Below are 57,671 nucleotides of genomic sequence, written 5' to 3' on the forward strand. Positions count from 1 at the left end.
CCCAAACTGCGCTCGGCAATGCACCTCGACACGGTGTTCACATTCGCCGACCGCGATGTGGTCACACTGTATCCGGAGATTATGAACCAGGTACATACGCTGGTATTACGCCCACAAGACAAGGGAAAGAATCTGCACATCACCCTGGAAAACAAACCCTTTGTGGATGTCGTTGCCAGGGCCCTGCGACTGAAGAAAATCCGCGTAGTGGAGACGGGAGGAGACCACTATGCCTCAGAGCGACAGCAATGGGACAGTGGCAATAATCTTGTCGCCGCCAAGCCCGGCGTGGTGTTTGCGTATGACCGTAACACCTACACCAATACCCAATTGCGCAAAGAAGGCATCGAGGTTGTGACAATTGTTGGGGCAGAGCTTGGCCGGGGACGCGGTGGTGGGCATTGCATGACATGCCCCATCAAGCGTGACCCCATCGACTTTTAATGGAACTTCCCAACAGCATACCGCGATAGAGTACGAGTGCACCTGAAGGAGCTGACGGCACTCTGTGCTCCGCGTATACTTGCGCCATGAAATTTTGCAGCCACTGTGGCCACTCCGTTGTATTCGAAATTCCCCAAGGGGATGACCGCCCTCGGCACCTGTGCCATGACTGCGGCGCCATTCACTATGTAAACCCGCGAGTAATCGTCGGGGTCCTGCCTTACCTCGGCGAACAGGTGCTACTGTGCAAACGCGCCATCGAACCGCGCCATGGACTGTGGACCCTGCCGGCTGGTTTTATGGAAAACGGTGAGACCAGCGAACAGGGGGCACTGCGTGAATCATGGGAGGAAGCGCGCGCCAGTATCCGCGTGGATGAGCTCTTTTCCGTTTACGACATTCCCCATATTAATCAGGTCTACCTGCTGTACCGCGGTGAGCTGACCGACACCAACTTCGGTCCCGGGCCGGAATCGCTGGAAGTGGAACTGTTTGACGAAAAAGACATCCCCTGGCGGGAGATGGCTTTTCCAGTGATGACGCAGACACTGAAGCATTACTTCAGTGACCGCGAAAAAGGAAGCTACGGCCTGCACCGTGGCATCATTGAACGCAAACTGTAATGAACGTCGGCCCGGGGCTTATTCCTGTCCCGGACGCTCGCGGCGCTGCCTGAGCAGCCAGTCGTAAATGTCCTGCCCTTCATAGACCCGCCGCCACACATCGTGGGCCATGTCTTCGTGGATGGTAAAGCGCACTTCCGCCTCACTTTCCTGTTCCAGCCTGTTGATACCGCCGAAGAAATGCGACTTCTGCACCGCGGTATCGCGACCGCCCGCAAACGCCCAAACGGGCAATGCGGCCCCGGCGATCGGCGTCATAAAATCGGGATGCCCCCACCCTACCACGGGCGCAATCGCGGCGAATTTCTGCGGGTGACGACTCGCCATATACCAGGTGCCGAAGCCACCGTAACTGATTCCGGTAAGGTAAATCCGGCTAGGATCCACCCGCAAGCGTTCACCGGTATCCTGCAAAATATTCAACAGATCCTGCTCCACCCGCTCCCAGCCATCAGGCAGTAACGGCGCTACCTGCCCCCACTGGTCCACCATGTCTCCGGGCTGCATCTCGCCGCTGGGTGAGAAGTAGGTTCGGTCCGGGGTTCCTTGCTCCAGTCGCGCGGGGATGGCGTCGCGGCTGCGCTTGGCAATGTAGGCAAACTTCCGATCCATACCGAACATGTGCAACTGGGGAGCGATGATGATGAAGGGTAAATCTCTTTTCTGTGCCCAGACCTCGTACAGGGGGCCGTGGGTAAGCACAAAATCCAGATCCTGTTTGCCATCGCCACGCTCACCGTTGCCATGCAGGAACAACATTAATGGCCACTGCTGAGATGGGGACGCCTCGTAACCCTGTGGCAGATACACAAAGTAGTCGCGTTCCGTCCCATCCACCTCACTAATATAGGACTGTCGATTGAGTTGTCCGTCACTGGTGTTCCTCTGCGACTCAGATTGCGGAGAACACGCACTGAGGAGTGCCGTGCAGGCTAACGGAAGTGCCGTCGAAAGAACGGCGCGAGCACCGGAAAAGCGTAGATATTTCAGCATGGTATGTATTTGTATAGGTTTCCGAGTCACTGTAACCCAGTGGCGCGTGAACGTCTTTAGATTTGTGCCTTGGCGCACAACTTTCATGCGGTCCACTTGGAGCGATTCCAACCAGGTGGTTTAAACTCGCCTGTACAAGAACGATAAAGAGCCAAACGCGATGAAACACCTGTTCCTGAAGAGTTTCCAGCTGTCGGTAACCTTCGCGCTTCTTGCACTAGTGTCGCTGTCACTCTGCGCCTGCGGCGACAAATCTCCAGCAGGCAACGCCACGTCGACAGCACAGGCTGAACGGATCGTCGCAACGGTGGGCGGCCAGCCGATATACCTGCATGAAGTGGATGCAGCCATCCAGATTCAGCATCACGACTTGCTGTTAACCGAATATGAAATGCGCTTTGCCCAACTGACCCAGATGGTGAACGCCAAACAAGACCAAACTGGCGGCGACGTCGAATGGTTACTGGATCACCCCACGCCACCACGTATCGAAGTGCATGCGGGGGCGCGCCCCGTAAGGGGGAACCCGCAGGCGACTGTAGCGCTTACGGTTTTCTGTTCCTACCAGTCGGTGCACTGCGCCCAAGTGCACCCCCATCTGCTGACACTCTTGGATGCCTATCCGGGGTGGGTGTCACTGCGCCATGTCGATTACCCCATGCATTTCCACCGCGAGGGACATAACGCGGCCCGGGCTGCACGCTGTGCCGCCAGACAGGGCGCACCCTGGGCATATGCCGATGGACTGTACGCGCGCTCCCGCCATCTGGATGGCGACGTCTACCCCCTGCTGGCAAAACAACTCTCCCTGAAACCGGAAGATTTAACGACCTGTATGCAGGAGCCGGAAGTCTCCGCGCTGGTGGATGCTGACCTAGCGTTAGCCCGGGAGCAGGGCTTTGGCAATGTCCCCATCGTTTTGATCAATGGGCTGTACACGCGCGGCCCCAAGTCCTATGAGCATTATGCGATGTGGGTAGCCCGGGAACTGCAGCGCAATGGAATCTCTCCTGGCAGTATTCATCCACAAGCTGACAGATACTCCGCCGCTGGTGATGCACAGGTCCAGCACACGCAATTACCCCTGCGGCTTGAGGGCACCAGTCTTTCCACCGCTGCGGAGAATTCCAGCGCGCTGATCGCTGTCGACGACAAAGAAGCTGCGCGATTTACGCTGGGCGCATCACTGCTGCAGAAGGTGCGCTTGACCTATATCCACAAAGATCATGTGATCCTGAACAATGATGGGATCGTGGAGCGACTAAATCTGCGCGGTGAACAGAGTGAGTCCAGCGACCTGCCGCCGTTGACGCGTCGGGCACCGCGAGACGCTGCAACCATGCAACGCATTGAACAACCCGCCGGCGAGACCCGCAGGCTGATCCCAGCGGATGGCGTCTTGCCGTTAGGGCAAGAGTGGCTACGCCAACAACTGCTGGCACGCGAAGAATTGGCGAAGAAATTTGTCCTCGCAGAACACGAGGTAGATGGCTACAAGTTACTGCGTCTGGAAGGGATTGCCGATAGTGAGTTTTTTGCTGCGCTGGGATTGGAGGAAGGCGATGTTGTGTTGCGGGTTAACGACGAATGGGTGCACAGTGGCCAGAACCCATTGTGGGATGCACTGGTCAGCGGAGAGGTGACCGACGTAACCTTTATGCGCAACGGATTACCACAGCGGCTGCAGTATACCGTTGCAGAGTCGGGCTACTTCGACGATCTGGACAGTCCGCCGGGAAACACCGATGGCGCAGCTAGCAATGGCAACGCTGGCGAAGCTGCCGGGGACGCTGATAACGCGGAAGAGAAGAATGACGGCGAAGAGGATTCGGATACCGACGAGGGTGGCAAAGACGGTACCTAAAGAGGTGCCTGCACAAGAACCTGAACAGCTGCCCGGTTTTTTCAGCCTAAGACCACGGAGGCGGGTACTGCCAGCTCCCGCCCGTTCACCGTTTACCGTGTTAATTTCGTGGAGCGCAGGACCTTATTTATCCGGATTGCCATTCCACATCAGGTCGGCGACGGTATTCTGCCCGGCAACACTCGGGTGGAAGCAGTCCCCACCATCAATGTCATTTTTTCCGAACTGGAAAGTGCCGGTACTGGGCTGTGACTCCCCGGCATACTCGGCAACCACCTCAATACCGTTGGTGCCATTGTACGCACTGGCCTCTTCCTGCAGGATTTCGTTATAGCGTTGCTGGGCGGCAGAAATACCTGCGTGACGGGTAGCAAAGCTCTCACCGTTCAAGGTGCCACCATTGGTCGCAATTCGACAAATGCCAAAGGTCGACCAGGCACTTTCACAATTTACCCGCCAGTTCCCGGACTGTTTGGCAAGGCCTGCCGCACGCAGGTCCTGGATGCGCGGTACGGAACCCAACACAACCGTCGATCCTGTTGGCAGCCCATTCACCAGTTTGTCCATACCCGCGCGGACCGCGCCGCGCCATTGCGCGTCGGTATACAGCGGGTCGGCACAGTTGGCGCCATCAACACAGTCGCGATTACAGATATCGTTGCCGCCCAGCACCACCTCTACGTGATCGGCAACGGTGGTCTCGGCCAGAATCCGATCGGCCTGAATACTGAAACTATCACCGCCGCCACGCATTTCCGCACCGGAACGCGCGGCACCTTTGTTGGCCGCTACGCCCGGATCAAGCGCCTTGTACTTGTCGTGAACGCTGTTGACGCTGGAATCCCAGCCATCAAACCAGCTGTGCTCGGGTTGATCGCCACCCAAAAGGCAAAAGAAGCCGCCGGTAAAAAATGTATTGCCGGTACAGTCAGCGGCGAATCCCATGGTAATACTGTCGCCAGCAGCGGTGGCTTTTGCGGGTGTGGCTACAACGTGGTTGGCGGAAAAAGAAAAGAACAACAGGAGGGGAGCAAGCAGCTTGAGCTTCTGCATGATGAATTCTCCGTTTGTGGTTTTTATCAATTATTCGAATTTGCAATCACGGTGAACCGCCCAAGTGTTGTGCAGGCAGCGCCCCATTACCAACCGGGATTCCAATGACCAATTAGTCCATGACTTAAATTGGGAGTACGGTCGCAACTCAGTCGCAAAAACCTCTGCAAAGAAAACGGGAAATGATCTAAAGAAGGGCACTGCGCGAACGGCGGGAAGGCAAATATTTAGCGCACGTATTTTTTTCAATGCGCCTCTGTGGAACGAGGCGCTCAACCACAGCGGTCATCCAACCGCCAGAGGTCAAACGCGACCTCCTCATAGGGATGCGCGCGGCGCATGGCCGCAAGCACCGCGTCTACCACATCATCCGCGCAGACGGTTTCCACGCGGTACTCTGCCACCTGCTCTACCTGCCCTTTCTGGCCAATAAACGGCTGGCTATTATCGAGCGGGCGAAACTGGCCGGTGCCCAGCACCTGCCAGCAACAGCGGTCGTAGTCACCAATACGGCCCGCACCGGCATCGAAGATCGCTTGTTTCAACGGTTCCAGATGTGTCTCGGGCACATAGATGCAAAGTTTGAACATGGTGCGGGCTCGACGTTTGGGCTCAGAACATCAGCGTCATCAGCTTACGCTGATAGGTGGTGGCCACCGGATCGCCGGCCCCCAGGGTTTTAACGATATCCAGAAAGGCCTGCTTGGCCGCGCCATCGGCAAAGCCGAGGTCTTTGCGCAACAGGCTGAGCAGGAGTTCCAGCGCCTCTTCCTGGCGCTCCGCCTGGCTCAACTGAATCGCCAGTTTGTAGGCCGACGCGCTGTCTTCCGGGTTCTCCGCCAGCGCCTGTTGCAGGGCTTTGATTTCGGGTGATTCGGCGGCGGCCTGCTTCAGTTCCAGCTGCGCCATGAGCTGCTGGTAGTCCGCATCCTGGTCGGCCATCAGAATCTTGCCCAGCACCCCTTCTGCCTCCTTGGTGCGATTTTTCTCCAGCAACACCGCGGCATACTGTTTGGCGATATCGGCGCGCTCGCCAGAGTCTCCGTACGCCTGGCGCAACAACGGCAGCGCCTGGTCCAGTTCGCCTTCCCCTACCAGCTTCTGCGCCTGCTGGAACTGCAGGTCCCAGGTCTTGGGCAGGTACTTGTCCAGCATGTCGCGGATTTCTTTCTCCGGCTGCACGCCGGCAAACCCGTCTACCGGCTGGCCTTCCTTCAGCAGCATCACCGTGGGCAGACTGCGCACTCCCAACTGGCCCGCCAGGGCCTGTTCCGTGTCGGCATTCAGCTTTGCCAGCAGGAACTGGCCGGCATATTCTGTGGCCAACTTCTCCAGCACCGGCATCAGCTGCTTGCAGGGTTCGCACCAGTCCGCCCACACATCGACCAGCACCGGCCGCTTCATGGATTCTTCGATCAGTACCTGTTGTGCGTTCTCTGCCGTCACCTCGACGATAAATTCTTCCACGATTACTCCTGTTGTTCTGCTGACGGGCCACCGCACGGGCGGCAACCATCGGATGGGCGCATGATACCCGATTGGCCACCAATTGCGTTTCCTCCGCCAATAATTGGGGGTAGAGTGCGGCCTTTCAATCTCAATGGGCTTCGCTACGCACTATGGGCACACAAATTGACATGAATTCCCCGATCCGCAAGGTTTCTCTACTGTTTGCCATGGAGGAAGAAGCGCGCCCGGTGATTGACGCCCTCGGACTGGCTGTGGATAACCGGCTCCACGATCAGGATCTGCCCTTTGTGACCTACCGCAGCGAGTCTGCGGGGCTGGCCATTTCTGCCACGGTTAGCGGCCATGACCACCGCTATGCGGTAGACAATATCGGACCGGTCGCCGCCACCCTGATGGCTTACACCACGGTGGCGCACTTTACCCCTGATCTCGTGATCAGCGCCGGTACCGCCGGCGGTTTTTCTGCCCGCAGCGCGGAAATCGGCACCGTCTACCTGAGTGATGACCGCTTTGTGTTCCACGATCGACTGGTGCCCCTGCCCGGCTTCGATGAATCCGCCGTTGGCCATTACCCCGCGTTTAACGTGCGTGGTATGGCGTCGGTACTGCAGCTACCTACCGGTGTGGTGTCATCCGGAAGCTCACTGCAGAAACATCCGCGGGATGTTGAAGTGATCGAGCAATTCGGCGCGGTTGCCAAGGAGATGGAAGCGGCCGCAGTGGCCTGGGTGTGCATGTTGAAAAATACACCGCTGGTGGCGATAAAATCGATTACCAACCTACTGGACGAGCCGGGGACGTCCGAGGAACAGTTTCTGCGCAACCTTGCTACAGCCTCGCAATCCCTGCAAAAGCAACTGTTGCGAGTATTGGAGTATCTGCCGGGAAAAACCCTGGGCCAGTTGTCGGAACACGCGCAGTGATTTCTAACGCGAAGCGCTAGAACAGTCCCGCTGACGTACCCGGTGGTACGTACTGATCCACCCGCTGGGCCTCCCCGGTGTACGCCAGGCCCATGGCCTTGTGGAGCGGCTGCACCAGCAGGTCCGCGTCGCCAACGCGAATATCCGGGTGCAGATAGGGTTCAAACGCCTGGGTGTCTTCCCCACCATCGAGCCATTGTTCGACAAAGGCCGGGTCTGCCGGCGCAATCATCGGAAAACTTTTCTCATGGAACTGGGCGGTATCCGGGTGTGCCGCCAGGGTGATGATCGAACAACTCAATACGTCGCCCCAGGTTTTGTACAGGCCACAAAAAAAGAACGGGCGATCGAAGCGGAACTCTACCGGGTTTTTGCCATGCTGGCTTTCCACCCAGGCGCTTGCGGGAATCAGGCAGCGCGATTTCCGGTACTCCGGCCGCTGCCCGAGCTTTTTCCAGTTACTGTTGATCGACCAGTATTTTTTATGGGGCTTCCAGGTATCGCCCTGCTTTTCCAGATACAGGTGCCAGATCGCATTTTCCACCTGATGTGCACCGTGACGGCCAGTGACGATACTCACCTTGGTTGTGGGACGCCGGCGCCGACCAAAAAGCATTTCCTCTTGGTGTTCGATCCCATACTCATCGAGGAAACGCTCGAAACCCGCCTCATCATCGACATCAAAAACACTGCACATAGCTTTTTGACTAATTGTTAATAGACTGTCCGTTAAGTGAAGATCGGTTTCGTGGCTACCAGTTCAGTGAAGACGGCAAACGCGGTGAGGACAACAGGCGGCCAAATTTTTCCCAGCGCGCCTCCGTGGTATCCGTATCGGCCTCAATATACTCTTTCACCAGCGCCTTACCCCAGTTGTAATTGATCACGTAGGCGCCGTAGGTATCCACAAAGTTTACACGCTGCTCCGCCTTCTCCGGGCTCATCGCGGTGTATTTCTGAAAACGTTTTACCGCTTCTGCACGGTCGATTTCCCCGTCGATGTATTCGCGGGCAACAATATTTTCCGCGAACTTCAGCTGTGCAAGCAGATCCAGTACACGCTGGTATTTTTCCGCAGTCGCAGGATCGAGCCCAGCCAGTGGATACAGGGTTTCCTGCTCAAAGCGGGTTTTTTCTTCCCCCGGGAACGCAAGCTCAATACCATAATTCGCCGTCCCTTCAGCAATCAGTGACTGGGGGCTGAACAATGGGTACACGCTGTACTCGACCCACCCCAGGTCTTTTACCAGTTTTTGTTCGAGTAGTGCGTTATAGGTATGGTGCCCCGGATACCCTTCGTGGCAACCGAGGTCCACGGCGCGGTCAATATGAATCGGTAGCCCCGCATTGATCTGGATCAGGCTGTGCGCGTCCCCCTGATACCAGTTGTAGCCGCTCCAGGGTTTGTCTTTGACGTATTCCAGGCGAAAGCTTTCGGCGGCAGGTAGTGCAACGCGCTCCTGGGTGCGCGCCTTGCAGGCTTCGATGGCCGCTTTGAATACGCTGTCGAGTTTGTCTTCTGGAATCTGGTATTGCGCGCGAAACGTTTGCACCCGGGTGTGCAGAGGCTCATCGCCAGGCAACTCGGCATCCAGTGCCGCCAGTACCGAGTCGAAATCACTGTACTGCTGTACCGGTGGCTCGGTGTCGTAGAGCGCCTTGGCCTCCTCTTGGAAATTGCGGAAGCTGGCGTCGGCAATGTGATGTGCGTGGGAGGCCACCGCACCCAGCTGGGTTTTCAGGTACTGCTTACGCAGGGTATTCAGGTCACCGGCCGGCGCAATGGTTTGTGGCAACTGTGCGAGTAGTCGCTCGGCGCGGTTGGCGAGCTCCGCCGGCGACGCCGTATCGGCTTCGGCTTCTGCCTTCCACTCTGCCGGGCCGTAGTAGGCATCGACATAACTCTTATCGTGCTTGCCCAGAGTGAGGACCAGCCGCACGTAGTGCTCGGCCAGTTTGTCCAGCGCTGGATCACTCTCGGTAGTCGCTTGGACCTCCGGTTCGCCCCCTTGCGACTCAGCAGCGGGCTCTTGTACCGCAGAAGTACTTTGTGCGGGAGGTTTGTTATCGCACGCGATGAGCAACCCCAGAATTCCACACAAGATTGTCACACAGATTAGGTTTTTCACGATGATTCCCGCTGTTTGTTCACACATGTGTTATCGACGAATTAATTTGGCATTCGCTCGCAAGCGCACCCTGTCTTCCCGCGTGAGCCACAATGGCTGGCAGCCATCGGGACTAGTCGCTGCGGTCCTCTGCCCAGTAGCGCTGCATCTTGAGAAACAGGAAAGACGCCGACCAGGTGATCAATACCAGGCCAGTCAGGGCTTCAAGCCCCACGGTGAAACGCAAAGTCCCATGGGGCTCGATATCGCCGAGCCCCAGTGAGGTATAGGTGGTGAAAGAAAAGTAAATGCAGTCCTGCAGGGAACCATCGAAGTTGCCCTCCAGTGTGCCAAATAGCGGCGAGTGGAACATCACATAGTAACCGACCGCAAACATCCAGATTTCCAGTACATGCGCGATCAAGGTGCCGAAAACGCCAACCAGGACACCAATATTCCTGCGCAACTGCCACTGTTGCCCGACCCAGAACAGCGCATTGAGCACCTCGTGGTGAATCACCACCGCGAAGGTAACCAGAAGCGTGTTGATGACAATGGGGATCAGCATATCAACGCCGTTTTCGGAAAAAATCCTTGAGCAAGGCGCCGGCCTCCTCGGCCAAAACGCCACCTTCCACCTGCACCTTGTGGTTGAAAAAATTCTGTTCCGGCAACTGTAGCTGACTGGTGATCACCCCGGCACGCGGTTCTGTTGCCCCATACACTACACGCCCGATGCGCGCATGAATCAAAGTGCCGAAACACATGGTACAGGGCTCGATGGTCACATACAGGGTGGCGCCGGGCAGCCGATAATTCTGCTGTTGGCGCGCGGCTGCACGCATGGCCATCACCTCCGCATGAGCGCTTGGGTCAGATGCCGAAATCGGCTGGTTGAAGCCCTCGCCAATCACCTCGCCCCCCTGCACCACAACCGCACCAACCGGCACTTCTCCCGCCTCCGCGGCCTGGGCAGCCAGCCCCAGTGCCCGCTGCATAAACATAAAATCCTGAGGTGTTGCCACGTCTCGCTTTCCTGAACCTGTCGCTGAGGTTGTTATTTATCGGTGAAGATCAGTGAACGGGCTTGGTATAGCGACGCAACAGAAAGTCCGCTTCAAGCTTGAGGCGCACCTCCTCCTCAAGAATGCGCCGGGCTTCGGCATCTCCCTTCCACGCAAAGGGTGTCATGGCGAGAAAATCCTGCACCGGTTCGCCTCCCTCAATCACCAGCGGGAAATCACAACGCAGCTCACTCTCCAAAGTAAATCCGGCGACAGGCGCCGGCACACTGTGCTGCTGGGGCGTTTGGTATAACCGGCTTTTCAGGCTCCACAAATGATCCGGCCCCGGGGATACGTCAAGCAAGGTCCCCCCGGGCTTCAACACACGCAGTAATTCTTCCGCCGGGCCCGGAGCAAATACGCGCAGTACGGCGTCGACGCTACTGTCTGCAACCGGCAAGTGGAAGCTGCTGCCAACCGCAAAATGTGCCTGCGCCTGTTTTTTCGCCGCAAGCCGCACACCGGCCTTGGCGATATCCACACCGGCGATTGCCGATTCTGGCCACCCGCCCTGAACCAAAGCACGGGCGTAATATCCCTCGCCACACCCCACATCCAGTACAACCGAGGTTCCTTCCCGCAGTCCAGCCTCCCGACCGAGCATTAACTGGGCACAAATGGCGTCAGCCAATGGCGCATAATGCCCGGCCTCCAGAAAGCGCCGCCGAGCATTCAGCATTTCCGCAGAGTCACCGGGCTCACGGCTGCGCTTCTGCTGCACCGGCAATAAATTTACGTAGCCCTCACGGGCCTGATCGAAGCTGTGGCCATTGGCACAGCGCCAACTCCGACCCTCAAGGCCAAGGGAAAGATTGCATTGGGGGCACTGCCAGATCATGCGTTCTCGGTGACTTCCTCAGTAATCGGCACGACGGATTTATGCAAAATAATATCCGCTGCTTTTTCGGCTATGGCGATCACCGGCGCATTGGTATTGCCACTGATCAAGGTAGGCATTATGGAGGCATCCACCACACGCAGTCCATCCACGCCACGCACGCGCAAATCACTATCCACCACAGCCTGCTCATCCTGCCCCATTTTGCAGGTACCCACCGGGTGATAAATTGACTCAGCTTTTTGTCTGATGAAGTTGGTAATCGCTTCTTTGCTGGTGAGCGACGCTTCCGGCAGCCACCAACGTTTTTGCAGCTGCTTCAATTCCGATTGCTCGATAATATCCCGCGACATTTCAAAGCCTTCCACCAATACCTGCAGGTCGTCCGGTTCTGCGAGGTAGTTGGGTTGAATGATTGGCAGGTCCCGCGGATCGCGCGATGCCAAACGGATCTGCCCGCGACTTTTTGGCCGCAATGCACAGGCGTGCAGCGAGTAACCATTACCGGGGCGCTTGTCGAGCCCGTGGTTGAATAGAGGCACCGCACTCAGGTGAAACTGGATATCCGGATGCCCACCCGCAAGACTGGAACTGGCAAAGCCGCCCGCTTCGGCAACGTTGTTGGTTAGTTTGCCTCGATTCAAAAACAGGTACTCGGGAAGATGCATGGCCGCCAACATTTTCGGTAGTAGCGCATCGTTAAACCCAACCGGGCGGTTGGTTTCGACCACCTGAGTAATATCCAGGTGATCCTGCAGGTTCCTGCCCACCCCGGGCAAATGACACTGGGGCACGATCCCCAGTTTTTTCAGTTCCGCCTCCGGGCCAATACCCGACAGCATCAGTAGTTGCGGAGACTGGATCGCCCCGGCACACAAAATGACCTCTTTATTAGCCACAATGCGCTGGCCATTCACCAGGGTTACCGCACACACCCGGTCACCCTTGAAGTCCAGTTTTGCCACTGGAGAGCGGGTATAGATACTCAGGTTTGAGCGCGCTTTGGCGGGGTACAAATAGGCAGTGGCGGATGAACAGCGTCGCCCGGATCGCTGGGTGACCTGATAAAAGCCGACCCCGTTTTGCTGCTGACCGTTAAAGTCATGATTTAACCGGTGCCCGGCCTCCTTGGCGGCGCGCAGAAACGCATGGCCTGCTGGCGATTTCCACTTCAGGTCCGACACCGACAGTGGGCCATAGCCACTGTGCCAGGCATCACTGCCGCGCGCATTGCCCTCCGCCTTGAGGAAGTACGGCAAGATGCTATCCCAGCCCCAACCAGGGTTGCCGGCGCCTTCCCAGGCATCGTAATCAGCTGAATTGCCGCGGATATACAACATGGCGTTAATCGCGCTGCTGCCCCCCAACACCTTGCCCCGCGGCCAGAACAGGCGGCGGCCGTCGAGATGCTCCTGCGGTTCGGTGTAATGATGCAGGTTGAAGCGTTTGCCGGGTACCAGATAGCCAATACCCACAGGCATCTGAATCAACAGGTTGTGATCCGAGGGGCCAGACTCCAGCAGGCAAACCCGATTCTGCTCGTCCTCGCTCAGGCGGTTTGCCAGCACACAACCCGCAGAGCCGCCCCCCACGATTACGTAGTCATAGACCTTACTTTTCGCCATGGGCACCTCTCGTCGTCGTTCTTATTAGGTCGATGGTCTTTAGAGAAATACAGTGCGCCCAATCTAGCACCCCACGGGCGGTATTTTCCCCACCCCCGCCACACAGAACACCTTCAATTCCGAAATCCGTGAGGAATAGCGCGCTGATCGCCGGGATTTATTCAGCAATTGTAGACCGGAGGCTGAGGCGCCTCGCGGTCGATAGCAAGTGACAGCAATATAAGGACAACAAAAGAACAATAAAAAAGGGCCCGTAAACGGGCCCTTCTTATATGCGACATCCTTGAGGGAATGTCGGTTACGATGCCACGGGTTCCAGTGCCACCGATCGTCCGGCCCGTTGCCCGTCGGCGCTCATGGCACGCAGGGACTGCACCGCTTGCGGGGGCACATCGTCGGCCAGTGGTTGCCACTGCTCTCCGTTGAAATACTCCAGTGCAAGCCCTGGGTAAGGCACAGCGGTCTTCACGCTTTGACCTTCTACTATCGCCCCCGGTACCGGCACCCGGTAGCCAACGCCAGCGCGATCCAGCTTGAGCAACTCCTTGTTGCCCAGTGCCGCGGCAAACACTGCCCAGTCTGCCGCTACCGCGGACTTATCCACAAAGTTGGTTTCAGCAGAGAAGCTCTGTCCTTCTTTTACTGGAAGCTCCCACGAAGCCTGGTGCCAGGCGCGCTCGGCCAAAGCCAATAGGCGCGGATACACCTGGTATTCCACCGCTTCGTCGGTGCGTACCACTTCGCTCCACAACTGTCCTTGCATACCGCGCACACTGTCGGTGAATTCCGCTGCCGGTGTGGTGGCAGCCCAACCCTGGCCATCGCGGTTCGGGTACAGCTCGGCGAGCTGCGCGGTATTCAGCGGTGCATAGCTGAACGTTTTGCGCGTGTCCGTATAGCGGGATGCCCAGTAGTATCCACGCTCCTTCGGGTCCACTTCCTGGGGCATGTCGAAATAGAGGAAGTCGGAGTGGGACTGCACCACATCAAACCCGGTCTCCGCAAAGTGCACACTCTCGTCGCCACCACCCCAGAAGAGCGGCGCCCAGGAGTTTACGTAATTGTGTGGCGTGGCCAGCTCTTGCGCCGCGTCACTAATTTTCTTCACTCCATCATTCCACGCGGCCATGGTCGGCACGCCCGCATCGGCGACCAGTTTACTCACCCGTTTGGCGTACAGTTCACCCAGCTCGTCGATGGCTTTTACTTCACCACTGGCAATCAACTTTTTGCACTGGGGCGAGTTGGTCCACGGCTTATTGCGCTGTTCGGCACGGACATTCCCCTTTTCGGGGTCAGTGCCCGGCGCTACTTCAAAGGAGTCCGCGGCCATGATATTCACCGCCTCGTCGCCACCGAAATGCCAGGTCTTCAGCGGGTGGCCTGCGCGATCGTGCATCGCCTTCACCTCGCCGACCAGCTTGCCGACAAAGTTGTACGTCGAGTCCACACAGGGGTTAATGTAACTGTCGTTATAGAACTGCACCGACAGGTACTCGGTGTCATCCTGCGGGTCGATCAGGCGGTAGGCGGCCGCCGCTTCCGGATCGGAATCCTTCAGCTTGCGGTAACGGGCTTCCATCGCCACCACCGCGGAACGCGCATGCGCCGGCATATCGAATTCCGGCACCACCTCAATATGTCGATCCGCCGCGTAGCGCAGGATCTCTACATAGTCGTCCACACTGTAGAAACCACTGCCAAAGTTGTCCGCAAATGGGCCGGAGCCCAGCTGCGGCAGCAGACAGCGATTTTCTTCCAGGTCGAAACAACGCTGGCTGCCGATCTCGGTCAGTTCCGGCAGACCGGGGATCTCCAGGCGCCAGCCCTCGTCATCAGACAGGTGAAAGTGGAATCGATTGAGCTTGTACGCCGCCATCTGGTCCAGCAGCTTGAGAATCACTTCCTTACTGTGGAAATTACGCCCCACATCCACAAACATACCGCGATGGGGGAAGCGTGGAGCGTCTTCGACGGCGACTTGCGGCAGGCTGGCACTTTTCAGGTCAACCAATGCCAGCAGGGATTGCACACCGTAGAAGGCCCCACTGGCATCGGCGCCCACTACTTCGGCGCCCTGCGCGCCGACGCTCAGCCGGTAAGCACCCGCCGGCTGTGCGGCAAAGTCTGTGGCATCCACCTTTATCTGTACCCGGTAAGCGGCCTCTCCCTGCGGAGAAAGCTCAAGCGTATCGATACGTTGCTGAAGGGCGGCAACCGAACCGGCATCCAGTCCCTCCGCCTGCAATGCAATACCGGAACCCAGCTGCACCGCCGGCGCATCGGCCAGCTGCACGCTGGCCGGCTGCGGAATAATTCGGGCGCGCCACTCTTGCTGGCTTACCGGCGCGACATCGGCGGTAAAACGTTGATAGCGGGTTTGGGCTGTTGCCAGGGTATTGCTGTCGCTGGCAACCCTTTTCCAGTTGTCCGGATCATTCTTGGTGATCGGCAACACGATATCCGACAGGTCATCGGTGTCGGTGGCGCGAATGATGTGAGGCGCACCAGCGGCATCCACCACAAATAGTCGCGGTTGGAAGTCAGACTCGAACTGCATCCAGTTCTCCGCCAGCAAATCCAGCTCCAGGGTTTCACCACGGGCGATACCAGCGAACTGCTCGGTCGGCGTCAGGCGGTGCAGGTCACCGTTTACCCGTTCCAGCGTGAAGGCATCACTGTTGAGTAGTGCGAAGGTGCGACGCACACTGTGGAAATACAGGGTCCAGTCGCGCTCGTCGGTGCCTACCGCAGAGCCGTTGTTCGTCAGGCTGATGCGGTAGGTGGAGCAGACGGCGCCGCTGCCGCCGGCCTGTTTGCACTGGGCGCGCAGGGCATCGTCTACGCCCTGAAAATTCTTGAGCACTTCCTGGGTGACCGCAAAATTGGCCGCAATCCGTTCGGCGGCCGGGGAGTCGGCGCTCGCCAGCGGCGCGGTGGCCGCAGGGGATTCGGTAGAGCTCGGGTCGGAACAGGCAGCAATGACCGCGGACAAGGCCAGGCTGGCAAAGAGTGGGATCCTTCTCATGGATAGTCTCTTTATTGGTGAGTGCACTGCACGGAGCACCCGTTGAATTCTTATGTTGTGGCGGCGGTTTCAGAATCCGCCCAGCACAACACCATAGCGAAAAAGACAGCGCTGTCAACAAAGCAATGGTTAGATGACCAGCACCCCTCACTTGTTCACTTTTTCGTGCGGCTGACGCGCTGTCGCGCCCGGCAACACTCGCGACCAAAATGACGCCAATAGTCAGAAGTCATGGAACTGGCCCTGCTCAGGCTGATCCAAGGCTTCGCTTACTAGACAAAGTTTTTATAAGCATTTCGGCGACTAAACCGTTTTTATACTAAAAAACATTGGCGGAAAGCTCCCCGCAGGCCTCGAGAACTGGGCAAAACTCTAAAGATCCAGCAATCATGGGGCTTGCGGAAAAATGACTCGTTTCACAGAAACGTTTGCACACGGCGTTGGCATCTTCGCGCTTTTTGTGAGATACAACAGCTTGAACAGGGTGAGCCATAATAAATTCAGTGGTTGTTCAGCAACCAACTGAGCCAAGAAAACATTCCCTGGGGTAGCAAAATGGAATCTCGCTGTACTCGGTTTCGTACGTCAAGGCACCTGGTTAATCGCCTACCAGTCGTGCTCGGTCTCGTACTGCTCCCAATTTCTTCAACCCTGTTTGCCGACGATATTTTTATTCCCGACTCGAATAGCGCCCTGAACCTTCAGGCCGACAACGCATTCTTTATCGATAGCGCCTTCGGCATGGACAACGAGGCTCTGTACGAATCTGCGGAGAATCTGCGTAACAACTCCATGGGCATGACCCACCGCCGTCTCAACCACCAGTGGCTGGAGCAGCATACTCGCCCCAGTGACTACGCCGAGAAAACCGGAGGACGCGCGGTCAATGAAATCCTGAAGATGGGCTTCAAGACCTACATGGCCCAGCACAAACGCAGCAAGCAGCACCCGCTGCTGCGGTATACCCAGAGCGAGGGCAAGTTCAGTAACGTGCTGGACTACGACTTCCGCCTCTCCGACGACAAGTTCAAGTTCTCGTTCGAATACGAGTTCTGAGCGGACTCCGCCCTACCCTTAAGGCGCGCGTCCCCTCATTTACCTGCTAGAATCTCCGCCACTTTTTCCACAGGCGGAGATTCCCGTGCCCGATACCGTCAAATCACCCACTGAATTCAACCAGCTGCCCTACGCGGGCGTAGTACCGCGCCTGATTGCCCTCGTCTACGACGCACTGATCGTCGCCGGCCTGTGGATGGTGTACGGCTTCTTCGCCCTGCTCGTAGCCACCACATTTGGCGGCCTGCAGTGCCAGCCCGAGCACATCGACTACACCCCGTGCGTGGGCGGCCCGCTTTACCAGCTCGGCTTGCTCCTGGTCACCGCCGGTTATTTCTTCTGGTCGTGGCGCGCTGCCGGCCAGACCATTGGCATGCGCGCCTGGCGCCTGATGGTGGCGAACAACAATGGCATGCAGTTGAGCTGGTACCAGTGCTGCATTCGTGCGCTGGTTGGCCCGCTGTCGGCAGCGTGTCTGGGGCTGGGATATTTCTGGGGATATTTCCGACCGGATCGAGCCAGTTGGCATGACCTGGCGTCAGATTCGGAAGTCCGGCAGCTGCCAAAAAAGAAGAAGAAAAAGTCGCTGTAAGATCTGATTGATCAAGCGAAGAACAGTGAGAAACGGGCGCTTAGCGCGCCCGCTTCAACAACAGCCAGCCGAGCAGGAAGCTCGCCATAATCGGCACAATCACCGCGATAAACGGCGGGAAACCAAATACCACGGAAGACGGTCCCAACATATCCTGCACCGTCTGGAACACGATCCCCACGATTACACCGGTAAACACCCGCAATCCGGTGGTCACTTCGCGCAGCGGGCCGAAGATAAACGAGATGGCCATCATCACCAGACCCGCGATGGTCAGCGGTTGCAGCACCTTCTTCCAGAACGCCAGCCAGTATCGCGAGGACTCCTCTCCCTTGCGATCCAGGAAGCGCCCGTAAGACCAGAGGTTGCGCGGCGAGAGATCCGAGGGCAGCGGCACCACCAGTGAAAAGAGTTCCGGTGACATATCCGAATCCCAAGTGGAACGCGCTTCCCGGCTACTGCTGGCGCGATCTGCCGTCAGGCGGGTCTGGCGGCTGTTTTGCAGCTCCCAGCGACCATTTTCGAAATGCCCGCGCTCGGAGAAAACCACCTGCTGAAGCTGGCGATCCTCGTCAAACTTGTAGCGCGTGATACCAAACAGGGTTCCACCCGGCAACGCCGCATTGAAGTGCACAAACTCACCGCCATCAAACAGCCATAACCCGTGTTCCAGACCGGAGTTTTCAAGCTCCCCCTGGGCAATCGCCCGGCGGCTCTCGGCCGTTTGATTGGTGTATGGGATCACCAGCTCGGCCAGCGCCAGGCCAAAGATAATCAGTACCAAGACCGGCTTCATAACCGCCCAGGCGATACGCCCGATGGATACGCCCGACGCGCGCATCACGGTCAGCTCACTGGTACCGGCAAGCGTGCCAAGGCCCACCATGCAACCCACTAGTGCGGAGAATCCCAGCTGACTGTAGATTCGTTCCGGCAGTGTCCACAACACATACTCGAGCAAATTGGCGAACTGGTAGTTGCCACCCAGGTCTTCCAGCTCATCGACAATGGCGGAAATCACATCCAGCCCAAGGATCACCATCAGCACTGCCAGGATGGCCAGGGTAACGGTGCGCGCAATATAACGATCAAGCAGTGACATCCGCGCCTCCCGCATTGCTAGCACCACCGTTGTCTGCCCCCCGCTTGCGCGGCTTGCGATCGCGCCCACCGAGCAAGATCAGGCCGAGGATCAGGAATGGCGGGTGCACCAGCCAGATGGCCCAGGCCTGCTCAATCTTGCCATCCTCAATGGCACCACGAACGCTCTGCAGGGCCACCAGATACACGATGTACAGCAGTACCGCGGGGATCATTTTGGCGTAACGCCCCTGGCGCGGATTGGTGCGACTCAGGGGCACCGCCAGAATGGCAACGATCAACACCAGCACGGGCAAACTGAAGCGCCAGTGCAGGTTCACCCGCTCGCGCGGGTCCTCACTTTTCCACAGCGCTGCGGTAGACATGGATTGCAGCTTTTCGCTGGCTTTCGAGCGCAGGCGCGGCACCTCAAGGAGTACCTCATAGCTGGCAAATGCCATCTGTCGGTAGTCGCTCTGGCCTGGCACCCCTTCATAGCGGTAGCCATCCCGCAGTACCAGGTACCGCAGGCCGGTTTCGGGGTCTATCTGCTGTACCCCTTCGCGGGCTACAGTGACAATCTGGTGGTCGGTTTCGGTGTCGCCGCGGGAGTTGCCCAACTCGGCGAGAAACACGTTGTGCATCGTGGAGCGGTCGTCGCTCAGCCCCTCGGCGTAGTACACGGCGCGGTTGCCGCTGGTCGCGATAAATTTCTTCGGTACCAGGTGATCAAACTCGTTGCGGGTCTTGTCCGCAGTGAGCAGGTGCGAGGTGCGCTCAATCCCGGTAGGGGTCAGGTACAGGCTCATTGCCGCTACAAACGCTGCGACCATGAGTGCGGGTACCAGGGTATACGCCAGCAACTGCCGCTCACTGAAGCCACACGCGTGCAGAACCGTCATTTCACTCTCGATATACAAACGGCCGTAAGCAAGCAAAATACCGACAAAGAAGCCGAGAGGGATAACTAGCTCGAGAAAGCCCGGCAGGCGAAAGCCCATCAGGGAGAACAGGATTCCAGCAGACAGGTCGCCCGCCGCAGCTTCCGCCAGGTACTTCACAAAACGGCCGCTCATGACCATCAGCAGCAACACGGCACTGACGGCCAGAGTTGCACCGAGTAGCTCGCGGCAGAGGTAGCGGAAAATTATCACTGAACGACCAGCTTCCCTGATTGCACTGTTTGATTTAGGGCGATTTGAAATGCGATTCCGGTTAATCCGTATCGGCGAGTGTCAGAATAGGACACCGGTTCAGAGGTTCCCGAGCAAATCGATCCTTCTCGGGTTAAACTTGTGCGGCGCATTATCACCAAAAAGCCCGGCAATGTCTCGGCCCATCAGCCAATCTCTGGCCCACTGACAGCAAGACACCCCCGAGCGTGTAATAAATAGCTCGAAGCATTCGTCTGTAAATTAGCCGCGGCAGGCAAAATTCATAAAGGAAACGATTACATGCAGTTTACCGCCAAGGTCACCGACATCCTCAAACAACGCAGTGCCTGCGCCATTCTCCCCGTCGACAACAAGAACCGCCTCAGCGACAGTGGCAGCGCGCTGGACAAGGCAAATGGCGGTCTTTTGAGCAAAATCCTGAAACGCGGCGACCTGGGCAGCGCTGCCGGCAGCACCCTCATGGTGCCGACCATTGAAGGTGGCGCCGAGCGCGCCTTACTGGTGCGCACCTCTAAGACCCCAATTTCCCAGGCAGAATTCCGCAAAGTGGCCAATAGCAGCGCCACGGCCGTTACCTCACTGAAAGATGCCTCCTCATACTTGGTGGAAGTGCCGGTAACAGACGCCGACGCCACCTGGCAGGCCGCACAGACAGCACTCGCGGCTGGCCTTGCCAGCTATAAGTTCACCCGCTGCCACAGCGACGCCAAGCCGAATGCACTGGCAAAGTTCACCGTGCATGCCGCGGACAAAAAGCAATTGAAGGGCGTACAAAAAGGCGTGGAGCTTGGTGGTGGCCAGGCACTCGGCAGTAACGTCGCGCGTGAACTGGGCAACCTGCCCGGCAACATCTGCACCCCGAGCTACCTGGTGGGCGAAGCCAAGGCACTGGCGAAAAAACACGCAAAACTGTCCACCTCCGTGCTCGACAACAAGAAAATGGAATCCCTGGGCATGGGCTCGTTTATGAGCGTTGCCAAGGGCAGTGACGAACCGGCGGCGATGATCGCGATGAATTACAAGGGCGGCAAAGCCGGCCAGAAGCCGATCGTGCTGGTGGGTAAAGGCATCACCTTCGATACCGGCGGTATCAGCCTGAAGCCGGGCGCGGCGATGGACGAAATGAAGTTCGATATGTGCGGCGCGGCCAGCGTATTCGGCGTAATGAACGCGCTGGTTGAAATGAACGCACCGGTAAACGTGGTGGGTGTTGTGGCTGCTGCCGAAAACATGCCCAGCGGTCGCGCCAGCAAACCTGGCGATATCGTAACCTCCATGAGCGGCAAAACCATCGAGATCCTCAACACTGACGCAGAGGGCCGCCTGGTACTCTGTGACGCGCTGACCTGGGCGGGTAAATTCAAGCCGAGCGTGGTAATCGACGTGGCCACTCTGACCGGCGCCTGCGTAATCGCCCTTGGCCACCATGCCACCGGCCTGTATGCCAACCAGGACAAGCTGGCAAACGACCTGATTGCCGCCGGTGAGACCAGCGGTGACCGCGCCTGGCGTATGCCCCTGTGGGACGAGTACCAGCCAATGCTGAACTCCAACTTTGCCGATATGCAAAACATTGGTGGTCGCGAGGCCGGCTCGGTAACCGCAGCATGCTTCCTGGCCCGGTTCGCCGAAGACTACAACTGGGCCCACCTGGATATCGCAGGTAGTGCGTGGAAGTCCGGCGCTGCTAAAGGTGCAACCGGCCGCCCGGTACCGCTGCTGCTGCAATACATCCTGAATAAAAAGTAAACAACACCAAAAAACGAAGCTCAGAGCATGGGCTAAGGCTCTGCCACCGGTAACGGTTCGCAGGACCTTCCGCGAGAGGGACCTCGCGGAAGAGCCCCCAGGGATGGGTTCACGGCGTGTCCTGTGAACCGTTACCGGTGGTAAGGCCGCCACAGCGGTTAGATCAACCCTCTGAACCAAGGGGCGTGGCGGTGCCACTACCGGGGACAGCTGTGCGAGACACGCCGTGAACCCATCCATGGGGGCTCTTCTAAAACATCCCTGTTTTAGAAGGTCTCGCACAGCTGCCCCCGGTAGCGTCACCTTCGCATCTAGCTGAAGTAGCTCTTTTTAATCATGACCCGAATAGATTTTTACGTATTGGCTTCTGAGAATCCCGACGAGATTCAGAACTTTGCCTGTCGTCTCGCGGAGAAAGCCTTCCGCAATGGCCTCAGGGTATTGATCGCTGTGGATAACGGCGAGCAAGCCAAACAGCTGGATGAGTTGTTGTGGACATTTCGTGAAGACAGCTTCCTGCCGCACGCACCGCAGAACCTCGACCAGCAGGCTGCCATTGAGGTCAACAGCGGCGAAGATCCCGGCCAGCATCACGGGCTACTAATTAACCTGTGCGCAGATATCCCGCGCTGGTTCAGCCGCTTCGACCGGCTTGCGGAGATCGTCTGCCAGCATCCAGACTCCCTGGCGCGGTCAAGAACTCGATACAGTCACTTCCGCGACCGCGGATATCCGTTACAATCCCATAAAATTGCCAATTGATAAGAACCCGAACCTAACTCCATGTCCGGCCGCAAGAAAAACAGAAAGCACCGCCAGGGTCAGCCGCCGCACGAACTGCTGAACGAGCTGAGTTCGCTGCACGAGCTGCTGGGCAGTGACATGGAAGCAGACATTCCCCTGCTGGATCAGGTAGCCGCCCCTGCCTCGCCATCCGCCGGCGGCAGCACCCCGCAACCCCAGCAGACAGCACCAGCCAAGCCCTCAGCGACAGCGCCCGCTCCCAAGCCTCAGCCACGCCCGCTGGAGGAAGCTGATCTGCCGATTCTGTTCAGTCCAATCGACGAAGAACTGGACGATGAGTATGCGCCCATATTGAGTGACGCGGACCGCGAGCTACTGCGCCCACTGCAGGACCTCCCGCGCGCTGCTGTGGCCAGCGGCAAGACAGCCGAGACACCGACACCGACACCGACACCGACACCAAAAGAGACGCAGAAAGAGACGCAGAAAGAGCGAAGCGCAGAGTCACAACCTGCCCAAAATGCTGATATGCACGCCGATGGCAAGCCCGCGGCGCGCGCAGAATTTCAACCTGGACTGTTCGACTCCCCGCGAAAACCGGCGAACCCGGCGGCACAAAAGTCCGCGCCGACTGCTGCGCCTGCGCCTACAGATAGAAACACACAGGCTTCGGCTGAGGCCCCAGTGGTCAAGCCGGAGGCCCAAGCCGATATTGCCACGCCCAACAACGATAAGGCACCAGCCACCAAAGCTACGCCTGCCCCCCAGGGGAGTGGTGGCGAGAACCCATTTTTGCCTGCGCATATCCGCGCGCGCCTGACTGGCGGGCGGGTACCGCGAGCGGAGCATCTGGCACCGCCCTCCCCCCAGACAGAATCCATCAGCGCAGAAGCCCACCCTGCCGCGGAACCAGTAAAGACTGAACAGGCTGCCGCCGCGGAGCCTCAGGCACCGGCAAACAATGGTGAGTCTGAGGAACCCAGCGCACGGGAAAAGTTGATCGAGCAACTTATGGCCGAGCAGCTTCCGGAACTGGAGCGGCAGCTACGCGCCAATATCACGGCCCTGGTAGACGAGATTTACCCGGAGCAGGAGTAAGCGGCTCTCTAGCGCGCACAACATTTGCCCCTCCTCAGCCCAGCGGTATAATTCCGCCCCTTTTTCTCTATTCTCTAATTTTAATGGCCCGGGAAATTGTGACCCGGCAGCCAGCCCATACAACGCAAGGCATTCCCCCGCGCATGGACAAGACATACCAGCCCAACGCCATCGAACAACAGTGGTACAAAACCTGGGAAGAAAACGGCTACTTCAAGCCTTCCGGTGATACCGAAGCCACCCCCTACAGCATCATGATTCCGCCGCCGAACGTCACCGGAAGCCTGCACATGGGACACGGTTTCCAGGAATCCATCATGGATGCGCTGATTCGCTACCACCGCATGAAGGGTGATAACACCCTGTGGCAGGTGGGCACCGACCACGCCGGTATCGCCACCCAGATGGTGGTGGAGCGCCTGCTGGCCGCCGATGGCAAGAATCGCCACGAGCTGGGCCGCGACAAGTTCATTGAGAAAGTGTGGGAATGGAAGGAAGAGTCCGGCGGCAACATCACCCGCCAACTGCGTCGCCTGGGCGCCAGCCCGGACTGGTCCCGCGAACGCTTCACCATGGACGACGGCTTCTACAAGGCCGTGCAGGAAGTCTTCATTCGCCTGTACGAAGACGACCTGATTTACCGCGGCAAGCGCCTGGTGAACTGGGACCCGAAACTGCACACCGCGATCTCTGATCTCGAAGTGCTGAACGAAGAAGAGCAAGGCAGCCTGTGGCATTTCCGCTACCCGCTGTCGGACGGTTCCGGTCACCTTGTGGTTGCCACCACCCGCCCGGAAACCATGCTGGGCGATACCGCGGTGGCGGTGCATCCGGAAGACGAGCGTTACAAGCACCTGATCGGCAAGACCATCAAGCTGCCACTGGCGGACCGGGAGATCCCGATTATCGCCGACGATTATGTAGACCTGGAGTTCGGTACCGGCTGCGTGAAGATCACCCCGGCCCACGACTTCAACGACTACGAGATGGGCCAGCGCCACGATCTGGAAATGATCAACATCCTGGACCAGGACGCCAACCTCAACGACAACGTGCCGGAAAAATACCGCGGCATGGAGCGTTTTGCGGCACGCACCCAAGTAGTAGATGACCTGGACGCGTTGGGCCTGCTGGAGAAAATCGAGCCGCACACCTTGAAGGTTCCGCGCGGCGACCGCAGCGGCGTGGTGATTGAGCCCTGGCTCACCGACCAGTGGTACGTAAAAACCCAGCCGCTGGCGGATGAAGCAATCAAGGTTGTCGAAGACGGCCGCGTTGAATTCGTGCCGAAAAACTACGAGAACATGTACTTCTCCTGGATGCGCGACATCCAGGACTGGTGTATTTCCCGTCAGCTGTGGTGGGGCCACCGCATCCCCGCCTGGTACGACAACGACGGCAATGTGTACGTTGGCCGCAGCGAGGAAGACGTGCGCAAAAAGTACAACCTCGGCGACATTGAGCTGCGCCAGGACGATGATGTCCTCGACACCTGGTTCTCCTCAGGCCTGTGGACCTTCGGCACCCTGGGCTGGCCGGAAGAAATACCGGAACTGGAAATGTTCCACCCCACCAGCGTGCTGGTAACCGGCTTCGACATCATCTTCTTCTGGGTTGCGCGCATGATGATGCTGACCCTCTACTTCAAGAAGGAAGTGCCATTTAAAACCGTGTACGTCCACGGTCTGGTGCGCGATGGCCAGGGCCAGAAGATGTCCAAGTCCAAGGGCAACGTGCTGGACCCGATCGACCTGATCGATGGGATCGACCTGGAAAGCCTGGTGACCAAACGCACCGCGGGCATGCAGGTGCCGCGCCTGCGCGAGAAGATTGAAAAGCAGACCCGCAAGGAATTCCCGGACGGCCTCGCCGCCTACGGTACCGACGCCCTGCGTTACACCTATTACTCGCTGGCCTCTACCGGCCGCGATATCAAGTTTGACGTCGGTCGTATCGAAGGTTTCCGCAACTTCTGCAACAAGATCTGGAACGCCTCTCGCTACGTGCTGCAAAACTGCGACGGTCACGACTGCGGGCAGGACGGCAGCGAAGATTTCGAGCTGTCCATCGCCGACCGCTGGATTATTTCTCAGCTGCAGCGCACCGAAATTGCAGTCAAGGAAGCCATTGAAAGCTACCGCTTTGACCTGGCCTCCCAGGCCCTGTACGACTTCGTGTGGAGCGAGTACTGCAGCTGGTACCTGGAGCTTTCCAAGCCGGTACTGTGGGACGAAAACGCCAGCGACGCAGTGAAAAAAGGCACTCGCCGCACACTGATTCGCGTACTGGAAACCATCCTGCGTCTGGCACACCCTCTGATGCCATATATCACCGAGGAAATCTGGCAGCGCGTAAAAGAACTGGCAGGTAAGGCCGGCGATACCATCATGCTGCAGCCCTACCCGGAAGCCAACGAGCACCGCATCGACGAAAATGCCGAAGCGGCCATCGCCTGGCTGAAGGGTGTGATCGAAGGCGTGCGTAATATTCGCGGTGAGATGAATATTTCCCCGGCGAAGAAAATCCCGCTGATCCTGCGCAACGGCTCCGAGCGCGACGAAGAGCTGCTGCAGCAGACCCGCAGCCTCCTGATCAAGTTGGCAAGCCTGGAGTCCATCGAGTCCCTGGAAGCGGGGGCGGAAGCGCCGGCCTCTTCCACCGCACTCGTGGGTGAGCTGGAACTGCTGGTACCGATGGCGGGACTGATCGATGTGGAAGCGGAAAGTGCGCGGGTACAGAAGGAACTCGACAAGCTGGACAAGGATCTCGCCAGTGTTGCTGGCAAGCTGAAAAACCCGAACTTTGTAAACAAGGCCCCGGAAGCGGTGGTCAACAAGGAAAAGGAAAGATTGGCCGACCTGGAAAGTGCGCGCGCGCGCTTTGCGGAACAGCTGGAGTCACTGAAGAACCTGTAACCTACCCGGTTCTGAAGGACAAAAAAGGCGAGCCACTTGGCTCGCCTTTTTTATTGCTTCGTTTGTCCAGTTTATTGATTCGTTCATCCAGTCAAGCCATTGGCTTCGCTGCGAAATAATCCATCGAGTAGTCCACTCGCTCATCCACGTTCTTTTCCAGCTGCTCCAGGTCCATCTTCTCAATATGTTCCAGGCGCGTACGCAGGCCAACGCCATTGGCAATCTGGATCGCGAGACCCGGGCGCGCGTTCGCTTCCAGCAACAGCGGCCCACGCCTGCGGTCCAGCACGATGTCACAACCGAGGTAGCCGAGGCCGGTCATCTCATAGCAGCTGGCCGCGAGCCGCACCAGCTCTTTCCAGTCCGGCACTTCCAGGTCCGAAAAGCGCATTTCCGTATCCGGATGTTGCTCGATTCGAACACCGTGCTGCACCGCATGGCAGGACTTGCCCGTCGCCAGGTCCACCCCCACACCCACAGCACCCTGGTGCAGGTTTGCCTTGCCATCGGAGACATGGGTGGAGCAGCGCAGCATGGCCATCACCGGGTAACCGCGAAACACAATCACGCGGATATCTGGCACGCCTTCGTAGGAATACTTGTCGAAGATCGGATCGAAATCCACCAGAGCCTCAATCATTACCCGGTCGGGCTTGCCGCCAAGGCTGTACAAACCGCTGTGGATGTTGCTCACGTGGCGCTGAATATCCAGCGCGGTGACCTTGGCCCCCGACGGTTTCACATAATCGTCGCCATCGCGCCCAACGATGACCAGGATACCCTTGCCCCCAGAACCCCGCGCTGGCTTGATCACAAACTTTTCCAGCGGCTCGATCACCGCCATAACCCGTTTGCGGCTTGGCTGGGTTTCAAACGCAGCGATCAACTCCGGCACGGGGATGCGGTAACGCTTCGCCTGGCGCTTGGTATTGAGTTTGTCATCGACGATGGGGTATTTGTCGCGGTCGTTGTAGCGCGCAATGTAATTTACGTTGCGCGCGTTCATGCCAAGCACCCCACGGCGCTTCAGTGCAAAAGGTGAGACCAAGCCGCCGCGAAATAAATAGGACAGGTGCATTAGCGCACCAGCTGGCGGAAGCGCGCCAGTTCAGCCAGCCTGAATCCAGTGTAGTTGCCGACAATCATGATGACGCCCAGCAGTACCAACAGCAGCTCAGGGAAATTAAACGTCCAGTGCTCGATATAGCGGTTGGTCATCACCCACCAGGCAATCACCGCCACCAGCAGGCTGCCGCCCGCCTGAATCAACACTTCATAGGGGCCATCTTCCTCCCATACGATCGACATCCGTTCGATGGTCCAGGCCAGGATGATCATCGGGAAGAAGGTAACCGTCAGCGCCTGCTCAATACCCAGCTTGTAACTGATCACACTGATTGCTCCCATCAGGATCACCACCGTCACCACGACGGCGGCAATCCTCGCCACAAGGAGCAGGTTAAGCTTGCTCAAATAGAAGCGAATCCACAGGCCGAGGATCAGGATCAGCACAAAGATCGACAGGCCGGTAAGTAGCTGGGTTTCGATAAACGCGATCGCCAGCAGCACTGGCATAAAAGTACCCGAGGTGCGCAGGCCAACAAACACTCGCAGCAGTACCACCACCAGTGCACCAACCGGTACCAGCAGGATCAGTTTGAAAATACTCTGCTGCTCGATGGGCAGGCTGTAGATGGAGAAGTCCACCAGGGCTTCTTTTTCCTGGCTGGTACTCAGCATGGCAACGTCCCGCGCGGGCACGTCGTTGGAGATCACCGAGAAGGTCACTCCAGAGTTGTAGCCGCCCTCCACATCCAGCAGGCTCTTGCCGCCACGCTGCCAGATAAAGAAATTTTTCGGCACCCCGGGGGAGCCGCTCTGCGGCTCAAACACCACCCATCGCTTGCCATCATAGATTTCCAGCAGATCTTCCGGGGACATGCGCCGGCGATCATCCTCCAGGTAAAGGCCGCGGATACGGTGAGCCGGAACATCCGCCGCCGCCAGTACCAGCAGCGCCACATCCACGAAGGAGCGATCTTTGTAGTAGCCAAAAATCATATTGCCGTCCTGATTGCGACGGTCGGCCAGGGCGGTGAGCAATTCGGTGGTGAAGGTTTGCGTATCGGACGAGCGTTGCCGGGCTGTATCGACCAGCGAGTAAATAGCCTGGCGTACAGCCTCCTGCTCGCGGGCACCAAGCAGCGGTTTTACCACTTTGGTACTCAAGTCCAGGGGCTGCTCCAGGGCGGCACCCGGGGTCTGGTGGACATCGAGCTGGTAGAACAGCGACTGAGCGCCGCTGGCCTCACGCTTGGCCCAGACTGCGCGATACTCGTCGTCTTCGCGGATGATGTTGAAGCCGTAGCCGGAAGAACTGAAGGTCTCCCCCAGCACTTCCATGTTGCGCTGCTCCCGCGGCAGGGTCAGCGCGGCCTTGGCCGGCCCGCCGTCCGCGGTAAAGCGCACTTTCGCTTCAATTGTCCAGACAGTGCGGTATTCGCCGGGCAACAATGGGAAGCCCAACTCAACGTTTTTATAAATGGTGAGGCCTGCGCCCATAAGAGCAAGCAGCGCAGCCAGAATATAGACTTGAGCCCGTGGCGACATTCGCCATTCCCCGTATCAAGATAATTTGCAGAATTTAGCGGCGTATTTTGCCGAATGCCATCAATTCTGCCATTAAACGCGACACATTTATCGGGATTAGTGTGATTTCGTCGGGCTATTTGCTGACGCTGGGCAGCTGACCGTTGCCCTGCACAAACTTGCGGCTGACATCGACAACCGCTGCGTCCTTGAGGAAATTGCGCCCTACCAGCAGCGGGAATTCGAACTCATCGCGCTCCACAAGGTTCATCTCAACCATATGGGTGACCTCTCCAATCGTCAGGCTCATGCTCACGATGGGACGGCGCTGACGGTCAAATCCGGGGCGTGCTACCCGCACATGCCGCTGGATAGGCAGTTCGATTTTTTCCGGCGAGGCACCACTGCCGTCAGACAGGTTAAAGCGCACCCAGTCGCTGCCATCGCGCTCGAAGCGCGTAATACCGTTTACACTCAGCGCCGAGGTCGCAGCCCCGGTATCGATCAGCGCTTTCAGGCGCAGGCCGCTGGGCTCGACCACCGCATACTCCTGCGAGCCGAGCACCAACTTATCCTTGGCCACGGGCACTTCCACGATGGTCTCGAACTTGCGCTCGATCACCCGCTCCACCACTTTGACTTCGGGCTCAGCACACACCACCGCCTGAACCGGGGGGCACTGGCCAGGCGCTGCTGCCGCATCAGCGGTGGTGGGGGTATCTTCGAATACGTTTACGGTCTCCGGCGCCGTCGTCGGCCCGCGGGAAAACAGTGATTCGCAGCCGGTGAGTATCTGGCTCACCAGCAAAAGGGAAAGTAAAGGCAAAAACCGCATCTGCTTTATTACTACCTTAGGGCGCGCGCTGTGGCCCTGTGTACTGTTATTAAGTAATCCTGGCGGTATGAGATCGGGATGGCTCCTTGCTACCCGATTTTTGCAAAGTCCGGATACTACCTTATCCACTTCACATCTGCACAGCACAGGGAGCGACCCTTGCAGAGGGCAGATTGCGCGTTGAAATGCGCTGACGCCGTGACAGAAACGTCGATCTTCGTGGCAGCCGGAACAGAATGGTACCAACTAGTCACAATGAATCAAGCGACAAGCGAAGTCAGCCCTGCTCCAATCGCGCGTCAATTTCCATCAGTTTCGCCACCAGCGCTGGCCCCTGCAGGCTGGCGCCACGGAAATACTCTTCTGCCATGGGCGCAATACCGCACTTTTCTGGCAACGGTTGTTCCAGCTCCACCAGATGACTCATACGCGGTAAAAAAACGAACTGCAGCCACTGGGGAAAGGTCAGGGTATCGACACAAAACGGTTGCGTGCTAGCCAGGGCCTCGGGGCGGGGTGGGGTCTCGTCCCACAGCCCAAGGAGCCGTAGTTCGGCTTCCAGTTCCAACAACAGCGTAGCAATATCCGGGTAAATGGACTTCATATCAGGTGAATCGTCAGTTAATGGCGCGCCGGAACGGCGGTAGTGAATCCAGCATGGCACGGCCGTAGCGCTTCGTCACGATACGACGGTCCAACAGCGAGATAGTTCCTTCATCCTGCTCGGTACGCAGCAGGCGACCACAGGCCTGCACCAGTTTAAGCGCTGCATCCGGCACGGTGATTTGCATAAACGGATTGCCGCCCTTGGCTTCAATCCACTCTGCGAGGGCGGCTTCGATTGGGTCATCAGGCACCGCAAATGGGAGCTTGGCGATGATCACATGCCGACAATAGTTGCCCGGTAAATCGAGGCCCTCGGCAAAACTGGCCAGCCCAAACAATACGCTGCGCCCGCCCTTGTCGACGCTCTTCTTGTGGCTATCGAGCAGCTGCTGGCGGGACTGCTGTCCCTGCATCAAAATCCGGTTACGCCAGGTGCCGGGCAGCGACTCATAGACCGTTTCCATCTGCCTGCGCGAAGCAAACAGTACCAGCGAACCGCCCTCTTCCCCGTGGGTATCCAGCAGATCTGGCAGCGCCTCGATCACCGCATTGGTGTGCAGGTCGGCGTTATTTGCCTCCACCGCATCCCGGGGCACCCTCAACTCCGCGCGGGAGAAATCAAACGGACTCGGTACCACTTCATAGCTCGCGTTATCGGGAGTGCCGGCGCGCATCTTGAGGCGGTCAAAACGCCCCAGCGCAGTGAGGGTGGCAGAGGTGAGTACGGCACCGTAGCAGCGCCGCCACAGGCTGTACTCCAGGGTCTTACCCGCGAGAATCGGCGAGCTGCACACTTCAAAATCAAACGAACCGCCCCAGTCCACCAGGGTTACCCAGCGGGCCTGCGGCACCGAACCCTGGTCTTCTCTGGAATAGTTGGCCCAGAGCTCGAGGTTGGCCTCGGCACGGCCATGCCAGCCGCCGAGTATCGGATACCAGCGCTCCAGATCCACAATCGGCACCGGACTGTGGGCGTCCTCCATCATGCGCTGGGCGGACTGCACCATTTTGCCCAGCAGCGCTTCCATCTCATCGAAGTCCTCACGCAGCTGGTCGGCAAGCTGCATCATGGATTCCGGTACCACACCGCCCTCAAAGCGGTAGCGCGCACTGCGCGATTGCTGGTTGCCGCCGCGACCGCGCTCTTCCTCGAATTCGCACATGTCCTCGATGAGCGGCCAGGCCATCTCGAGTTTCTGCTTGGCGGAGGCGAACAGTGCAGGTAGCTCTTCACCGGCGCGGTCCAGCTCGGCGCCATCGCCGATTTCACCGAGCATCTGGCTCAGGTTTTTATTCGCCTGGTCCAGCCAGCCGGTGGTCGCACCGACGCGGCTGTGGTGGGCAAAGTGGTTCAGGGCCTTATCCGGCAGGTGGTGGGCCTCATCCAGCACATAAATGGTTTCTTCGGGTGGTGGCAGGATGGCCCCGCCACCGAGCGCCAGGTCGGCCAGCAGCAAATCGTGGTTCGCCACAATCACGCGGCTTTTACCCAGGCTTTCGCGCGCGCGGAAGAAACTGCAACTGCTGACATGGGGGCAACGGCGACCACTGCACTGCCGGTGATCGGTGGTCACCCGGCTCCAGTCTTCGCCCTCGAGGGTATCTTTCCAGTTATCGCGATCGCCATCCCAGCGCCCGCTGGCCAGCTCGTCGGCCATTTCCCGGTACAGCTTGACCCCGGCTTCATCCACTTGCGGCTTCTCATCTTCATACAGGGCGAGAGAGCCGCCCACACCGCTGGCGGTGAGTTCGGTAAGCAGCTGGTCGAGCTTGGAAAGGCACAGGTAACGGCCACGCCCCTTGGCCAGGGCGACATCAAATTTGAGCCCTGAGTGGCGCACCAGCTCCGGCAGGTCCTTGAGGATAATCTGCTCCTGCAGGGCCACGGTGGCGGTGGAGACAACCAGGGTTTTGTCGTGGGCGATCGCCATGGGGATCGCCGCCAGCAGGTAGGAGACGGTTTTACCGGTACCGGTGCCCGCTTCCACCACACAGATGTGCTCGCCGTCGGTCTTGCCGTGGTCGCGCTCGCCGGCGCCATTGCGTTGAATGCCGCCCAGGGCGCGGGCGATGGCCGCAATCATCAGCTTCTGGCCATAGCGGGCTTTGAGCTCGCGGCCATTGAGGAACTGACGGTAGGCGTTTTGGATGGATTCTTTGTCTTTATCGCTGAGCACTGGGGACCGGCTGAATTTGCACTGGGGCTGTATTTACACAGGGGTTATATCAGCCGGCCATTATCCACGCTTGCTCAGTCTTGCGCCATTGCGGCGTGCGATTACTGCTCGAATGCGAGGCGTGAGACCACGGGGTTGGCATAGCCGAGAATGGCCTTGTCGCGCCAGCGTTCGTCGATTCGCGCCATACGCTGCTCAAACTTCTCGCGGATCTCCTGGTGCTCTTCGGGGTTCCAGGGCTTGGGCGGGTAACCCACCGGCAAGGCCGGCGCCACACCATAGATCTTCTCGTAGGCGATCATATTGGTGGGGTGCAGTACATAGTTCCCGATGATCTGGCGATCGATTTCGTCCGCGAGCGCGCCGACATCGTTGAAATCGCCCTCGATGGGGGTACCAAATGCGGCATGGATGTGGCCTTTCTGGCCCACAACGCCCTTGGCGATACTACCCAGGTCCTCGTGGGCCTGCTTCTGGTACTCGTCCTTATGTTCCTTGATGTACAGCTCGCGCGCCTTGTGACGGTCGCAGGGGTCCCACTCGTAGGAGATTGCCAGGGGCACGATGTGCAGCTCACGCCAGAAATCCGCAAAGGATTGGTCCTTGGGCTTCGCCATGGCAAACATCGCCGCCAGTGCGGGATTGGTGCGGTCCAGCCCATCTTTAGCCCGGCCCGCGCGCTGGGCGATCCAGACGTGCTCGTTATCGTTGACAATCGAGTGATGGATGTAATTGGAGAGTTTCGTCGCTGCCATCAGCTTCTCACGACGGCTGCCCGAGCTGCGCTTCACGACAAAGCATTTATTGAGCTTCATGATATCGGTGGCAAATTGCTTGGACAGCAGGTTGTCACCAATCGCGATACGGGACGTTTCGTGCCCCTCCTTGTACATCGAAAGGATCGCCAGGGCCGGATCCATGGCGATATCCCGATGGTTGCTCACAAACAGGCAAGCGCGGTCGCGCGGCAGGGTATCGAGCCCGGAGATTGAGAGGCCACAACTGGTGCGGTTGACCGCCTTTTCCAGGTACTTGGCGATGACTTCCTGTACGCCGCGAACATTCTTGGCATTGCGAAATTCGAAGCGCACCAGCTGACGCACCAGCCACGCGAGCGGACGCTCCAGCTTGCTGGCGGCGCCGGGGAGCAGGAAGTGTGCAACTACCCGCGACATTTCCGGGTCTTCTACCAGGCGGCGCAGGACCGCGCGCACCTCGTCATCCCGGTATGGGCGGATGTCGTCGAACTGACTGGGATCAATATTTCTCGCATTCATGGGCTAGTGCTACCTGCCAACTGCAGCGCCGAGGGTTCTCGCCCGCCGCGCTCTGGCTCATTCTTATTGTGGCCCAGCGTACACGGACTGATCGATAACCAGGTACATTGCCGGGCGAAACCGGCGCAGAACATACCGGAAGCGGCCGCGAACTACCAGCGCCACCCCCGACTCAGGAGTAACGCTGGCCGATTCGCCCGCCTCCGCGGCGCCCCAGCCACTTTCCGCACGCGCCAGCGCCCCCGCACCTCGCTCTAGACATATCCGGACCCGGCCACGAGAATAGACCGCTTTATAACAAGAAACTGACCAGGCAGCCGGCCACAAGCGGGCACGCCAAGCTACTGTCAGCCATTAGGAGTCCACTTTGAGTCACACCATTTCCAGCGAGTCGCCACAAGATTCTCGCAATCCCAGCCTGCTGGATGCACTGATCCCCCTCCTGATCCTCATCGGCCTGCTTTCCCTGTCGGTCTTCTTTTACGGCGCCGACTCATCCTACGGCCCGAACCAGATTGCCCTGCTGCTGTGCGCCGGCGTTGCCGCGATGGTGGGGATGAAAAACGGCTTCACCTGGAAAGAAATGGAAGGCGGCATGCTGCACGGCATGAGCCTGGTGTTTGGCGCCATCCTGATCCTACTCGCGGTCGGTGCCCTGATCGGCAGCTGGATTCTCGCCGGCACCGTGCCGTCGATGATCTATTACGGGGTGCAGATGCTGTCACCAGAATGGTTCTACGCGGCGAGCTGTGTAATTTGTGCCGTGGTTGGCCTCAGCATCGGCTCCAGCTGGACCACTGCCGGCACCCTGGGTGTGGCACTAATGGGGATCGCCGGTGCGCTCGGCCTGAACCCGGCAATCACCGCCGGTGCGGTAATCTCTGGCGCCTACTTCGGCGACAAGATGTCCCCGCTGTCGGACACAACCAACGTTGCCGCGGCGGTAACCTCAAACGACCTGTTCCTGCATATTCGCCATATGCTGTGGACAACTATCCCCGCGTTCACCATCGCCCTGATCGTCTTCGCGGCAATCGGCCTGATGGCCGACACCGGCCAGGCTTCCGCAGAAGATATCCAGCAACTGCTGGGCGCACTGCAGGAAGAGTTCAGCATCTCCATCGTCAGCCTACTGCCGCTGGCACTGCTGCTGTTTATGGCGTGGCGAAGAATTCCGGCTTACCCAACCCTGATTATCGGCGCACTGGTGGGCTGTGTGATTGCAATGATTTTCGAGCCCAACGCTACACGTCAGTTGGCGGGCGGCGAAGGCCCGCTGAGCCTGCTGAAAGGTGCATGGCACAGCCTGTTCGACGGGTACAAGTCGACCTCCAGCAACGAAGCTGTGGCATCACTACTGTCGAAAGGCGGTATGAGCAGTATGCTCAACACCATCTGGCTGATTATCTCGGCAATGGCTTTTGGTGGCGTGATGGAGCGTGCGGGTTTCCTCGAGCGCATTGTGCGCTGGGCGCTGTCCGGGGTTAAAACTGTTGGTGGCCTGATCACCTCCACCGTGTTCACCTGTTTCGGTATGAATGCGGCGGCTGGCGACCAGTACATGGCCATCATCATTCCCGGCCGTATGTTCCGCGAGGCTTTCGAAGGCAAAGGCCTGCACGGCCTGAACCTGTCCCGCACCCTGGAAGATTCCGGCACCATCACCTCGGTACTGATTCCCTGGAACACCTGCGGCGCCTATATGGCAGCCACGCTGGGCGTTGCCACCTTCAGTTACGCGCCCTTTGCACTGTTTAACATCCTGTGCCCACTGCTGGCCATTGCCTACGGCTGGCTGCACTTCAAGCAGATGCCACTGGGTACCCAACAACCCCTGCAAGATGCAGAAAAGGCTTGAGCTCCCCCATGCCCAATACCCTGAGCGACCTGATTGCTTCGGCCGACTTTGACCTGCGCTGGTTCGACCTGGGGCGCCGGGTGCGCCCGGTTTCCGCTAAAGCCGCGCGTGCGTTTGAAGACGGCACTGCGCCCTGGCCCCACCCCTACCTGCGTCAGGCTTGGTGTGGTCTGTTGCTGTCGCCGTCCAAAGCGGCAGAAGAAAACGGTGCAGCGGAACCGGCGGTTTGGTTCCTGCGGCTTCCTTTGGATGAGCAGGGCAAGCTGATCCTGCCCATTCGCGACCGCTTTCTCGGCGGCGTACAAAAAGCTCTGGACCCGGCGCACCACAAGCCCGGTAATGGCCATGACCCGGCGAAAGCCCTACAACAGGCACTGGAAGACAGCGGCCTGATGTTTACGCCCGCTGCGGACAAGCGCGCTGTGTTCCATGCCAAGGCCGCCAAAATCTTGCGACGCGCGGCGAGCGACCACTTCCCCGCCGCCAAGGCCTACACCAAAGACCCAGCGGCATTTCCCTGGGAGCAGCTCGCGCTGCAGGGGCTTGCAGACCTGGCCGTAGATTGGGAAAAAGAGCGCGATAATTTAGTCGCAAGCCTGTCGCGCTTTGCCACACCCGCACTGATCTCTCTGTGTCAGTGCCTGGAAAGCGAAGCGATTGACCACCAGCTGGTGGAGCCACTGATCACCCGCGCCAAACAGAACCTGGCCTCAGACGCGGTGGACTTCAACCTGCTGACCGCGGTGATACGCGGGATTTCCTTCAGCCCCGCCATGGGCATGCGCCAGGCGTTTCTCAATTGGTTGCTGGCGGAAAACCCTGCCGGGGCCGCCGACCAGCCGGAAGTGCTCGCAGCTATCGGCAGCCGCTGTAACGAAGATCTGCTGGAGCCTGAGATCGCCAAGGCCTGGCTGGAACGACTCAGCGATAGCCAGCCGCAAGATACCTTCAACTTGCTTCTGACAGACCTCCTGTTTCTGCCAGAGTTGCGCAGTGTCCTGCTCGGGGTTTTACGCGACCCACAGCGGCAGGAATCCGTCGCAGTTGCGTTTGGCCGCTTCCTGCAATCAGGCAGCTAAATCGATTTCGGGCCATCGCCAAGGCCCGAATCACCCCGCCTTCCACTTTCCACTTCCCCCTGCCCTAAATTTCGTTGCGCGAAAAGCGGCGTGACGAACCCCCGATACCGAAAAATAGTGTCCACAGAAAAACGGGCTTGCGGATTTTTTGGCGTCGCCTTCTACGATATTCCCGTCGAAAAAAAGAAAAAAATTAAATTTTCACTTTACTGAAAAAAAATATTCCACACTTCGCAGTGTCGCGGAGTAAAGGTTGAGCGCAAAATGGCGTTTAACCCCTTAAATTCAGGCCCTCAGGGACGACAAACTGGCGGTGTTTTTATCCTGAATTACGGTGTGGCGGCTATTTTAACCGCGCGCCTATTACACTCCATTGGGCGGTATGTTTGTAGAAAAGATTTTTACAAAGCACACCAAACAGGTGACGTTTTATTGTCTATGCTATTGACTAACATCAACGGAAAGGAGTTAGGGGATGAATTTCACTCCAGCCAAGTACTTAACCGGAATTATTTGTGCACTGGTCCTCGCAGGTTGCTGTGCACCGGCTCCGATGCCGGCCGCCTGCCCACCGGGCTCAGAACAAATTCCGACTTCCATGGCCTGTCCTGCGGACGCGGATTGCTGGATGGCATCCGATAACGTTCGCTGCATGAAAGTGGTTAAGTAACCACTCTCATAACAGGATCGTGCAAATGCCGCTTCTCGAAGCGGCATTTTGCATTTCTGGACCTACACATTTGTGCATAAGCACTCTCCGTCTTGGATGTGCCAAATGAAGACTCGGCTCCCAAGCAATCCCACATCGATTGATTTTCCCGTGCAGGTCAATCCGCGACGCCCCCCAACCTCACACACCAACCTGCCACACACCATCCTGCTACACACCTCTCCCCATACGCCCCAGTAACACAGAAAGAAATTGCGCGCCAATTGCACCCTATTTGCGCCGCGCTTTAACTATGCCGTTAAACTGGCCGCACTGGCCGTTTGTCGCTAATATCAGCAGCTTTCCAGCCGAACACTCATCTACTTTCAGCGAAGAAGTCTTGACCATGGATGCTCTCCCACTGTCTGCCGCAATTGCCGCGCTACAGCAACACAAAGATCAGCAGCGCTGGTCCCTGCGCGACCTGTTCGCGTCAAACCCGGACCGGGCGCAAACCTTTAGTGCCGAAGCTGCGGGCCTATACCTCGACTACAGCAAAAACCTGCTCAATGCCGATACGCTGCAGAAACTACTGGACTACACCGAGACTGCACACCTGAAGAGCAGTATCGAGGCGCTGTTTGCAGGTGCCAATATTAACAACACTGAGCACCGCCCGGCCCTGCATACCGCCCTGCGCTTCCAGGGAGAGCCCAAGACCGAGCACGAACAGGCGGTAGCGGATTGCCGCAGGCAAATGTCGCAATTTGTGGAGCAGGTTCACAGCGGTGCCTGGACCGGCTTTACTGGCAAGCGTATTCGTCACGTGGTCAATATCGGCATTGGTGGCTCGGACCTGGGGCCGCGCATGGTATGGGAAGCGCTGCGCCCCTGGCACAAGCAGGAACTGACTACCCACTTTGTGGCGAACATCGACGGCGCCGACCTCAGCGATACCCTCGCTTCCCTGCCCGCTGACGAAACGTTGTTTATCGTTGCCTCCAAGTCCTTCTCAACCCTTGAAACCCGCCAGAACGCGCTCTCAGCGCGTCAGTGGGTGCTCGACGCTGGATGCAGTGAGTCGGACCTGGAGAAGCACTTTGTTGCGGTGAGCAGCAATATCGTAGCGGCGCAGGACTTTGGCATCGCTGCCCAGAATATTTTTCCGATGTGGGACTGGGTGGGAGGCCGCTACTCCCTGTGGTCAGCCATCGGGTTACCCATAGCGCTGGCCTGCGGATTCGATGTATACAGCGACCTACTGAAGGGCGCGAACGCGATGGACACGCATTTCGCGGAAGCAGAATTCTCACAGAATTTACCAGTACTGATGGCGCTGATTCACTTCTGGTACCGCCAATGCTGGGGCGCCGGCAGCCTTGCGGTGCTGCCTTATGCGCAGCGCCTTGCCAAGTTCCCGGCGTGGCTGCAACAGCTGGATATGGAGAGTCTTGGCAAGAGCGTCACCCGCGACGGCCAGCCTTTGCCTTACCCGAGTGGTGCGGTCATCTGGGGTGCTGAAGGCAGCAACGGACAGCACTCCTTCCACCAGCTGCTGCATCAGGGCACCGACATGATCCCGGCGGATTTTGTTGCCATCAAAGAGCCCACTTCCGCGCTGAAAGAACAGCATCAGTGGCTACTGTCGTGCTGCCTGAGCCAGAGCCAGGCTCTGCTGCGCGGTAAGTCACTGGCGGAAGCCCGCCGCGAACTGGAGGCTTCTGGCCACACGCATAAAGAAGTCCATCAACTGGCCCCGCACAAGGTGGTTCCCGGTAACCGCCCGAGCAATACGCTGATTGTGGAAAAGCTCGATCCGTTCCATCTCGGCGGTTTGCTGGCACTCTACGAGCACAAGGTATTTACCTTTGGCTGTCTGCTGGATATCAACCCGTTTGATCAGTGGGGTGTGGAGTTGGGTAAGGTGCTTGGTAATGGCGTGCATGCGGCCATTGATGGGGAAGTCCCGGAGGATTGGGATGGGTCTACTGCTTTGCTGCTTAAAAAACTACTGAAGTAATCTTTTCTAACCGTGGTGCCGGTTAGGTGGTCAGTGGCGGTCCAGCCCCGGGAATGCTTTTCAGGACCGCTGTGAACCCATCCCTGGGCGCTGCGGCGCAAACATCCTGTTTGCGACGCTCCTGAAAAGCATTCCCGGCACTGGACCTTAACGCCAAGTTCAGTGCTCTATCTACCCGTTAGCTGTGGTTAGATTTGATAGATTACGATGCTTCAAACCGAAGACAGAGTGCTGGATACTTGTTTTCGAAAGCGTCGTCGACATAGACGTCGCCGACGCAGCGTACATGGATGTATTTACAGCGGTTTCGAAAACAAGTACCCAGTGCTTTGTCGCCACTAGCCTGCCTTACTCGGTACCACTGAGCTCAACTTGCTCACGTACTCCGTTTAGCCTGTTGATCCAATAGCGGCTTAATTAAGTCCATAGGTAGCGGGAATACAATCGTCGAATTCTGTTCTCCAGCAATATCAATCAACGTCTGCATATACCGCAAGGTAATCGCATTCGAATTCTTGGATAGTTGATCGGCGGCTTCCGTCAGCCTCAATGCGGCCTGCGCCTCACCTTCTGCATGGATGACCTTGGCACGACGTGAACGCTCCGCTTCTGCCTGTTGGGCGATTGCACGAATCATGCTCTCATCCAGGTCGATGTGCTTGATTTCCACATTGGTAACTTTCACCCCCCAAGCATCGGTCTGCTCGTCGAGGATCTTCTGGATATCCACATTGAGTTTATCCCGCTCGGATAACATTTCATCCAGCTCATGCTTACCCAGCACCGACCGCAACGTGGTTTGAGAAAGCTGACTGACCGCCTCGTGATAGTTTTCCACATTGATGATTGCGGACTGTGGATCAATTACCCGGTAATACACCACCGCATTCACTTTCACCGACACGTTATCGCGGCTGATCACATCCTGGGTCGGCACATCCATCACCACCGTTCGCAGGTCCACGCGCTCCATGGTCTGCAGCACCGGGATGATGATGATCAGCCCCGGGCCCTTCACCTCTTGGAAACGCCCTAGAAAAAACACCACGGCACGTTCGTATTCTCGCAAAATACGAATGGCATACATGACGACCAGAACGACCGCCAGAATCAGCAGACTGGCAAAGTAACTGACCATAAACCTCACTCCCTGACTATGTATTGCAATTGCTTATTGTGGATAACGCCTTTGGAAATCGTTTACTCGGGTTCCACCTGTAACATCAATCCCTGTTCAGACGTTACCCTCACCGTCTGTCCCTTGTGCAGAGGCTTATCACAGCGGGCACGCCAGATCTCACCCCCGACTTTCACCAACAGCTCTGGCTGCACCGCATCAACGATGGCGGTACGCCCGACCATCGCCTGATTGGCCGGCACCTTGGGCTTGCGCAAGCTGTGGCCGATGGCATACATGATGCCCAGTAGCGCGAGCCCACTGACCGCGGCAATCGAACCGATCAGGGTCTTGGATACGCGCATACCCGGCACATCACTGTCGATGAGCATCACCGAGCCAATCACCATCGCAATGACGCCACCAATTCCGAGGGCGCCGAAACTTGGCACAAAGAATTCCGCCGCTATTAACAACGCACCCACAACAATCAGGGCCAGGCCCGCATAATTGATCGGTAGCACCTGTAATGCATAAAACGCCAGTAACAGGCAGATAACGCCCACCACTCCCGGCACTATGGCGCCGGGGCTGTACCCCTCGAAAATCAATCCATAGATGCCGATCAGCAGCAAGATGTAGGCAATTTGCGGGTTGGTGATCAGGGCCAGCAGTTCGTTGCGCCAGTCCGGCGCGTAGGCCTTTACCGGGAGCTCTGCGACATCCGCAGGGAGCTTCTGCTTTTCGCCGAGTAATACGATTTCCCGGTCTGGCAGCTGTTGCAGCAATGCCTGTTGATTGTCGGCAACTACGTCTATCACATTCTCTTCCAGCGCTTCCTGCGCGGTAAGCGTCGCAGCATCGCGCACGGCTTTTTCCGCCCAATCCGCATTGCGGCCATGGCGCTGTGCCAATCCGCGAATGTAGGCCACCGAATCATTGATCACCTTGCGCTCCATGGCGCTGCCAGAGCGGTCCGCGCCTTTATCTTCTTGGTCGCTCTGCGAGGTATCAGCGCCATCGCCCTCACTCTCCTTGGAGCTCTGGTCCCTAGCCTCTTGCGGTGGCTGTCCCGGCGGTTCCTGTTGCCCTGGCATGCCACCCATCTGCACAGGCGTTGCCGCCCCCAGGGTCGTCGATGGCGTCATTGCCGCTACATGGCTCGCATACAGGATATAGGTACCGGCGCTGGCTGCGCGGGCACCGGCGGGAGTGACATAGGTGACGTATGGGACTTCGGACGCAAGGATATGCTGGATAATGTCCCGGGTAGCGGCATCCAGGCCTCCGGGCGTATCCATATCGATAATAATCAGGCGGGCACCCTGTTCGCGCGCCTTGTCGCTGGCGCGAATCAGATAATCTGTGGTTGCCGGCCCGATGGGACCATCAATGGTGAGCTGCGCAATGTGCGGGCTTGCCGCGTCGTCAGCTGCATTCTCTGCGCTCGTCACTTCCTGGGCAATTGCGCTGGTTTGCGCAAAACACAACATCCACAGCAGGAAAAGCGCTTTCCGACACCACTGTTCCATAGCTTTTATCCCGGGTGCGAAAGATCAGAAACCACAAGGGTAACAGAACTGCGACAACACACAGGGAAATGGGCGCCGGTTGCGGATGGGAGGTCATCCACAGTTGCCAGGCCGAAGGCGGTCCACTCAACCGCCATCAGGTATCAAATCGCGGTGAGGTATCGTCTGGCGAACTTGGAATCCATCTTCTCCAGATCCACCACCACCAGGCCATCGACCGAATCGCAAAAATCCGGGTCGATATTGAACGCATGGAAGCTGGTGCCACCGGGGGTGGTAACCGCCGTGTACTTTTTAAAGAGCGGCGGCAGCACCACGCCCTCTTCTTTCAGAATGTGTTTTAACTGCAGCATATCTTCAGTTGCACAGCCGGAGAGTGGTGGAAGATCCGTTCTTGCCTCGATAAATGGCAGGCGCGCATTCCCCATCGGACGCTCGGCAGCAAAATGATGCAGGAAATAGCGCACGATTGCGGACTTGGCGCGACGGGAGAAGTTACCGGGCATCGAAACAGGACCAAACAGGAATCGACGGTCGTTGCGCAGAATCCACTGGCCAATCCCACACCACAATACGTCGAGACCACGACTGCGCCAGTACTCCGGAAGCAGGAAGCTGCGCCCCAACTCTGCCGACCGGGGCAAACATGCCTCCGGTGCGCGGGAGTAATTGAACAGCGTGGTGGAGTAGATTTCATCCGCAGCCAATCCGTCGGTACTTGCCAGACGGTAGGCGCCTGCGAGCTGCTGGCGTTCCTTATCCCATAGCAACAGATGGTCATACCAGGCGTCAAACGCATCCCAGTCGCGATTGTTGCCGGTACCCTCGCCTACAGCGCGAAAGGCAATTTCACGCAGGCGCGAAAGTTCACGCATAACAGGGCAGTCCGGCTGCTGACGATACAGCTTTACCTCGAATTCCCCTTGGGCGACTAAGGTCTCGCAACGGGCAATACCTCTTGCGACATCGGCTGTCGCTTCAGCCCCGGCGATGGGCTCGGGCGCCAGCACTTGCGGTTTCTTATGCAGGCGATAAACCTGTTTTTTCCACAGCTTCGCTTGAGCCCGTGGCGTCATCGGCCACTGACGATAATGCTCCGGCGCCACAGGGGTACCGACACGGATATCGATTCCGCGGCTTACCTGCTTGAACATTTCCCGCACCAGCCACAAGGTAGACAGGGGCTTGTTGACCATGGACAGGCCATACCACCACAGAGAGTTCCGACCGCGTACTTGCATGGGCAAAATGGGTGCATTGGTCTTGTCGGCAAACCGGATAAATCCCGGGTTCCAGCGGCCGTCGCGTACACCATGTGCAGTGAGTCGCGATACTTCCCCCGCGGGAAACACAATGATGGCACCGCCTTCACGCAGGTAATCGTAGATTCCTTCTACATCCTCGCGGCGAGTGCGGCCATTGAAGTTATCCACCGGCAATAGATAGCTGCGCAGTGGTTCAATATTCCACAGCAGCTGGCTAGCAATCGCCTTTACGTCTTTGCGCACACGGGCTACCAGATCAATCAGCGCTAGCCCATCGAGGCTACCCAGCGGATGATTGGATACGATCACCAGCGGGCCTTCGGTAGGAATTCGCTCCAGCTCCGCCAGGTTAACGTCATAACGAAAGTCGAAGGAGCGGAATACCTGGCGAATAAAGTCCAGCCCCCCAAGATGGGGAAAGTCTTTGCCAAACTGCTGCAGTTGCTGCTCACAGCATATTTTTTTAACCGTGGCGGAAACCAGTCGACGCGTCGGGCTGTGCGGCGCTGCGCTGTACCAGGGGTTATTCTGCAGCAGGTTTTCGAGCTGGATCATGCGGCCACCGCTTCGGTCATAATGCGAGCAATCTTGGGCGTCCGGTGCCAGTGCAATAGGTTTAGCGCGCCACTTTTTTCTTCCACAATGGCGGTCATTGAGTCGACCCAGTCCCCACAGTTGGCGTAAGTCACGGCGCTGTCCTTGCAGGCACTGTCCTTGGAAGCGCTGTGACGAATTCCTGCACGGTGGATATGCCCACAGATCACCCCATCGAATCCACGTCGGGCCGTCTCACGAATCGCGACCTCTTCAAATTTATTCATCATGCGGCGGGCAGCGTGTACACGGTTCTTCACATGATTTGCGAGAGACCACCAGGGCTTGTCAAAGCGGCTGCGCCAGTAATTGATCCAGCGATTGATCCGCAGCATCAGGTAGTAGCTCTGATCACCGATGTGGTAGCTGACCGGATTGATTTCGATATGGTGTTCGAACTGGTCACCGTGGGTAACCCAGTAGCGCTTGCCATCGTTCGTAGTGTGGGTCCACTCGCGCTCAACACGGATATTGCCCAGGTGCTTACCTGCCCAGCTGCGCATTGGAGCGTCGTGATTGCCGGGTACATAAATGATTTCCGGGGTGTTGCTACCAAGTTCCGACAGCATCCCAAGCAGCAGGGAGGAGGCATGGCACCAGCTGCCCTTACCTTGGGACAGGGCCTTCATATCAAAGATATCCCCCACCAGATATACGGTATCGGCGGTATTCTGGGCCAGGAAGTCCGCCAGCCGTTGCGGCTCGCTATCCCGGCTGCCCAGGTGAACATCAGAGATCCACAGTGCGCGATATCGATTACTCATTAGCTCATCCCATCATTGTTGGTTCGGACCACATCCGATGGCATGAGACTTTGCTTGAGTTTTCTTACAAACCGGCGGCTGTTTCTTGAAGCTTCTATTGCAAAGCAGACAAGGCGAGGAAAGAAGCGACGAAACCCGCACTTCTGCGAAACCGCGTTCTAATTGCGTACCCGTTGAATCCGTTCCAGCCGGGAAATACTACCCAGGTAGTCCTCCCAGCTGGCTTCGAGCTCCGCAGTTTGAAAGCGCTGGTACTTCTCGCGATCCAACCAATAGACCCGCGTACGCACCCGGCGCAGGTCAATCATCGGCAACTGGTCGATCGCCGCCGACCCCCGTTTGAATACCGAACCGGCTCGGGAGTTCTGTACCATATCGCTCACGATGGTGAGATGCACATTTTGCGCTGCGGGATCCAGATGGTTAAGCGCGGCGACATCCGACAGCGCCTCATAAATGGGCGACACCGGCTGCGCTTCGCCGGTCACCGCGCGGCCGATGGCGCGATCCAGCGGTTGGGCAAAACGCTGCGTGTACAGTGCATCCACAAACTGCTGGTTGGCCGTAAGCGCACTGACCTCTTTGCCCGAATGTGGTTTGCACAAATCGATCACCGGCTCAGACAGCCCGTTGTAGTGATCATCCAATACAAAAATTGAAAAGCGATCGTTGACCGCGGCGGACGCAAGCAGGTTGGAAATATGCGTTTTCAGAAAGTGCACCTGATGCGCAGACAGGGTGTCGGACGCATCAATTACCACCAAATGCTGGGCAAAGCGCGGTAAGTGTGGGTTGCACAGAGTCACCGCATCAAAATCCCGCGCCGGCGAGCGTACCACCTTTAGCGCAAATACCGTCAGTGCCAACAGGATGAGCAAACCCAGGGCAAACACCAGCACGCCCTTTTTGTCTTCGCTGGAAAATCGCCCGCGGCGACTGCCGAACTTTGCGCGACGCACCCCTGCCATCAGCCCCTCCGCAAACCGTGATCCAACTCAAGCTTATCCACAAGCTCGGAAAGGGCGGCCTGAATCGCTTCACAGCGGCGGTTCACGACATCGATCGCTGCGGTATAGGTATGATCCAGCTCCGCCATCACCTGTTCAAAGGTCTCCAAATCCTGCTTGTGCTGTTCCAGCCCCGTGGTGTTGAGGCGGGGCAACTTTTCCAGCTCAAAGCGGAGAAGCTCACCAAAGTAGGCGGAGCGGCGATTCATCATGCGCGCGGAATAAGACTGATAGTAACGAACAAGCTCATCTAGCAACCCCTGTGCCTTGATGATGTCTTCGTGATAGTGACGATGAATTTCTTCACTGCGCTCAATACTCGCCTTGAACTGGATAAACTGCGCACGAATGGTTTTTTCCGTATCCGAAATGCCATCCTGCATTTCTTCCGCCATCTGATTAACGCTTTCAATTGCGTCTTCGTGGGCATTGCGCCACGCCGCCTGCTGGGATTTCACTCGCCGGGTGACGGCTGTATATCCCGGGTAGCGGTCATCCACCACAAAGAATTTTGCGGTCAGCAACACCAGGGCTATACCACTGACCACCACCATGATCCACGAGTTGAAGTCCTGAATACCCAGCGGCTCTGCCTGCAGAGTGCTCATTGCCACCTGCGACGCGGTAAATGGATCCGCCTCCAGCGCCTCCCGGTAATGTCCCACGCCAAGCACGAACACCACCGACGTTAACAATACCGCGCCAAACAAAATCCCGGCACTGAGTTTTCTCAGCGGATTTAAGTGAAAGCAATGTCGCAGGGAAAAGGCCAGAAACGCGGCAAACCCCAGGTTGATCATGGAAATAATGAATGCCTGAAAGAAGCCACCGACCAGCCCAAGGGCGCTGCCTTTCGACAGGAAGAAGGCATTCAACACCGTCTCGAGAATGACGATGAAAAACACTATGGAAAAATGCAGCAGTTTTGACTCGCGGTACACGGCTTCACGGGTCAGCCCGTTGCGTTCGCGGAACATTTCCAAGTCCATACGCAACGCCGAGTATTCCTGCGCGCGCTGCTTGATGCCACTGACCAGGTTGGCCAGGCGCGCAGCGATGGTTTTTTCCACCAGCGACTCGGTGTTTTTCATTTCCTGGTAGAGCTGACGAATGTCGACTTCGCTGCGATCCGTGAGCTCCTTGTCGAGCTCGCTCTGGCGGTTTTCGTGCACGCGGCCAATGATTTCCCGCACCACGTAAGAGCGCATACTCTCTTCGCTGTCGGTATGATTGCGCCGGTCGACTTCGGGGATGCCCGCTTTCACATCGCGCTCGACGCGCTGCTCAATTTTCAGGGCGGAGATAGCGGCTTTGGTGGCCGGAATTGAGGTCATGAGATCACCTAAAAACTTCCACTACATTTTAGGTTGTCGGGATTTTATCCATCCCTATCTCAGAATAGACGGCCGCCACGCGCGCACACTGGCAATGCGACAAATGGCGCAGATTTAAAGCTTAACGCGCCACAAGCGCAGTACATTGTCGCGTGAACACACAATTTGGCGGTACCAGCCGACAGGGCTGGCAAATCGGCGCGCGCATGTTTTGTGCGCATAAAAAAACGGGCCGCTGGGCCCGTTTTTGGGTGAACAAGGACGATGCCTTATTCGGAGTCGCTAGGGTGGCGCATCGGTGTTGGGAACGGGAACTGGGCCACCTTGTCGCCCTTCACGTCGTGCACCTTGCCGACGCCCTCTTTCTCCACCTCGTCAATCCGCACAATGCTGTGCATGGGGATATAGGAGCGCTTCACCGAGGAGAACTCGGTTTTCAGCTTCTCTTCACTGGGGTCGACCACCAGCTGGGACTTTTCCCCGAATACAAATTCTTCCACCTCGACGAAGCCATACATCTCGCTTTGGTAAATGGCGCGCGCGTAAAGCTCGAACACCTGGTTCTGGTTGTGAAAAATGACTTTGTAGATTGGGTTTGCCATAGATTGCTCAATGCCGGGGCCGATGCGGATGCCCCATGAATACTAGTGTGCAGGCGGGCTGACCCGCGAAAAGCGCGGAAGATTATCACTCTCGCCTGCCCCCGTCTATGCAGCCTCCAGAGGGGTCGGTATAATGCCCGACCTTTTGAATTGACCAGTTTTTAACCAGGCGCATCATGTCCACCGACAAGTCCTCCGAATTATCCGAAAAACCGGTGAAAAAGCTCTTCATCAAGACCCATGGCTGTCAGATGAACGAGTACGACTCCGCCCGTATGCGGGACCTGCTGGGGGAATCCCACCAGATGGTACCCACCGACGACCCCGAAGAAGCGGACGTACTGCTGGTAAACACCTGTTCTATCCGTGAGAAGGCTCAGGAAAAATTGTTCCACCAGCTCGGCCGCTGGAAGCACCTCAAGGAAAAAAATCCCGAACTGGTGATCGGTGTCGGCGGCTGCGTGGCCAGCCAGGAAGGTGAGGCCATCGCCAAACGCGCGCCTTACGTGGACCTGGTATTCGGCCCGCAGACCCTGCATCGCCTGCCGGAAATGATGGAAACCAGAAAACAGGAGAGCGGCGCGATCGTGGTGGATGTGTCCTTCCCGGAAATCGAGAAGTTCGACCGCTTGCCGCAGCCAGAAGCCGACGGCGTGAGCGCTTTCGTGTCCATTATGGAAGGCTGCTCCAAGTACTGCACCTTCTGTGTTGTGCCCTATACCCGCGGTGAAGAAGTAAGCCGCCCGGTGGCAGATGTGCTGGAAGAAGTGGCGCACCTGGCGGATCAGGGCGTGCGCGAAGTAAACCTGCTGGGCCAGAACGTAAATGCCTACCGCGCGCCCGGTGAAGATGGCCAGATCGTGGATTTCGCCGAGCTGATCACCTACGTGGCGGCGATCGACGGTATCGACCGTATCCGCTATACCACCTCGCACCCGGTGGAATTCTCCGATGCGCTGATCGATGTGTACGCGGAAGTACCAGAGCTGGTAAACCACCTGCACCTGCCGGTACAGAGTGGCTCCGACCGCATCCTGATGGCGATGAAGCGCGGCCACACCGCTCTGGAATACAAGTCCAAGATTCGTCGCCTGAAGGCCATTCGCCCGGATATTTGCCTGTCCTCCGACTTTATTATCGGTTTCCCGGGTGAGACCGAGCGCGACTTTGAAGCCACCATGAAGCTGATTCAGGACGTGGGCTTCGATATCTCGTTCAGCTTTATTTACTCCCCACGCCCGGGCACCCCGGCCGCGGACCTGCCGGACGACACCCCAGAAGAGATCAAAAAACAGCGCCTGCAGCTGCTGCAGCACCGCATCAACCAGCAGGCTGCCGAGATCGCCCGCCGCATGGTTGGAAACGTGGAGCGCGTTCTGGTCAGCGGTGTATCCAAAAAGGACCCGGGCCAGCTGCAGGGCCGTACCGAGAACAACCGCGTGGTCAACTTCCGCTGTGACCAGCTGGAGCTGATTGGTAAGTTTGCCGACGTTCTGATTGAGGAAGCGCTGCCTAACTCTCTGCGCGGGACCCTGGTGGCTTCAGAACTCGACGGTTCCCTGGGCTAACCTTCGGGTCCCGTGGCGGCCCTGCTGCCGGGATTCGTTTCCGGGACACGCTACAAGCACATCCCTGTGCGCTCGGACGCGGCCATCCTTGGCCGCGTACGGTCCCGGAAACGAATCCCGGCATCAGCGCCTTAAAGTCTCACTTCTGCGCTACTCCCACTTCCGAAGGCGGGGAAGCATCAGAAGTTTGGGCGAAGGTTCTGATACCGATATTCCTTTGTGAGACCTTCCGCGAGAGGGACCTCGCGGAAGAGCCCCCATGGATGGGTTTACGGCGTGTCTCACAAAGGAATATCGGTAGCAGGACCGCCACTAAAGGTCACTACGACGTCCCGCACCTTTGGAAACCGAAGTAACCACAGACCTTCATACTCCAGTGTTATAAGCCACGGAACTGTTTAGAACCCATTCGTCACAAAGCGGCCTTTCCCATTGTGCCGAAATGGGTATAACCTACAGACTGAACCCTCAGACAATAGGTGCATGGAAACCAATTTGGAAACACAAGCCCTCGCTCACAGCATCACTCTTGAGCCCAACGACGCCCGCCGCCTGGCCAACCTCTGTGGCCAATTTGATCAACACCTGCGCCAGATTGAACAGCGACTGGATATTGAAATCCGCAATCGCGGGAATCAGTTTGCGTTTTACGGTGACGCCAAATCTGCACGCGCCGCCGGTGAGATCATCAGCAACCTGTATAAGGAAACCGGTGGCAAAGATAGCCTGACACCAGACGAGATCCATCTCGCCCTGCAACAGTCCGGCGTGGAAGAGCTGATGAATGGTGGCCAGAAGGCCGCTGACGGTGAAGGCGACCAGGTAGTCCTGATTCGCACCAAAAAGTGTTCCGTACGCCCGCGCGGGGTTAACCAGCGCAAGTATGTGCGTGCAGTACAGAGCAACGATATCAACTTCGGTATCGGCCCCGCCGGTACCGGTAAAACCTACCTGGCGGTAGCCTGTGCGGTAGAAGCACTGCTTAAGGACCAGGTAGAGCGCATCCTGCTGGTACGCCCGGCGGTAGAAGCCGGCGAAAAGCTGGGCTTCCTTCCCGGCGACCTGAGCCAGAAAGTCGACCCCTACCTGCGCCCCCTGTACGACGCACTCTACGAAATGCTCGGTTTCGAAACCGTCGACAAGCTGATTGAGCGCAACGTTATTGAAGTGGCACCGCTCGCGTATATGCGCGGCCGTACCCTGAATAACGCCTTCGTTATTCTCGACGAAAGCCAGAACACCACCCGCGAACAGATGAAAATGTTCCTGACCCGCATCGGGTTCGGCTCGACCGCGGTGATCACCGGTGACCCCAGCCAGATTGACCTGCCCCGCGGGCAGGCCTCCGGCCTGCGCCACGCGATTGAGGTACTAGGTAAGGTCAACGGCATCAGCTTCACCCACTTCGGCGCCAAAGACGTGGTTCGTCACCCGCTGGTACAGCGTATTGTCGAAGCCTACGACGTGCACGAGGCGGAAGTGGAAGCCGAGCAACAGGCCGAGCGCGCCGCGCGTAAAGCCGCCGCACTCGAAGCTGCTGGCCGCGCTGGAGAAGATGCGGCCTAAGGCCGCGCCCATGAACGCCACCCTATCTGAGAGCCAGTCGGCCTCGCCCGCGGACATCCAGCTGGATGTTCAGCGGGCCACCTCCCACTCTGCCCTCCCCAGCGATGCGGACCTTGCCCTCTGGGCTGCCGCCGCTGTAGGCACGCACCGCGCTGAAGCTGAGATCTCCCTGCGCATCGTCGATGAAGACGAGAGCCAGGCGCTCAACCGCCAATACCGCGGCAAAGATAAACCCACCAATGTGCTCTCGTTCCCGGCCGATATCCCGCCGGAGCTCGGTCTGCCCCTGCTGGGCGACCTAGTAATTTGCGCCCAAGTAGTAGCGCTAGAAGCGGAACAGCAGCACAAAGCGTGTTCGGCCCACTGGGCACACATGGTGGTCCATGGCACACTGCATCTATTGGGTTACGACCATATCGAGGACGATGAGGCCGAGATCATGGAAAATCTCGAAACCCGGATACTGGCAGCGCTTGGGATCGACGATCCTTACCAGCCAATTGAAGCGCCTACCCAGGGTGTGCAAATAGACAAATGACAAACGGAATCGACGAGTAAAGCGGAGTATGGCCACATCCATGACCACCGACGAACCCCCAAGTAGCTCCTCTTCCAACCGCCCTCGGTCGGGGGAGAAAAACTGGTTGGAAAAATTATTGGGCGCCTTTTCACAAGAGCCCAAGTCCCGTGATGAGTTACTAGAAATCATTAAGGACGCTGCCGAAAACAAGGTGGTGGACGCCGAGGCATTAACCATCATCGAAGGCGCGCTGGACGTTGCCAGCCAGCAGGTGCGGGAAATCATGATTCCGCGCTCGCAGATGGTGGTCGTCAGTATCGAAGACTGCCCCAAAGACTTCCTGCCCAAGATCATCGAGTCCGGCCACTCCCGCTTCCCGGTAGTGGGCGAAAGCATCGACGACATCCGTGGCATCTTGCTCGCCAAAGACCTGCTGCCATTGGTACTGAAAGGTGTGGAGGAATTCCGCCTGGAAGACCATATCCGCCCTGCCAACATCATCCCCGAAAGTAAGCGCCTGAATATCCTTCTGAAGGAATTCCGCGAAAACCGCTATCATATGGCGGTGGTCATCGACGAATACGGCGGTGTCTCGGGTGTAGTAACCATTGAAGATATCCTCGAAGAAATCGTCGGCGAAATCGAAGACGAGACGGACGAGGAAGAAGAAGATAGCTTCATCCGCAAAGTGAGCGATAACGACTATGTCGTGAAGGCGCTCACCCCCATTGAGGAATTTAACGAGTTCTTCGCCTGTGAATTCAGCGACGAGGAATTTGACACCGTGGGCGGCCTGATCATGCAGTCCTTTGGCCACCTGCCCGGGCGGGATGAAATCACCAGGCTTGGGGATTTCCAGTTCCGCGTCCTATACGCCGACAACCGACAGATCCATCTGCTGCGCGTGAGTCGGTCCGACAAGTCTGCTGAAGAAGATGGCTGATGCGTAGACCTCTGCCTGCCGTGGCCGCCCTGATTGCAGGCGGCCTACTCACCCTTTCCTTCGCCCCGTACGATTTGTGGTGGTGTGGCCTGCTGTCGCTCGGGTTGTTTGCCTGGCTTCTGGCGCCGGGCCCGGAAGCGCCAAGGCTCTCAGCCAAGAACACCTTCTGGTTGGCACTGTGTTACGGGGTGGGCCTGTTTGCCACCGGCGGCTCCTGGGTATATGTCTCCATTACCGACTTTGGCAACTCATCGCCACTGCTCGGCGTCATTCTTACCGGCGCCTTCGTCGGCATTATGGCGGTGCTGCTGGCATTGCCGTTTGCACTGATCTCGCGCTTTCGCGCCAACCCGGTATCCTTCGCCCTCGCCTTTGCCGCGCTGTGGTTTTTCAGCGAGTGGCTGCGCACCTGGGTGTTTACCGGTTTCCCCTGGCTATTTGCCGGCTACGGACACATCCACACTTGGCTTGCGGGCTGGGCACCCATCGTCAGCGTGTACGGTATCGGCCTGCTGCTGGCGTTTACCGCGGCGGTGATTGCTCTTTTTGCGCGCCGTACCTTCGAATCGTGGAAGTCCCGGACCGCCATAGCACTCGCGGCTGTTGCACTGCTCACCTGGCCACTGGGCTTGCTACTGGGCAGTATTCAATGGACCCAAACCAGCGATGACACCCGCACCATTGGCCTGGTACAGGCAAATATCCCGCAGGAAAAAAAGTGGCTCCCCGAGTTTCGCGGCGAGACGATTCGACGCTACCAGAGCGCCACGCAGGAGCTGCACGCCCAGGGCGTCGACATCATTATCTGGCCGGAAGCAGCGCTCCCCCTGCTCTACCATCACGCCCCCAACCTGATTGAGGCATTGCAAGAAAATGCACTGAACACGCAAAAGGACCTGATCACCGGCATCCTCTACGATACTGAGCGCGATCATCGCCGTGTGGTGCACAACTCTGCGGCGGTATTTGGCAGTGAGCAGCAGCTATACCACAAGCGCCATCTGGTTCCCTTCGGGGAGTATGTGCCGCTGGAAGACTGGATTCGCGGCACTATCGAATTCTTCAACCTGCCCACCTCGTTTATTCGGCCCGGGCCCGAAGGCCAGCAACCACTGACTGCTGGCGGCCTGAGCTGGGCGCCGCTTATTTGCTATGAGATTGTCTATCCACAGCTGGTGGCAGAGAGTAGCGGCGATGCACAGGTACTGCTGACGCTCAGCAACGATGCCTGGTTCGGTGACTCTATTGGCCCCCTGCAACACATGCAGATGGCCCAGATGCGCGCACTGGAAACGCAACGCTACCTGGTACGCGGTACCAATACCGGCGTCACCGCGATTGTTTCGCCGGATGGGGTTATAACCAAGCAACTGCCGCAGTTCGAGCAAGCCACGCTGGTTGGGCAGGTGCAGGCGCGCAGTGGTCTGACCCCGTTTATGGTGATTGGCATTTGGGCGCTGGTGGCACTGGCTACGCTGATGCTGTTGGCCGCCGTGATTCTGCAAAAGCGTCCGGAAACAATTACTGACGGCGCGCTAACGGGTGCCCCCGACTAGGGTCTATTTGGGTCTATTCGGTACAAGCTTTTCTAATAGAAAAGTCCGGGCGGCTGTTACCCCGCTTTGCCGTCCGGTTTCACCCAGCGCGCACCATTTTTTTCACATTTCATCGCAAGCGCCCTTGCGGCTGCTATTATCGTGAGATATTTGCCCGGCAGCGGATAAACCTGCGTGAAGGATTATCCAATGCGTTACCGCAACGCAAACGCCCCTCCCATCAGCCGGCGCAACTTGCGCAGACAGGAATGTCTGTCCCGAACAAGCCGAACGCGTTGTTACGGCGTACATTTGGGAACAAGTGGTTTAATTTAAACCGCACTCTTCCACATTCGATGCAGCGCCAACCGGGTTGCAGTGGCGGAAAGCGTGCGGCACGGATGCCAGATTTATGCATTGCTTAATCACCGGCGGCACCGGATTGATCGGCCGCCAATTCTGTTCAAAATGGCTGGAGCGGGGGAATAGCCTAACCGTACTCAGTCGCTCACCTGACAAGGTACACCGGCTTTGTGGTGAGTCCGCAACCGGGGTAAGTGACCTCAGCCAGGTGGATCAGGCGGTCGATGTCGTGGTTAACCTCGCTGGGGAGACCATCTCCAAGCGCTGGACCGAAGCGCGCAAAGCAGAGATTCGGCGTTCGCGTATCGACACCACCAGTGACCTCGTACGCTGGGTACTGGCACAGCCACAGCGCCCCAAATATGTCCTCTCAGGTTCCGCAGTGGGGTTTTATGGAGACCGCGGCGGTGACCTGCTCAAGGAAACCAGCGGGCCCGGCGGCGGGTTTGCGGCACAACTGTGCCGGGACTGGGAAGCCGCCACCCTACCTCTGCAACAGGCCGGCATCTGTGTCGGCATCATGCGCACGTCCATCGTTCTCTCGCCAGACGGCGGCGCCCTCAAGGAAATGCTCCCGGCCTTTAAGGCGGGACTGGGTGGCCCAATGGGCTCTGGTGAGCAATGGATGAGCTGGATACACGAAGCGGATATCGTCGGCCTGATTCTACATGCCATCGACCGTCACCTGTGCGTCCCGTTCAACGCCTGTGCCCCGGAGCCCGTCACCAACAGCAGCTTCTCGCGCATACTGGCGAAACAGCTGCACCGGCCCTGCCTGCTCCGTACGCCGGAGTGGCTACTCAAAATCTTGTTTGGGGAAATGGCGGAGGAGTTGCTGCTGGCCAGCCAGCGTATGGAGCCCCGCACAGCGCTGGATAGCGGGTACAGTTTTCAGTACCCGACTCTGGAAAAGGCCTTGGCGGACTTGCTTGCACCACAAGGCGGAGCGGGTAAAACCCACATATCACCCAAGGGCCACTAAAGCGTTAGCCGGTATAGATTATCTATATAGATCACGCCGCCGCGTTACTTTGCGTCAGCACTTCTTCCAGGTAGTTGCGCGCAGCCTCCGAGGTCACCGGGTCAGCCTTGCACTCCATTGGTGCAGACCCAACCCACCGTGCGTGCCAGCGGAACCAGTTATGGGCGGCAACAGCCGGGGCAAAGCCACTGCTATCCTGAGCTCTCTCTGCACCATCCTGGCGCAACTCAACAAAATCAGTCTGCTCGGGATCCAGCTTGAACTCACGCACGATCTGGCCGACAAAGGTCTCGAAATTTTTGCTGAATTTGGCGCCACTTTCCGCGCCGGCAGACAAGATCACCAGGTGCCGGCTACCGCGACGAGCCAGCTTAAATCCGACCCAGACCGGGCGGTTTAGACGATTGTGTAACTGAATGGGTGAAAACGACGCGGGAAACTCCGACATCAGTACGTACCTCTATATTTTTTGTTGTTATTCGCCAGGTCGCCCTGCAAACAGCCTAGCGTGATTCGGTCAGAATCTGCGGCGGTCAGCAGAGGGGATTGCCATACTAGTTTTATCCGAAACTATCGGCAACCACCGGACGCCTGCAACACAGCGACAAAAACCTTAACATTGCCGGCGCGCTGGCAATGCGCGCCACCGATACCACTGCATACCCAGCAGCTCGCGCCAGTAGACCTGGGTCCGTATCAGGGCGCCCGCACTGGGCAACCAGCGCAACAAGCCACTCTCCCCCTTGGGTACCAATTCACCGGGGCCGCCTACCGCCAGGGGCTGCACCTGCAGCCCGGCGCGGGCAAACACCTCCGCAGCGCGGGGCATATGCCACCAGTGGGTTACCAGGAGTACGCTTTCGACCCCCGCATCGTGCAGAAGTGCCGCGGAATTGGCAGCATTTTCCGCCGTTGTGCGACTGCAATTGTCGCGCCAAGTCACATTCCGCCGAAACAGGTCCTCCAGCGCAGTGGCCATCAAGGTGGACTCTGGCTGCTTTTCTCCCGCAAAAACGCGCCCTCCGGACACCAGGACCGGCAGCTCCTGCGGCGCTTCCTGTACCGCCCAAGCCACCCGCTCCAGGCTCGCCGCCGACAAGCGCTCACGCCCCTGCTCTGCATCCCGGTAGCGGCCGCCCCCCAGGATCACCACCGCCGCCGGCTTTACCTGAGGCGCCGCGGGTTGCTGGTTCACTAGCCGCTGCCCGAGCCATTCGGCAAAAGCCGGGGTCGCACAGATCCACAGGGAGAGAAAACACAGAACGGCCAGCGGCACAGAGAGCTTGGCGAGCGGAGAGCCCGCGGGGAAGAACCAGAAAGCGAGCGCCATCAGCATCCCCACGAGGGGCGCAAAAGGCGGCATGGCGAGTGTGGTAAGTGCGGTTTGCAGTTCCATCTTCAGCTTGATCAATCGTCCTTGTTCGCTCAGGGGGAATCCGAAGCTATTTGGCCTCGTCCGCCCCCTCCGACGGTTGTCCGGGCATCAACTGGCGGAAACACCCGTAGCCACAGCGATGGCAGGGCGTGATTTCCGAGCCCGCGGGCGGCAGTGCGCGATAGCCACAACCGAGGCACTGCAGAGCCTCCGCCTCTCCAGCTTTCTCACCCGCCAGCGCCCAGGCCTCACCGCGCTTGATACAGCGCATAATCGCCGGCCACACGGTCTTGGTGGGGTCAGCCGCATCCAGCAGCCAGTCGCCAACCCGCTCTTCCTGGGTGACCAGCTCATCCCCCAGGTCGTGAAGGTAGTCGTCGGCACGGTGCACGTCATCCTTGAGCCAGGCATTCAGAAAGGCCACCTTGCGCGCGGTGAACTGCTCCACATCCAGTTCCTCGCCCACCAACTTTTCCAGTTCGCGCCTGGCCTCGGTGGAAAGCTTGCCTTCCTGGTCCGGCAGATCGGGATTCGCAGCCTCTTTAGGTTTCTTACTCACCCTATCCCTCCTATAATTCGCCGTTTTCCGGCCGGCCTTAGTGTCCCGGCTGAAATCGCCAAATAGATCGAATCACAGAGTATAGGTTCCCCACAGATGGAAGAGCAGTACAACCCCTCCGCAGTCGAAGCCGCCGCCCAGGAGCATTGGGCCGAGCAGAAGAGCTTCGAGGTAAAGGAAGACCCCAGCCGCGAAAAATTCTACTGCCTGTCCATGTTCCCTTACCCCAGCGGCAAGCTGCACATGGGGCACGTGCGCAACTACACCATTACCGACGTGATCTCCCGCTACCAGCGCATGCAGGGCAAGAACGTGCTGCACCCCATGGGCTGGGATGCTTTTGGCCTGCCGGCAGAAAACGCCGCCATCCAGAACAAGACTGCGCCGGCCAAGTGGACCTACTCCAACATCGACTACATGAAAGGCCAGCTCAAGGCACTCGGCTTTGGCTTCGACTGGTCCCGCGAACTGGCCACCTGCCAGCCGTCCTACTACCGCTGGGAGCAGTGGTTC

General features: G+C 58.0%; 49 protein-coding genes (1 of these 49 running past the window's edge). 20 read left to right on the forward strand and 29 right to left on the reverse strand.

Annotated features, from left to right (window positions below; translation table 11 throughout):
- Positions 1-444: arginine deiminase family protein (locus AS89_RS0104515; RefSeq protein WP_010131185.1), on the forward strand; the 444-nt coding region annotated here is incomplete at its 5' end.
- Between the two features lie 86 nt (positions 445-530).
- The gene (locus tag AS89_RS0104520; RefSeq protein ID WP_010131187.1) at positions 531-1,067 is read left to right on the forward strand and encodes an NUDIX hydrolase; all 537 of its coding nucleotides are present in this window, start codon (positions 531-533) and stop codon (positions 1,065-1,067) included.
- Positions 1,068-1,085: 18 nt separating this feature from the next.
- Here AS89_RS0104520 and AS89_RS16910 read toward each other — a convergent pair whose 3' ends face one another.
- Positions 1,086-1,826 (reverse strand): prolyl oligopeptidase family serine peptidase, encoded by a 741-nt coding sequence (locus tag AS89_RS16910; protein ID WP_010131188.1) that lies wholly within the window; start codon positions 1,824-1,826, stop codon positions 1,086-1,088.
- A 394-nt stretch (positions 1,827-2,220) separates the two neighbouring features.
- Between AS89_RS16910 and AS89_RS0104530 the strand changes: the two genes are divergently transcribed.
- Entirely contained in the window at positions 2,221-3,924 is a 1,704-nt protein-coding gene (locus tag AS89_RS0104530; protein ID WP_010131189.1) for a thioredoxin domain-containing protein, read from the forward strand.
- Between the two features lie 123 nt (positions 3,925-4,047).
- On the opposite strand, the gene AS89_RS0104535 is transcribed toward AS89_RS0104530, so the two are convergent.
- From AS89_RS0104535 to trxA, 3 genes are all read right to left on the reverse strand, one after another.
- Positions 4,048-4,977, reverse strand: coding sequence for an SGNH/GDSL hydrolase family protein (locus AS89_RS0104535; RefSeq protein ID WP_010131190.1), 930 nt, complete (start codon positions 4,975-4,977; stop codon positions 4,048-4,050).
- Positions 4,978-5,249: 272 nt separating this feature from the next.
- Positions 5,250-5,567: a Nif3-like dinuclear metal center hexameric protein gene (locus tag AS89_RS0104540; protein ID WP_010131192.1), complete on the reverse strand. Its 318-nt coding sequence runs from the start codon at positions 5,565-5,567 to the stop codon at positions 5,250-5,252.
- 22 nt (positions 5,568-5,589) lie between these two features.
- A complete protein-coding gene (gene trxA / locus AS89_RS0104545) occupies positions 5,590-6,444 on the reverse strand; it encodes a thioredoxin (protein ID WP_010131194.1) in 855 nt (284 codons plus the stop codon).
- Between the two features lie 170 nt (positions 6,445-6,614).
- Between trxA and AS89_RS0104550 the strand changes: the two genes are divergently transcribed.
- The gene (locus AS89_RS0104550) at positions 6,615-7,370 is read left to right on the forward strand and encodes a phosphorylase family protein (protein ID WP_010131196.1); all 756 of its coding nucleotides are present in this window, start codon (positions 6,615-6,617) and stop codon (positions 7,368-7,370) included.
- A gap of 16 nt (positions 7,371-7,386) precedes the next feature.
- On the opposite strand, the gene AS89_RS0104555 is transcribed toward AS89_RS0104550, so the two are convergent.
- The 7 genes from AS89_RS0104555 to AS89_RS0104585 all read right to left on the reverse strand — a co-directional run bounded on the left by AS89_RS0104555 (position 7,387) and on the right by AS89_RS0104585 (position 16,033).
- A complete protein-coding gene (locus tag AS89_RS0104555; RefSeq protein WP_010131198.1) occupies positions 7,387-8,067 on the reverse strand; it encodes an SOS response-associated peptidase family protein in 681 nt (226 codons plus the stop codon).
- 55 nt (positions 8,068-8,122) lie between these two features.
- Complete coding sequence (locus tag AS89_RS0104560) at positions 8,123-9,499, reverse strand: hypothetical protein (protein ID WP_202798375.1); 1,377 nt, start codon at positions 9,497-9,499, stop codon at positions 8,123-8,125.
- 112 nt (positions 9,500-9,611) lie between these two features.
- Complete coding sequence (locus AS89_RS0104565; RefSeq protein ID WP_010131202.1) at positions 9,612-10,046, reverse strand: potassium channel family protein; 435 nt, start codon at positions 10,044-10,046, stop codon at positions 9,612-9,614.
- A gap of 1 nt (position 10,047) precedes the next feature.
- On the reverse strand, positions 10,048-10,482 hold the full coding sequence (gene tadA / locus AS89_RS0104570; RefSeq protein WP_010131204.1) for a tRNA adenosine(34) deaminase TadA: 435 nt from the start codon (positions 10,480-10,482) through the stop codon (positions 10,048-10,050).
- Between the two features lie 70 nt (positions 10,483-10,552).
- Positions 10,553-11,380: a putative RNA methyltransferase gene (locus tag AS89_RS0104575; protein WP_010131206.1), complete on the reverse strand. Its 828-nt coding sequence runs from the start codon at positions 11,378-11,380 to the stop codon at positions 10,553-10,555.
- Positions 11,377-13,005: a GMC family oxidoreductase gene (locus tag AS89_RS0104580; RefSeq protein WP_010131207.1), complete on the reverse strand. Its 1,629-nt coding sequence runs from the start codon at positions 13,003-13,005 to the stop codon at positions 11,377-11,379. The genes AS89_RS0104575 and AS89_RS0104580 overlap by 4 nt, the downstream gene beginning before the upstream one ends.
- Positions 13,006-13,303: 298 nt before the next feature.
- Complete coding sequence (locus AS89_RS0104585; protein ID WP_010131208.1) at positions 13,304-16,033, reverse strand: family 20 glycosylhydrolase; 2,730 nt, start codon at positions 16,031-16,033, stop codon at positions 13,304-13,306.
- 615 nt (positions 16,034-16,648) lie between these two features.
- On the opposite strand from AS89_RS0104585, the gene AS89_RS0104590 reads away from it, so the two are divergent.
- A complete protein-coding gene (locus tag AS89_RS0104590) occupies positions 16,649-17,089 on the forward strand; it encodes a hypothetical protein (protein WP_010131209.1) in 441 nt (146 codons plus the stop codon).
- Positions 17,090-17,174: 85 nt separating this feature from the next.
- Positions 17,175-17,681, forward strand: coding sequence for an RDD family protein (locus AS89_RS0104595; RefSeq protein WP_010131210.1), 507 nt, complete (start codon positions 17,175-17,177; stop codon positions 17,679-17,681).
- A gap of 40 nt (positions 17,682-17,721) precedes the next feature.
- Here AS89_RS0104595 and lptG read toward each other — a convergent pair whose 3' ends face one another.
- Complete coding sequence (gene lptG / locus AS89_RS0104600; protein ID WP_010131211.1) at positions 17,722-18,783, reverse strand: LPS export ABC transporter permease LptG; 1,062 nt, start codon at positions 18,781-18,783, stop codon at positions 17,722-17,724.
- Positions 18,770-19,915: an LPS export ABC transporter permease LptF gene (gene lptF, locus AS89_RS0104605; protein WP_010131212.1), complete on the reverse strand. Its 1,146-nt coding sequence runs from the start codon at positions 19,913-19,915 to the stop codon at positions 18,770-18,772. Before lptF ends, lptG begins: the two co-directional genes overlap by 14 nt.
- 300 nt (positions 19,916-20,215) lie before the next feature.
- On the opposite strand from lptF, the gene AS89_RS0104610 reads away from it, so the two are divergent.
- The 4 genes from AS89_RS0104610 (at position 20,216) to AS89_RS0104625 (ending at position 26,442) form a co-directional block, all read left to right on the forward strand.
- Positions 20,216-21,685 carry a leucyl aminopeptidase gene (locus tag AS89_RS0104610; protein WP_010131214.1) on the forward strand — a complete coding sequence of 490 codons (1,470 nt, stop codon included), beginning with the start codon at positions 20,216-20,218 and terminating at the stop codon, positions 21,683-21,685.
- 336 nt (positions 21,686-22,021) lie between these two features.
- The gene (locus tag AS89_RS0104615; RefSeq protein WP_010131215.1) at positions 22,022-22,447 is read left to right on the forward strand and encodes a DNA polymerase III subunit chi; all 426 of its coding nucleotides are present in this window, start codon (positions 22,022-22,024) and stop codon (positions 22,445-22,447) included.
- Positions 22,448-22,468: 21 nt separating this feature from the next.
- A complete protein-coding gene (locus AS89_RS0104620) occupies positions 22,469-23,527 on the forward strand; it encodes a hypothetical protein (RefSeq protein WP_010131216.1) in 1,059 nt (352 codons plus the stop codon).
- A gap of 143 nt (positions 23,528-23,670) precedes the next feature.
- A complete protein-coding gene (locus tag AS89_RS0104625) occupies positions 23,671-26,442 on the forward strand; it encodes a valine--tRNA ligase (protein WP_010131217.1) in 2,772 nt (923 codons plus the stop codon).
- Between the two features lie 91 nt (positions 26,443-26,533).
- On the opposite strand, the gene AS89_RS0104630 is transcribed toward AS89_RS0104625, so the two are convergent.
- The 6 genes from AS89_RS0104630 to AS89_RS0104655 form a co-directional block, all read right to left on the reverse strand.
- Complete coding sequence (locus AS89_RS0104630) at positions 26,534-27,520, reverse strand: alpha-L-glutamate ligase-like protein (RefSeq protein ID WP_010131218.1); 987 nt, start codon at positions 27,518-27,520, stop codon at positions 26,534-26,536.
- The gene (locus tag AS89_RS0104635) at positions 27,520-29,052 is read right to left on the reverse strand and encodes an inactive transglutaminase family protein (RefSeq protein ID WP_010131219.1); all 1,533 of its coding nucleotides are present in this window, start codon (positions 29,050-29,052) and stop codon (positions 27,520-27,522) included. Before AS89_RS0104635 ends, AS89_RS0104630 begins: the two co-directional genes overlap by 1 nt.
- A gap of 115 nt (positions 29,053-29,167) precedes the next feature.
- A complete protein-coding gene (locus tag AS89_RS16915; RefSeq protein WP_158217338.1) occupies positions 29,168-29,857 on the reverse strand; it encodes an ATP-dependent zinc protease family protein in 690 nt (229 codons plus the stop codon).
- 286 nt (positions 29,858-30,143) lie between these two features.
- Positions 30,144-30,470 (reverse strand): YqcC family protein, encoded by a 327-nt coding sequence (locus tag AS89_RS0104645; protein ID WP_010131221.1) that lies wholly within the window; start codon positions 30,468-30,470, stop codon positions 30,144-30,146.
- A gap of 13 nt (positions 30,471-30,483) precedes the next feature.
- Positions 30,484-32,649, reverse strand: coding sequence for an ATP-dependent DNA helicase DinG (gene dinG, locus AS89_RS0104650; RefSeq protein ID WP_010131222.1), 2,166 nt, complete (start codon positions 32,647-32,649; stop codon positions 30,484-30,486).
- 101 nt (positions 32,650-32,750) lie between these two features.
- A complete protein-coding gene (locus tag AS89_RS0104655; protein WP_010131223.1) occupies positions 32,751-33,926 on the reverse strand; it encodes a 1-acyl-sn-glycerol-3-phosphate acyltransferase in 1,176 nt (391 codons plus the stop codon).
- A gap of 367 nt (positions 33,927-34,293) precedes the next feature.
- Between AS89_RS0104655 and nhaC the strand changes: the two genes are divergently transcribed.
- The 3 genes from nhaC to pgi all read left to right on the forward strand — a co-directional run bounded on the left by nhaC (position 34,294) and on the right by pgi (position 39,532).
- A complete protein-coding gene (nhaC, locus tag AS89_RS0104660) occupies positions 34,294-35,784 on the forward strand; it encodes a Na+/H+ antiporter NhaC (protein ID WP_010131224.1) in 1,491 nt (496 codons plus the stop codon).
- Positions 35,785-35,792: 8 nt separating this feature from the next.
- Positions 35,793-36,863, forward strand: coding sequence for a DUF3549 family protein (locus AS89_RS0104665; RefSeq protein ID WP_010131226.1), 1,071 nt, complete (start codon positions 35,793-35,795; stop codon positions 36,861-36,863).
- Positions 36,864-37,918: 1,055 nt separating this feature from the next.
- Positions 37,919-39,532, forward strand: coding sequence for a glucose-6-phosphate isomerase (gene pgi, locus AS89_RS0104675; protein WP_010131228.1), 1,614 nt, complete (start codon positions 37,919-37,921; stop codon positions 39,530-39,532).
- Between the two features lie 376 nt (positions 39,533-39,908).
- Here the strand turns inward: pgi and AS89_RS0104680 are convergent, their stop codons facing one another.
- The 7 genes from AS89_RS0104680 to AS89_RS0104710 all read right to left on the reverse strand — a co-directional run bounded on the left by AS89_RS0104680 (position 39,909) and on the right by AS89_RS0104710 (position 47,747).
- Positions 39,909-40,670: a slipin family protein gene (locus tag AS89_RS0104680; RefSeq protein ID WP_010131229.1), complete on the reverse strand. Its 762-nt coding sequence runs from the start codon at positions 40,668-40,670 to the stop codon at positions 39,909-39,911.
- Between the two features lie 62 nt (positions 40,671-40,732).
- Positions 40,733-42,181, reverse strand: a complete 1,449-nt coding sequence (locus AS89_RS0104685; protein ID WP_010131230.1) for an NfeD family protein — start codon at positions 42,179-42,181, stop codon at positions 40,733-40,735.
- Positions 42,182-42,324: 143 nt separating this feature from the next.
- Positions 42,325-44,001 carry a lysophospholipid acyltransferase family protein gene (locus AS89_RS0104690; RefSeq protein ID WP_010131231.1) on the reverse strand — a complete coding sequence of 559 codons (1,677 nt, stop codon included), beginning with the start codon at positions 43,999-44,001 and terminating at the stop codon, positions 42,325-42,327.
- Positions 43,998-44,804 (reverse strand): UDP-2,3-diacylglucosamine diphosphatase, encoded by an 807-nt coding sequence (locus AS89_RS0104695; protein WP_010131232.1) that lies wholly within the window; start codon positions 44,802-44,804, stop codon positions 43,998-44,000. Before AS89_RS0104695 ends, AS89_RS0104690 begins: the two co-directional genes overlap by 4 nt.
- Positions 44,805-44,962: 158 nt before the next feature.
- Positions 44,963-45,772 (reverse strand): hypothetical protein, encoded by an 810-nt coding sequence (locus AS89_RS0104700; RefSeq protein ID WP_010131233.1) that lies wholly within the window; start codon positions 45,770-45,772, stop codon positions 44,963-44,965.
- Entirely contained in the window at positions 45,772-47,145 is a 1,374-nt protein-coding gene (locus AS89_RS0104705) for an ABC transporter permease (protein ID WP_010131234.1), read from the reverse strand. The genes AS89_RS0104700 and AS89_RS0104705 overlap by 1 nt, the downstream gene beginning before the upstream one ends.
- 269 nt (positions 47,146-47,414) lie before the next feature.
- Complete coding sequence (locus AS89_RS0104710) at positions 47,415-47,747, reverse strand: DUF1820 family protein (RefSeq protein ID WP_010131235.1); 333 nt, start codon at positions 47,745-47,747, stop codon at positions 47,415-47,417.
- A 176-nt stretch (positions 47,748-47,923) separates the two neighbouring features.
- Here AS89_RS0104710 and miaB point away from each other — a divergent pair, with 176 nt between their 5' ends.
- The 6 genes from miaB to AS89_RS16925 all read left to right on the forward strand — a co-directional run bounded on the left by miaB (position 47,924) and on the right by AS89_RS16925 (position 55,224).
- Positions 47,924-49,315: a tRNA (N6-isopentenyl adenosine(37)-C2)-methylthiotransferase MiaB gene (gene miaB, locus AS89_RS0104715; protein WP_010131236.1), complete on the forward strand. Its 1,392-nt coding sequence runs from the start codon at positions 47,924-47,926 to the stop codon at positions 49,313-49,315.
- A gap of 483 nt (positions 49,316-49,798) precedes the next feature.
- A complete protein-coding gene (locus AS89_RS0104720; protein WP_010131238.1) occupies positions 49,799-50,881 on the forward strand; it encodes a PhoH family protein in 1,083 nt (360 codons plus the stop codon).
- Between the two features lie 10 nt (positions 50,882-50,891).
- Positions 50,892-51,419 (forward strand): rRNA maturation RNase YbeY, encoded by a 528-nt coding sequence (ybeY, locus tag AS89_RS16920; RefSeq protein ID WP_010131240.1) that lies wholly within the window; start codon positions 50,892-50,894, stop codon positions 51,417-51,419.
- A 28-nt stretch (positions 51,420-51,447) separates the two neighbouring features.
- Complete coding sequence (locus AS89_RS0104730) at positions 51,448-52,344, forward strand: HlyC/CorC family transporter (RefSeq protein WP_029249791.1); 897 nt, start codon at positions 51,448-51,450, stop codon at positions 52,342-52,344.
- A complete protein-coding gene (gene lnt, locus AS89_RS0104735; protein WP_010131244.1) occupies positions 52,344-53,900 on the forward strand; it encodes an apolipoprotein N-acyltransferase in 1,557 nt (518 codons plus the stop codon). The genes AS89_RS0104730 and lnt overlap by 1 nt, the downstream gene beginning before the upstream one ends.
- Positions 53,901-54,291: 391 nt before the next feature.
- Positions 54,292-55,224 carry a TIGR01777 family oxidoreductase gene (locus AS89_RS16925; RefSeq protein ID WP_010131245.1) on the forward strand — a complete coding sequence of 311 codons (933 nt, stop codon included), beginning with the start codon at positions 54,292-54,294 and terminating at the stop codon, positions 55,222-55,224.
- 31 nt (positions 55,225-55,255) lie between these two features.
- Here AS89_RS16925 and AS89_RS0104745 read toward each other — a convergent pair whose 3' ends face one another.
- From AS89_RS0104745 to AS89_RS0104755, 3 genes are all read right to left on the reverse strand, one after another.
- On the reverse strand, positions 55,256-55,672 hold the full coding sequence (locus AS89_RS0104745) for a hypothetical protein (RefSeq protein WP_010131246.1): 417 nt from the start codon (positions 55,670-55,672) through the stop codon (positions 55,256-55,258).
- 165 nt (positions 55,673-55,837) lie between these two features.
- Positions 55,838-56,635: a YdcF family protein gene (locus tag AS89_RS0104750; RefSeq protein WP_010131247.1), complete on the reverse strand. Its 798-nt coding sequence runs from the start codon at positions 56,633-56,635 to the stop codon at positions 55,838-55,840.
- A 31-nt stretch (positions 56,636-56,666) separates the two neighbouring features.
- A complete protein-coding gene (locus AS89_RS0104755) occupies positions 56,667-57,158 on the reverse strand; it encodes a zinc ribbon-containing protein (protein ID WP_010131248.1) in 492 nt (163 codons plus the stop codon).
- Positions 57,159-57,254: 96 nt separating this feature from the next.
- Here AS89_RS0104755 and leuS point away from each other — a divergent pair, with 96 nt between their 5' ends.
- Positions 57,255-57,671: the 5' end (the start) of a leucine--tRNA ligase gene (gene leuS / locus AS89_RS0104760; protein ID WP_010131249.1), read on the forward strand. Its footprint extends 2,184 nt past the window's final position; only the first 417 of its 2,601 coding nucleotides appear in the window; the start codon lies at positions 57,255-57,257; its stop codon lies beyond the right edge, outside the window.

The organism is Microbulbifer agarilyticus S89 (assembly GCF_000220505.1).
Lineage (GTDB): Bacteria > Pseudomonadota > Gammaproteobacteria > Pseudomonadales > Cellvibrionaceae > Microbulbifer > Microbulbifer agarilyticus_B.

Bases quoted from the DNA above. Each gene is read 5' to 3' on its own strand.
- AS89_RS0104540 (WP_010131192.1), bottom strand. From the start codon at position 5,567: ATGTTCAAACTTTGCATCTATGTGCCCGAGACACATCTGGAACCGTTG.
- AS89_RS0104685 (WP_010131230.1), bottom strand. From the start codon at position 42,181: ATGGAACAGTGGTGTCGGAAAGCGCTTTTCCTGCTGTGGATGTTGTGT.
- AS89_RS0104575 (WP_010131206.1), bottom strand. From the start codon at position 11,380: ATGATCTGGCAGTGCCCCCAATGCAATCTTTCCCTTGGCCTTGAGGGT.
- AS89_RS0104550 (WP_010131196.1), top strand. From the start codon at position 6,615: ATGAATTCCCCGATCCGCAAGGTTTCTCTACTGTTTGCCATGGAGGAA.
- tadA (WP_010131204.1), bottom strand. From the start codon at position 10,482: ATGTTTATGCAGCGGGCACTGGGGCTGGCTGCCCAGGCCGCGGAGGCG.
- AS89_RS0104665 (WP_010131226.1), top strand. From the start codon at position 35,793: ATGCCCAATACCCTGAGCGACCTGATTGCTTCGGCCGACTTTGACCTG.
- AS89_RS0104535 (WP_010131190.1), bottom strand. From the start codon at position 4,977: ATGCAGAAGCTCAAGCTGCTTGCTCCCCTCCTGTTGTTCTTTTCTTTT.
- AS89_RS0104705 (WP_010131234.1), bottom strand. From the start codon at position 47,145: ATGACCTCAATTCCGGCCACCAAAGCCGCTATCTCCGCCCTGAAAATT.
- AS89_RS0104555 (WP_010131198.1), bottom strand. From the start codon at position 8,067: ATGTGCAGTGTTTTTGATGTCGATGATGAGGCGGGTTTCGAGCGTTTC.
- AS89_RS0104530 (WP_010131189.1), top strand. From the start codon at position 2,221: ATGAAACACCTGTTCCTGAAGAGTTTCCAGCTGTCGGTAACCTTCGCG.
- AS89_RS0104620 (WP_010131216.1), top strand. From the start codon at position 22,469: ATGTCCGGCCGCAAGAAAAACAGAAAGCACCGCCAGGGTCAGCCGCCG.
- AS89_RS0104635 (WP_010131219.1), bottom strand. From the start codon at position 29,052: ATGTCGCCACGGGCTCAAGTCTATATTCTGGCTGCGCTGCTTGCTCTT.
- AS89_RS0104565 (WP_010131202.1), bottom strand. From the start codon at position 10,046: ATGCTGATCCCCATTGTCATCAACACGCTTCTGGTTACCTTCGCGGTG.
- AS89_RS0104720 (WP_010131238.1), top strand. From the start codon at position 49,799: ATGGAAACCAATTTGGAAACACAAGCCCTCGCTCACAGCATCACTCTT.
- AS89_RS16910 (WP_010131188.1), bottom strand. From the start codon at position 1,826: ATGTTGTTCCTGCATGGCAACGGTGAGCGTGGCGATGGCAAACAGGAT.
- miaB (WP_010131236.1), top strand. From the start codon at position 47,924: ATGTCCACCGACAAGTCCTCCGAATTATCCGAAAAACCGGTGAAAAAG.
- AS89_RS0104700 (WP_010131233.1), bottom strand. From the start codon at position 45,772: ATGGCAGGGGTGCGTCGCGCAAAGTTCGGCAGTCGCCGCGGGCGATTT.
- lptG (WP_010131211.1), bottom strand. From the start codon at position 18,783: ATGTCACTGCTTGATCGTTATATTGCGCGCACCGTTACCCTGGCCATC.
- AS89_RS0104680 (WP_010131229.1), bottom strand. From the start codon at position 40,670: ATGGTCAGTTACTTTGCCAGTCTGCTGATTCTGGCGGTCGTTCTGGTC.
- AS89_RS0104655 (WP_010131223.1), bottom strand. From the start codon at position 33,926: ATGAATGCGAGAAATATTGATCCCAGTCAGTTCGACGACATCCGCCCA.
- AS89_RS0104520 (WP_010131187.1), top strand. From the start codon at position 531: ATGAAATTTTGCAGCCACTGTGGCCACTCCGTTGTATTCGAAATTCCC.
- AS89_RS0104710 (WP_010131235.1), bottom strand. From the start codon at position 47,747: ATGGCAAACCCAATCTACAAAGTCATTTTTCACAACCAGAACCAGGTG.
- AS89_RS0104745 (WP_010131246.1), bottom strand. From the start codon at position 55,672: ATGTCGGAGTTTCCCGCGTCGTTTTCACCCATTCAGTTACACAATCGT.
- ybeY (WP_010131240.1), top strand. From the start codon at position 50,892: ATGAACGCCACCCTATCTGAGAGCCAGTCGGCCTCGCCCGCGGACATC.
- AS89_RS0104610 (WP_010131214.1), top strand. From the start codon at position 20,216: ATGCAGTTTACCGCCAAGGTCACCGACATCCTCAAACAACGCAGTGCC.
- AS89_RS0104690 (WP_010131231.1), bottom strand. From the start codon at position 44,001: ATGATCCAGCTCGAAAACCTGCTGCAGAATAACCCCTGGTACAGCGCA.
- AS89_RS0104645 (WP_010131221.1), bottom strand. From the start codon at position 30,470: ATGAAGTCCATTTACCCGGATATTGCTACGCTGTTGTTGGAACTGGAA.
- pgi (WP_010131228.1), top strand. From the start codon at position 37,919: ATGGATGCTCTCCCACTGTCTGCCGCAATTGCCGCGCTACAGCAACAC.
- AS89_RS16925 (WP_010131245.1), top strand. From the start codon at position 54,292: ATGCATTGCTTAATCACCGGCGGCACCGGATTGATCGGCCGCCAATTC.
- AS89_RS0104615 (WP_010131215.1), top strand. From the start codon at position 22,022: ATGACCCGAATAGATTTTTACGTATTGGCTTCTGAGAATCCCGACGAG.
- lnt (WP_010131244.1), top strand. From the start codon at position 52,344: ATGCGTAGACCTCTGCCTGCCGTGGCCGCCCTGATTGCAGGCGGCCTA.
- AS89_RS0104585 (WP_010131208.1), bottom strand. From the start codon at position 16,033: ATGAGAAGGATCCCACTCTTTGCCAGCCTGGCCTTGTCCGCGGTCATT.
- AS89_RS0104625 (WP_010131217.1), top strand. From the start codon at position 23,671: ATGGACAAGACATACCAGCCCAACGCCATCGAACAACAGTGGTACAAA.
- AS89_RS0104730 (WP_029249791.1), top strand. From the start codon at position 51,448: ATGGCCACATCCATGACCACCGACGAACCCCCAAGTAGCTCCTCTTCC.
- AS89_RS0104580 (WP_010131207.1), bottom strand. From the start codon at position 13,005: ATGGCGAAAAGTAAGGTCTATGACTACGTAATCGTGGGGGGCGGCTCT.
- AS89_RS0104630 (WP_010131218.1), bottom strand. From the start codon at position 27,520: ATGCACCTGTCCTATTTATTTCGCGGCGGCTTGGTCTCACCTTTTGCA.
- AS89_RS0104695 (WP_010131232.1), bottom strand. From the start codon at position 44,804: ATGAGTAATCGATATCGCGCACTGTGGATCTCTGATGTTCACCTGGGC.